Source organism: Winogradskyella sp. MH6, assembly GCF_022810765.1.
In the GTDB taxonomy this organism is placed as follows: Bacteria; Bacteroidota; Bacteroidia; order Flavobacteriales; family Flavobacteriaceae; genus Winogradskyella.
The window spans coordinates 807402-865072 of record NZ_CP094494.1 but is presented as its reverse complement, the minus strand read 5'-3'; the positions used below and the strand labels follow the sequence as shown (position 1 = coordinate 865072).

General features: G+C 34.3%; 52 protein-coding genes (2 of these 52 cut by a window edge). 36 read left to right on the top strand and 16 right to left on the bottom strand.

Annotated features, from left to right (window positions below; translation table 11 throughout):
- From MST30_RS03975 to tsaB, 17 genes are all read left to right on the top strand, one after another.
- Positions 1-103, top strand: the end of a protein-coding gene (locus MST30_RS03975) for an energy transducer TonB (RefSeq protein ID WP_243473111.1). The gene continues 689 nt to the left of window position 1, outside the view; only the last 103 of its 792 coding nucleotides appear in the window; its start codon lies beyond the left edge, outside the window; it ends in the stop codon at positions 101-103.
- Between the two features lie 113 nt (positions 104-216).
- On the top strand, positions 217-2334 hold the full coding sequence (locus tag MST30_RS03970; protein WP_243473110.1) for a gliding motility outer membrane protein RemB: 2118 nt from the start codon (positions 217-219) through the stop codon (positions 2332-2334).
- A 99-nt stretch (positions 2335-2433) separates the two neighbouring features.
- Positions 2434-3330 (top strand): heme o synthase, encoded by an 897-nt coding sequence (gene cyoE, locus MST30_RS03965; protein ID WP_262914439.1) that lies wholly within the window; start codon positions 2434-2436, stop codon positions 3328-3330.
- On the top strand, positions 3331-3930 hold the full coding sequence (locus MST30_RS03960) for a cytochrome c oxidase subunit 3 (protein ID WP_243473109.1): 600 nt from the start codon (positions 3331-3333) through the stop codon (positions 3928-3930).
- Between the two features lie 36 nt (positions 3931-3966).
- Positions 3967-4968, top strand: a complete 1002-nt coding sequence (locus MST30_RS03955; RefSeq protein ID WP_243473108.1) for a cytochrome c oxidase subunit 3 — start codon at positions 3967-3969, stop codon at positions 4966-4968.
- 21 nt (positions 4969-4989) lie between these two features.
- Positions 4990-5436: a cytochrome C oxidase subunit IV family protein gene (locus tag MST30_RS03950; RefSeq protein WP_243473107.1), complete on the top strand. Its 447-nt coding sequence runs from the start codon at positions 4990-4992 to the stop codon at positions 5434-5436.
- A gap of 68 nt (positions 5437-5504) precedes the next feature.
- Positions 5505-6203 carry a hypothetical protein gene (locus MST30_RS03945; RefSeq protein ID WP_243473106.1) on the top strand — a complete coding sequence of 233 codons (699 nt, stop codon included), beginning with the start codon at positions 5505-5507 and terminating at the stop codon, positions 6201-6203.
- A 4-nt stretch (positions 6204-6207) separates the two neighbouring features.
- Positions 6208-6957: an SCO family protein gene (locus MST30_RS03940; protein WP_243473105.1), complete on the top strand. Its 750-nt coding sequence runs from the start codon at positions 6208-6210 to the stop codon at positions 6955-6957.
- A gap of 1 nt (position 6958) precedes the next feature.
- A complete protein-coding gene (locus tag MST30_RS03935; RefSeq protein WP_243473104.1) occupies positions 6959-7504 on the top strand; it encodes a DUF420 domain-containing protein in 546 nt (181 codons plus the stop codon).
- A 2-nt stretch (positions 7505-7506) separates the two neighbouring features.
- Positions 7507-7740: a CAMCR motif-containing small membrane protein gene (locus tag MST30_RS03930; protein ID WP_243473103.1), complete on the top strand. Its 234-nt coding sequence runs from the start codon at positions 7507-7509 to the stop codon at positions 7738-7740.
- 121 nt (positions 7741-7861) lie between these two features.
- Entirely contained in the window at positions 7862-8563 is a 702-nt protein-coding gene (locus tag MST30_RS03925; protein WP_243473102.1) for an ABC transporter ATP-binding protein, read from the top strand.
- Entirely contained in the window at positions 8556-9800 is a 1245-nt protein-coding gene (locus MST30_RS03920) for an ABC transporter permease (protein WP_243473101.1), read from the top strand. The genes MST30_RS03925 and MST30_RS03920 overlap by 8 nt, the downstream gene beginning before the upstream one ends.
- A gap of 1 nt (position 9801) precedes the next feature.
- Positions 9802-11061 carry an ABC transporter permease gene (locus MST30_RS03915; RefSeq protein ID WP_243473100.1) on the top strand — a complete coding sequence of 420 codons (1260 nt, stop codon included), beginning with the start codon at positions 9802-9804 and terminating at the stop codon, positions 11059-11061.
- A gap of 44 nt (positions 11062-11105) precedes the next feature.
- Positions 11106-12266, top strand: a complete 1161-nt coding sequence (locus tag MST30_RS03910; RefSeq protein ID WP_243473099.1) for an efflux RND transporter periplasmic adaptor subunit — start codon at positions 11106-11108, stop codon at positions 12264-12266.
- 137 nt (positions 12267-12403) lie between these two features.
- Complete coding sequence (locus MST30_RS03905; protein WP_243473098.1) at positions 12404-13732, top strand: TolC family protein; 1329 nt, start codon at positions 12404-12406, stop codon at positions 13730-13732.
- A 7-nt stretch (positions 13733-13739) separates the two neighbouring features.
- Positions 13740-15047 (top strand): efflux RND transporter periplasmic adaptor subunit, encoded by a 1308-nt coding sequence (locus tag MST30_RS03900; RefSeq protein ID WP_243473097.1) that lies wholly within the window; start codon positions 13740-13742, stop codon positions 15045-15047.
- Between the two features lie 17 nt (positions 15048-15064).
- Positions 15065-15736, top strand: a complete 672-nt coding sequence (gene tsaB, locus MST30_RS03895; RefSeq protein ID WP_243473096.1) for a tRNA (adenosine(37)-N6)-threonylcarbamoyltransferase complex dimerization subunit type 1 TsaB — start codon at positions 15065-15067, stop codon at positions 15734-15736.
- Here tsaB and MST30_RS03890 read toward each other — a convergent pair.
- The 3 genes from MST30_RS03890 to MST30_RS03880 form a co-directional block, all read right to left on the bottom strand.
- Positions 15733-16545 carry a mechanosensitive ion channel family protein gene (locus MST30_RS03890; protein ID WP_243473095.1) on the bottom strand — a complete coding sequence of 271 codons (813 nt, stop codon included), beginning with the start codon at positions 16543-16545 and terminating at the stop codon, positions 15733-15735. The genes tsaB and MST30_RS03890 overlap by 4 nt on opposite strands.
- A gap of 69 nt (positions 16546-16614) precedes the next feature.
- Entirely contained in the window at positions 16615-16815 is a 201-nt protein-coding gene (locus MST30_RS03885) for a dodecin family protein (protein WP_138432236.1), read from the bottom strand.
- A 74-nt stretch (positions 16816-16889) separates the two neighbouring features.
- Positions 16890-17792, bottom strand: a complete 903-nt coding sequence (locus MST30_RS03880) for a NifU family protein (protein ID WP_243473094.1) — start codon at positions 17790-17792, stop codon at positions 16890-16892.
- 185 nt (positions 17793-17977) lie between these two features.
- On the opposite strand from MST30_RS03880, the gene MST30_RS03875 reads away from it, so the two are divergent.
- Together MST30_RS03875 and MST30_RS03870 are read left to right on the top strand one after the other, a co-directional pair.
- The gene (locus MST30_RS03875; RefSeq protein WP_243473093.1) at positions 17978-24808 is read left to right on the top strand and encodes an FIDD domain-containing protein; all 6831 of its coding nucleotides are present in this window, start codon (positions 17978-17980) and stop codon (positions 24806-24808) included.
- Between the two features lie 8 nt (positions 24809-24816).
- Positions 24817-25830 carry a PorP/SprF family type IX secretion system membrane protein gene (locus MST30_RS03870; protein ID WP_243473092.1) on the top strand — a complete coding sequence of 338 codons (1014 nt, stop codon included), beginning with the start codon at positions 24817-24819 and terminating at the stop codon, positions 25828-25830.
- Positions 25831-25875: 45 nt separating this feature from the next.
- Here MST30_RS03870 and MST30_RS03865 read toward each other — a convergent pair whose 3' ends face one another.
- Both MST30_RS03865 and MST30_RS03860 read right to left on the bottom strand, forming a co-directional pair.
- Positions 25876-27042, bottom strand: a complete 1167-nt coding sequence (locus MST30_RS03865; RefSeq protein ID WP_243473091.1) for a vWA domain-containing protein — start codon at positions 27040-27042, stop codon at positions 25876-25878.
- A 5-nt stretch (positions 27043-27047) separates the two neighbouring features.
- On the bottom strand, positions 27048-28079 hold the full coding sequence (locus MST30_RS03860; RefSeq protein WP_243473090.1) for an SIMPL domain-containing protein: 1032 nt from the start codon (positions 28077-28079) through the stop codon (positions 27048-27050).
- 212 nt (positions 28080-28291) lie between these two features.
- Between MST30_RS03860 and MST30_RS03855 the strand changes: the two genes are divergently transcribed.
- Genes MST30_RS03855 through MST30_RS03845 form a run of 3 tightly spaced genes read left to right on the top strand, consistent with a single transcriptional unit; the run spans position 28292 to position 31857 of the window.
- On the top strand, positions 28292-30463 hold the full coding sequence (locus tag MST30_RS03855) for a histidine kinase (protein ID WP_243473089.1): 2172 nt from the start codon (positions 28292-28294) through the stop codon (positions 30461-30463).
- A gap of 3 nt (positions 30464-30466) precedes the next feature.
- Entirely contained in the window at positions 30467-31201 is a 735-nt protein-coding gene (locus tag MST30_RS03850) for a LytR/AlgR family response regulator transcription factor (RefSeq protein WP_243473088.1), read from the top strand.
- Positions 31201-31857, top strand: a complete 657-nt coding sequence (locus MST30_RS03845) for a class I SAM-dependent methyltransferase (protein ID WP_243473087.1) — start codon at positions 31201-31203, stop codon at positions 31855-31857. The genes MST30_RS03850 and MST30_RS03845 overlap by 1 nt, the downstream gene beginning before the upstream one ends.
- Positions 31858-31902: 45 nt before the next feature.
- Here the strand turns inward: MST30_RS03845 and folK are convergent, their stop codons facing one another.
- Positions 31903-33030, bottom strand: a complete 1128-nt coding sequence (gene folK, locus MST30_RS03840) for a 2-amino-4-hydroxy-6-hydroxymethyldihydropteridine diphosphokinase (RefSeq protein ID WP_243473086.1) — start codon at positions 33028-33030, stop codon at positions 31903-31905.
- A 71-nt stretch (positions 33031-33101) separates the two neighbouring features.
- Here folK and MST30_RS03835 point away from each other — a divergent pair, with 71 nt between their 5' ends.
- From MST30_RS03835 to rpsU, 4 genes are all read left to right on the top strand, one after another.
- Positions 33102-33806, top strand: coding sequence for a queuosine precursor transporter (locus tag MST30_RS03835; protein ID WP_243473085.1), 705 nt, complete (start codon positions 33102-33104; stop codon positions 33804-33806).
- Between the two features lie 96 nt (positions 33807-33902).
- Positions 33903-36566 carry an AsmA family protein gene (locus tag MST30_RS03830; protein ID WP_243473084.1) on the top strand — a complete coding sequence of 888 codons (2664 nt, stop codon included), beginning with the start codon at positions 33903-33905 and terminating at the stop codon, positions 36564-36566.
- 112 nt (positions 36567-36678) lie between these two features.
- Positions 36679-37542, top strand: a complete 864-nt coding sequence (locus MST30_RS03825) for a sigma-70 family RNA polymerase sigma factor (protein WP_243473083.1) — start codon at positions 36679-36681, stop codon at positions 37540-37542.
- Between the two features lie 126 nt (positions 37543-37668).
- On the top strand, positions 37669-37863 hold the full coding sequence (gene rpsU / locus MST30_RS03820) for a 30S ribosomal protein S21 (RefSeq protein ID WP_076619898.1): 195 nt from the start codon (positions 37669-37671) through the stop codon (positions 37861-37863).
- A gap of 83 nt (positions 37864-37946) precedes the next feature.
- Here rpsU and MST30_RS03815 read toward each other — a convergent pair whose 3' ends face one another.
- Together MST30_RS03815 and MST30_RS03810 are read right to left on the bottom strand one after the other, a co-directional pair.
- A complete protein-coding gene (locus MST30_RS03815) occupies positions 37947-38198 on the bottom strand; it encodes a hypothetical protein (RefSeq protein WP_243473082.1) in 252 nt (83 codons plus the stop codon).
- Between the two features lie 71 nt (positions 38199-38269).
- Entirely contained in the window at positions 38270-39064 is a 795-nt protein-coding gene (locus MST30_RS03810; protein WP_243473081.1) for a DUF2797 domain-containing protein, read from the bottom strand.
- A 103-nt stretch (positions 39065-39167) separates the two neighbouring features.
- Between MST30_RS03810 and MST30_RS03805 the strand changes: the two genes are divergently transcribed.
- Positions 39168-40682: a GH3 auxin-responsive promoter family protein gene (locus MST30_RS03805; protein ID WP_243473080.1), complete on the top strand. Its 1515-nt coding sequence runs from the start codon at positions 39168-39170 to the stop codon at positions 40680-40682.
- Between the two features lie 266 nt (positions 40683-40948).
- Here MST30_RS03805 and clpX read toward each other — a convergent pair whose 3' ends face one another.
- The 6 genes from clpX to MST30_RS03775 all read right to left on the bottom strand — a co-directional run bounded on the left by clpX (position 40949) and on the right by MST30_RS03775 (position 46236).
- A complete protein-coding gene (gene clpX, locus MST30_RS03800) occupies positions 40949-42178 on the bottom strand; it encodes an ATP-dependent Clp protease ATP-binding subunit ClpX (protein ID WP_243473079.1) in 1230 nt (409 codons plus the stop codon).
- Between the two features lie 49 nt (positions 42179-42227).
- A complete protein-coding gene (gene clpP / locus MST30_RS03795) occupies positions 42228-42902 on the bottom strand; it encodes an ATP-dependent Clp endopeptidase proteolytic subunit ClpP (RefSeq protein ID WP_243473078.1) in 675 nt (224 codons plus the stop codon).
- Between the two features lie 86 nt (positions 42903-42988).
- Entirely contained in the window at positions 42989-44311 is a 1323-nt protein-coding gene (gene tig / locus MST30_RS03790; RefSeq protein WP_243473077.1) for a trigger factor, read from the bottom strand.
- Positions 44312-44387: 76 nt separating this feature from the next.
- Positions 44388-44738 (bottom strand): phage holin family protein, encoded by a 351-nt coding sequence (locus MST30_RS03785; RefSeq protein WP_243473076.1) that lies wholly within the window; start codon positions 44736-44738, stop codon positions 44388-44390.
- Positions 44739-44761: 23 nt separating this feature from the next.
- Entirely contained in the window at positions 44762-45526 is a 765-nt protein-coding gene (locus MST30_RS03780) for an alpha/beta fold hydrolase (RefSeq protein ID WP_243473075.1), read from the bottom strand.
- On the bottom strand, positions 45523-46236 hold the full coding sequence (locus tag MST30_RS03775; protein ID WP_243473074.1) for a pyridoxine 5'-phosphate synthase: 714 nt from the start codon (positions 46234-46236) through the stop codon (positions 45523-45525). The genes MST30_RS03780 and MST30_RS03775 overlap by 4 nt, the downstream gene beginning before the upstream one ends.
- Positions 46237-46327: 91 nt before the next feature.
- Here MST30_RS03775 and MST30_RS03770 point away from each other — a divergent pair, with 91 nt between their 5' ends.
- The 8 genes from MST30_RS03770 (at position 46328) to murI (ending at position 54604) form a co-directional block, all read left to right on the top strand.
- The gene (locus tag MST30_RS03770; RefSeq protein ID WP_243473073.1) at positions 46328-46984 is read left to right on the top strand and encodes a CBS domain-containing protein; all 657 of its coding nucleotides are present in this window, start codon (positions 46328-46330) and stop codon (positions 46982-46984) included.
- A 2-nt stretch (positions 46985-46986) separates the two neighbouring features.
- The gene (locus MST30_RS03765) at positions 46987-47865 is read left to right on the top strand and encodes an NAD kinase (protein WP_243473854.1); all 879 of its coding nucleotides are present in this window, start codon (positions 46987-46989) and stop codon (positions 47863-47865) included.
- 112 nt (positions 47866-47977) lie between these two features.
- Complete coding sequence (locus MST30_RS03760) at positions 47978-48667, top strand: type IX secretion system protein PorG (RefSeq protein ID WP_243473072.1); 690 nt, start codon at positions 47978-47980, stop codon at positions 48665-48667.
- Position 48668: 1 nt separating this feature from the next.
- Positions 48669-49412: an undecaprenyl pyrophosphate synthase gene (locus MST30_RS03755; RefSeq protein ID WP_243473071.1), complete on the top strand. Its 744-nt coding sequence runs from the start codon at positions 48669-48671 to the stop codon at positions 49410-49412.
- A complete protein-coding gene (gene bamA / locus MST30_RS03750) occupies positions 49381-51960 on the top strand; it encodes an outer membrane protein assembly factor BamA (protein WP_243473070.1) in 2580 nt (859 codons plus the stop codon). The genes MST30_RS03755 and bamA overlap by 32 nt, the downstream gene beginning before the upstream one ends.
- A 153-nt stretch (positions 51961-52113) precedes the next feature.
- Positions 52114-53202, top strand: a complete 1089-nt coding sequence (locus tag MST30_RS03745) for an OmpH/Skp family outer membrane protein (protein WP_346346982.1) — start codon at positions 52114-52116, stop codon at positions 53200-53202.
- A 32-nt stretch (positions 53203-53234) separates the two neighbouring features.
- A complete protein-coding gene (locus MST30_RS03740; RefSeq protein ID WP_243473069.1) occupies positions 53235-53735 on the top strand; it encodes an OmpH/Skp family outer membrane protein in 501 nt (166 codons plus the stop codon).
- Between the two features lie 89 nt (positions 53736-53824).
- Positions 53825-54604 (top strand): glutamate racemase, encoded by a 780-nt coding sequence (murI, locus tag MST30_RS03735; RefSeq protein ID WP_243473068.1) that lies wholly within the window; start codon positions 53825-53827, stop codon positions 54602-54604.
- Positions 54605-54607: 3 nt separating this feature from the next.
- Here the strand turns inward: murI and MST30_RS03730 are convergent, their stop codons facing one another.
- Together MST30_RS03730 and MST30_RS03725 are read right to left on the bottom strand one after the other, a co-directional pair.
- Entirely contained in the window at positions 54608-55126 is a 519-nt protein-coding gene (locus tag MST30_RS03730) for a gamma carbonic anhydrase family protein (RefSeq protein ID WP_243473067.1), read from the bottom strand.
- A 26-nt stretch (positions 55127-55152) separates the two neighbouring features.
- Complete coding sequence (locus tag MST30_RS03725; protein ID WP_243473066.1) at positions 55153-55686, bottom strand: RNA methyltransferase; 534 nt, start codon at positions 55684-55686, stop codon at positions 55153-55155.
- Between the two features lie 134 nt (positions 55687-55820).
- Between MST30_RS03725 and mutS the strand changes: the two genes are divergently transcribed.
- Positions 55821-57671, top strand: the 5' portion of a protein-coding gene (gene mutS, locus MST30_RS03720; RefSeq protein ID WP_243473065.1) for a DNA mismatch repair protein MutS. The gene runs 762 nt beyond the window's last position; only the first 1851 of its 2613 coding nucleotides appear in the window; its start codon is at positions 55821-55823; the stop codon falls past the right edge of the window.

Here is a 57671-nt window from a genome sequence, read left to right as displayed (position 1 = left end):
GCGAGTTATTGATAAGATACCGAGTATGACACCAGGTTATCAGCAAAATAAGCCAGTTGGTGTAATTTATAATTTACCAATTAAGTTTATGGTAAAAAATTAATATTAAGTAATTATAAATTAAACATAACCGTTACTATTTGGTAGCGGTTTTTGTTTTATGGTTACTAAAAAAAATAAGTATCTTTCGAGCACTAAATAAATAGGTTTGTTTTTATGAAGCATATTTGGCTTGTTACTGTTTTGTTAGTTTCTTTTTTTGGTAATGCTCAAACGCTTTCTACCTACGAAAAACCACCTGTGTTTAGTGAGTGTGATTCGCTTGCTGTAAATCAATTAAAATCGTGTTTCAATTTTACATTAAATAGCTTTATCTACGATAATTTTAAAACGCCAGAAATTGTTTCTGAAGAAGATTACAATGGCGATATTCAGGTGTTGTTTGAAGTTGACAAAGAAGGAGGGTTCAAGGTTATTTATGTAGATGCCATCTATGATGAGCTAAAGGAAGAAAGTAGACGTGTTTTTGATGCTTTACCACAAATAAAGCCAGCAACATATAACGGCAAGGCGACTTTTGTTCAATATAGCTTAAACATTGCTATTCCATTAGTAAAGCCTGTAGAAGAAATAATAAAAGATGAAGACGAACTTTCAAACACTGTCAATCTAAAAAATGGAGATAGCTTAAACGCAACCTTGTCAGATGAGTTTGATAACGTAAATAAAAGCCTAAAACCTTACGAAGGATTAGAATATAGTAGCCAGTTAAACATACCATTCACGCATTCGTATTACGCACGTTTTGATGATGAGATGAATGCCATAGGTACCAATAGTCATACTGCAGCAAAGCCTTTTATTCAAGCCGATGTTGCAAAATATTATGATATTAAAGTTGAAAAGGAAAGTTTAGCAAAAGAAACAGATAGCTGGTTTGGTAGAAAGCTATACAATGAGCATTTGGTGCAAGTTCAAGGTAAAGATTACTGGTTTACGGTAGACCCAATTGTAGATTTACAGCTAGGAGGTGAAACCGAAGGAGATGATGGCACATGGAATAATACCAGAGGTGTCTATATTCAAGCAGGATTAGGTAAGCATTTAAATTTATCAACTTCTATTTATGAAAGTCAAGGTAGATTTGCAGACTATTTTAACACCTATGCAGAAAGTTTAAAAGCTTTTGGTCCAGACCCAGCAGTAATTCCTGGTCGTGGTATCGCTAAGCGTTTTAAAGAGAATTCGTATGATTATCCTGTGGCAGAAGCATATTTATCCTACACTCCTGCCGATTTTTTAAACATTCAATTCGGCCATGGTAAAAATTTTATAGGTGATGGTTACCGTTCGCTATTTCAAAGTGATGTAGCAAGCCCTTATCCTTTTTTAAAATTGAATACCAGCTTTTGGAAGATAAAATACACAAGTACATGGATGTGGCTTAAGGATGTAAGGCCAGAAGTAGTAGTTGATGATGCTTTTTTAACCAAGTATATGGCAAATCATTATTTGAGTTGGAATGTGTCAAAGAGACTTAATATAGGGTTGTTTGAGTCTGTAATGTGGGCAGATACAAATGGTAGAGGTTTTGATGTGAATTATTTAAATCCTATAATATTCTTTAGAGCTATTGAATTTCAAACAGGACAAGGAGCAGGAAATGCCATTTTGGGACTTAGTGCAAAATACAAATGGAATAATAAGGTGAATCTCTATGGGCAATTCATTTTAGATGAGTTTTCTTTAAGTGATGTCACAGGTGGAAATAAAAGCTGGAAAAATAAGTTCGGCTTTCAGTTAGGTGCTAAATATTTTAATGCGTTTAAGGTAGATAATTTACTACTGCAAGCTGAATATAATCAGGTGCGCCCTTATACCTATTCTCACAATACTCAGATTTTAAATTACGGACATTTTAATCAACCTATGGCGCATCTTTGGGGAGCTAATTTTAGAGAGTTGGTGCTAATAGGTCGTTATAACTATAAGCGTTGGTTTGCAGATACTAAATTAATTATTGGGCAAAGAGGTTTCGATTTTAATACTGAAGAAGATAGCTTTTCGTATGGTGGCGATATTTATAGAGATTACAACGATCGTAATTCGGATACTGGTATAACTATTGGACAAGGGAATAAAACCAATAGTTTTATGTGGGAACATCAAATGGGTTACCTGCTTAATCCTGAAACCAACTTAAAAGTATTTGCAAATATTATTTATCGAGATTTTAATCCTGAGGCCATTACTTCATCAACCGCAAATTCTAATACACTTTGGTTTAGCTTAGGAATACGAACAGATCTTTTTAATTGGTATAACGATTTTTAAAAAAAAAACCGACCTTTTATTAAAGTTTTCTATTGCGTTGGTGGAAACCTTTTTTCAAAGTATCTTTGCGCTCACTAAGAAAAGGACAATCATCAAGAATTGAGTAGTAGTACAAAATCTTCGGTATCAAAAACTTCTGCTATCACAGATTTTAAGGAAATCACAAAAATGGGATTATCCATTAGTGTGGTGTTTTCTGCACTTGCTGGTTACTTATTGGGTGCTGAGACTATAAATTATACATCGCTTATTCTTTTGGCATTAGGTGGGTATTTTATGGTAGGTGCATCAAATGCATATAACCAAATTATTGAGCGCGACCTAGATGCTTTAATGGATAGGACAAAAAACAGACCTATTCCTGCTGGTCGTATGTCTGTTAATACAGCATTTATAATAGCGACTGCTTTTACCATTCTAGGTATAATAACGCTATATAATATCAATCCAAAAACAGCAATGTGGGGAGCAATCTCCATTTTTTTATATACGAGTGTTTATACACCTTTAAAAACCAAAACACCGTTGTCTGTTTTTGTAGGTGCATTGCCTGGAGCCATCCCTTTTATGCTGGGTTGGGTAGCAGCTCGTGGTGAGTTTGGTATTGAGCCAGGAACGTTATTTGCTATTCAGTTCTTTTGGCAATTTCCTCATTTTTGGTCTATCGGTTGGTTTTTGTATGAAGATTATGAAAAGGGAGGCTTCTTTATGTTGCCAACAGGAAAAAGAGATAAAGGTACAGCAGTGCAGATTATTATGTATAGTGTTTGGACAGTTTTGGTGTCTATAATCCCAGTGTTTGGGTTTACAGGAGATTTAAAACTATCAATTGTTGGTGCTGTATTGGTATTTTTATTAGGAATGGTAATGCTTGTTTTTGCACTAAGACTTTTTAAACAACGAACCGTGAAGGCTGCTAAACAGTTAATGCTGTCTAGCGTTTTTTATATCACAATGTTGCAAATTATATATGTTGCAGATAAATTTTTAAGATAGATGGATTTAACAGAAGGAACGCTACAGGAAAAAACAGCCAGATCAAAAAAAATGATGCTTTGGTTTGGTATAGGTTCTCTAATAATGTCTTTTTCGGCATTAATAAGTGCTTTTATTGTAAGTTCTAAACAGCGAAGAGATAAAGATTGGTTAAACAGTTATGATTTGCCAAATGCATTTTATATAAGTGTTGCCATTATATTGTTGAGTAGTTTAACCTTTGTTTTAGCAAAAAAGGCTTTAAAACAAAAAAACATACAGATGACAACCGTTTGGCTGCTGGTTACATTGGCTTTAGGAATTGCTTTTGTTTTTAGTCAGCTAGAAGGATTTAATCAAATTATACAAACAGGATATAACTTTACAGGGCCAACAAGTAATATCACCATGTCATATATCTATTTGATTGCTGTGGTGCATATATTGCACGTTATAGCTGGCTTAATTTGTATACTTGTCGTTATTTATAATCATTTTAAACAAAAGTACAATGCCAACAATATGTTGGGATTAGAACTGGCGGCTAATTTCTGGCATTTCGTAGACCTGCTTTGGCTTGTGCTGTTTTTGTTTTTATATTTTTTTAGAGACATAATTTGATTATTTTTGTCCAATCTTAAAATTTAATTAATTTCTATGGATTCTACAGTAGCAAGTACTGGCACAGAAGGAAAAACTTGGGAAGGAGGAAATAAACCTCTAAAAGCAAGTTATGGTAAGATGATGATGTGGTTCTTTATCGTTTCTGATGCATTAACATTTTCAGGTTTCTTAGCAGCTTATGGCTTTTCTAGATTTAAGTTTATCAAAGAATGGCCAATTGCAGATGAGGTTTTTACACACGTTCCTTTCTTACACGGACAAGAATTACCAATGATTTACGTTGCCTTTATGACGTTTATCCTTATTATGTCTTCTGTAACTATGGTATTAGCCGTAGATGCAGGTCATCATATGAATAAAGCCAAGGTAACATTATACATGTTCCTAACCATAATAGGTGGTTTAATATTCGTTGGGTCTCAGGCTTGGGAATGGGCAACTTTTATTCAAGGAGATTATGGTGCAGTACAAACCAATGGTGGTAATATTCTACAATTTGGTGAGTATGTAACTGTAGATGGAAAAGAAAAGTTCAAAAGAATTTCTATTGATGAGTTTGCTGTTGCAGAAGCAGGAGCAAGAGCACAACACGAGCGTAAAAATGGCTTGTGGTTTGTTACTGAAGAATCACTACCTCCTTATTCAGTAAATGAAATTTATAACGGTCTTGCTGCAAATGAAAATATTTTAGTAAGAACGCAGTTGATAAATGATGAAGGCGAAAAAACAGTGCTTTCTAGAGAAGAGTCTCTTAAGCAAATTAAAGAAAACGGAAAATTAGTAGTAAAAGGTGCAAACCTAAAGGTAAATGAATATGGTACGTCGCTTTTCGCAGACTTTTTCTTCTTCATTACAGGTTTTCACGGATTCCACGTTTTTTCAGGTGTGGTAATCAATATCATTATTTTCTTTAATGTGGTTTTAGGAACTTACGAAAGAAGAGGAAGCTACGAAATGGTAGAAAAAGTAGGTCTTTATTGGCACTTTGTCGATTTAGTTTGGGTATTTGTATTCACATTCTTCTACTTAGTTTAAAACAGAATTAGATAATAAATTATGGCACACGAACATAAATTAGAAATATTTAGAGGACGTTGGAAATTTAAATCTAACACACAAAAAATTTGGGGTGTATTAGCATTCTTAACATTTGTAACTGCTATAGAAGTTATTCTTGGTATATACAAACCAGAATTTTTAATGCATACTTGGATTAGTCCATTAGAAGGTGGTTTTTTTGCTACTATTGGTAATATTATTTTATCACCACTTGTTTTTATTAAGCCTTTAAACTTAATATTTATCCTTCTTACCATTGTAAAAGCTTATTATATTACATGGGACTTCATGCACATGAGAGATGAAGTTAAAGCACTAAGACGTATGGTAGTGTGGACTGCTGTTTTCTTAATCTGCTATTTAATATTCATCTTACTTCAAGAAGGTGGTTATGTGTTTGGTGTATATAATGCAGATGACGCTTTAATTACAAGAGATTTTTAAACTCAAAATATTGAGTTAAATGATATTAAAAGGTGGTTTTTCTAAACCACCTTTTTTATTTTTGCATTATGAATTTAAGCAGTAGAAAACGCAACATAGTTTTAAGTATTTTATTCTTTTTGCCTGTGGCATTTATACTTGTAATGTTGCTTTCTAAGGATAATTATAATCCTTTAGATATAGTTAAAGAAGGTGTTTTAGAGTTACCTGCTAATAAAGATAATATTCAGCTAAAAGATCATATCACAATTCTTTCGTTTTTAGGTAAGAAGCCTATGGAAAATTCCACAACGGCTTTCAACCTTAAAGAGTTGGTGTATGACAAGAGTAAGGGATTCAAAACGTTTCAAGTAGCAGTGTTGTTACCGCATAGTGCAAAACCTGAGGCAGAAGCACTGCTTAAGGAAATTAGATCTTATGAAAATTTACGATTTTGGCACTTGGTATATATGGATGAGTCCGATATTGAAAGAATATATAATAGTTTAAAACCTGAGGTAAAGTTAGATGATAACCTTGCTACAAGTATGGTTTTTATAATTGATAGAGATTTAAACCAACGAGGAAGACTAGACGACAGAACAGAAAAGGAGATTGAATCGAATAAACCCATTTATAGCCTATACAGCTATGACTGTGTAGAAGTAGCAGAGTTAAAAAACAAAATGGCAGCAGAAGATATGCGTGTGCTGTTTAAAGAATACCGAGATAAACGTAAGGGTAATTTTGACGATTCTAGCCAAAGAAGAAGTAAAGATTTAAAATAAAATAATGAGTAAAAAAGCCAATTATTCATACGTAGGCATTGCATTTATCATTTTAGTTTTTGGTATCATTTTTATACCAAAGATTATAAATAGAATAACCAATGGCGATATTACTAGAGACGAAAGCCGAAGCGAAAATGTTTCTAACAATACAAAAGGAACAAAAAGTGATTTAGCTTATCTAACAATAGGTGACGAGCCAAAAAAGATTCCAGCGTTTAGTTTTACAGACCAAAATGGAAATACCATTACTAATGAAGATTATTTAGGTAAAGTGTATGTTATAGAATTTTTCTTTACAACATGCCCAACAATTTGTCCAATAATGAATCGTAACTTGGTAAATGTACAAGACCACTTTAAGGATTTTAAAGATTTTGGTGTAGCTTCATTTACTATAAATCCAGAAGTTGATACTCCTGAAGTATTAAAAGCTTACTCAGAAACTTACGGAATAACAAATCCCAATTGGCATTTAATGACAGGCAATGAAGAAGCTATTTATAAATTGGCTAACGAAGGCTTTAATTTATATACAGCAAAAGACGAAACTGTTGAAGGAGGTTTTGAGCACTCTGGTAATTTTGCTTTAATAGATAAAGAAGGTTATATACGCTCTAGAAGAGATAATTTCGGAAATCCGTTGATATTTTATAACGGTTTAATTTCTGAATCTGAGGGAGTTGATGATGATGGAATTCCTCAGGAGATAACAATTTTAAAAGAAGATATTGCTAAACTATTGAAAGAATAATATGAGTACTGTTGATTTAGAAAAAGAAAAGAAATATAACAAATGGATTGTTGTATTATCAGTAGTAATTCCTGTTGCTGTAGCAGCACTTTTTGGTATTAATCTTCGTAAGCTAGGTTTTAATGTAGAGCCATTAACAATGCTTCCTCCGATTTATGCAGGTATCAATGGTTTAACAGCATTAGTCTTGATTGTAGCGGTAATTGCAATCAAAAACAAAAACAGAAAATTACACGAAAACCTAATGAAATTTGCCATTGCATTATCTGTTATGTTTTTAGTAATGTATGTGGCATATCATATGACCAGCGATTCAACAGAATTTGGCGGTGAAGGCGCTATAAAATACATCTATTACTTCATTCTTATAACGCATATTTTACTATCTGTTGTTATTATTCCGTTTGTATTGATAACGTATGTAAGAGCCATAACAAATAATATAGAACGCCATAAGAAAATAGCTAAAATTACGTTTCCATTATGGCTTTATGTTGCTGTAACAGGTGTTGTGGTATATTTTATGATTTCTCCTTATTATATTTAAAAATGAAACAAAAAGCCGTCTTTTTAATGTTTTCGTTGTTCTTTTTTTTAAAGACAAATGCGCAATGTGCTATGTGTAGGGCAGTATTAGAAAGTGGTGATGATCAATCTGCTGCAGAAGGGATTAATGATGGTATTATGTTTTTAATGGCTGTGCCCTACATTCTAGTGGCTGTTATAGGCTTTTTTGTGTATAAGACGTTTAATAATTCTAAAAAGTCTAAAAAAACAGATTAAGAGTTGTAACAATTCTTTGTTTTTATAGTCTAAACCATAAGGTATATAGTTAAGTCTTAACAATTTGTTGGCACAAAAACCTTCTAGATTTTCTTAAACTTGTACGAGTTAACCAGCAGCTATGATTCAGATCAAAGATTTACATAAGTCTTACCACATGGGAAGCAATTCGCTTCATGTTTTAAAAGGAATTAATTTTAATGTAAAAGAAGGAGAACTTGTCTCAATTATGGGTTCTTCAGGGTCAGGCAAGTCCACTTTACTGAATATTTTGGGCATGTTAGACGAAGCAGATTCTGGCCAATACATTCTAGACGGTGTTCCTATCAAAAATCTCAACGAAAAAATAGCAGCAAAATATAGAAATGAGTTTTTAGGATTTATTTTTCAATCCTTTAATCTTATTAACTATAAGAGTGCTTTAGATAACGTTTCTATGCCACTTTATTACAAAGGTATAAAGCGAAAAGAACGCACAGATAAAGCAATGCACTATCTTGAAAAGGTGGGTTTAGCAGAATGGTCTCACCACTTGCCGAGTGAGTTGTCTGGTGGACAAAAACAGAGAGTTGCAATAGCTAGAGCATTAGCAAGTGACCCTAAAGTGTTACTAGCAGATGAGCCTACAGGAGCTTTAGATACAAAAACATCATATGAAGTTATGGAGCTTATTCAAGGTATTAATGATGAAGGCAAAACAATCCTCATTGTTACTCACGAAGATGATATAGCCCACATGACAAAACGTATCGTTAATCTTAGGGATGGTGTAATTATAGACGATAGTATAGTAGAACAAGTAAGAGCATCAGCAAATGTTTGATTTAGAACGTTGGCAAGAAATATTCGAAACGCTACGAAAAAACAAACTTCGTACATTCTTAACTGGGCTCTCAGTAGCATCAGGAATATTCATTTTGGTTATTCTTTTGGGCTTTAGTAAAGGAATTGAAAATGGAGTAAAATCGCAATTTGAACAAGATGCTACCAATAGGATTTCTGTTTGGACAGGAGTAACGACTAAAGGATACAAAGGGCTTAATCCTGGTAGATATGTCCAGCTTAAGAATTCAAGCTTCGAATCTGTAGAAAGAAAATACGACGACTATTTTGAATATAGAAGTAAGGATTATATGATTTGGGGTGGTACGGTTACCTATAAAAATGAATCTGGAAATTATAGAGTTAGAGGTACTTTACCCGATAATCAGTTCATTGAAAATGCAGATATAGGTTATGGACGCTTCGTTAGTCAATTAGACTTAGATGATAAAAAGAAAGTAGCTGTTATCGGAAATAAAATGAAAAAGGATTTATTTAAAGAAGAAGATCCTATTGATAAAAACATTCAAATTTTTGGAGTTAATTTTAAAGTTGTCGGTGTTTTTTATGATCCAGGTGGTGATAGAGAAGAAAGTCAGGTTTATATACCAGTAACAACTGCCCAACAAGTTTTTAATGCTGGTGATAATATCAGAAATATGTCATTTACTGTAAAGATGGCAAATAATTTTGATGAGGCTGTAGCTCAGTCTAATGCAATTGCTCAGGGTATTGAAGCTCAAATAAAAGAACTTCACACCGTTGCACCTGATGATCAGAGTGCGGTACGTGTAAATAATACCTTAGAAGAAGCTCAAAAGATATATTCTCTAATAGCAACCATACAAGCTGTATTTTGGTTTGTTGGTATAGGAACTATCATAGCAGGTATAGTTGGTGTAGGAAACATCATGCTTATAATTGTAAAAGAGCGAACAAAAGAGATTGGTATAAGAAAGGCTTTAGGTGCTTTGCCGATGTCTATTGTAAGTATGATTCTACAAGAGGCGGTTTTTGTTACTATTTTTGCTGGCTTATTCGGATTGATTTTTGGGTTGGGCTTATTAGAATTGGTAGGCCCACAAATAGATAGTGATTTTATTAAATATCCGCAGGTAGATTTCAATATAGCATTAACAACCGTGTTTATATTAGTAATTGCAGGAGCTTTTGCTGGTTTTATACCAGCTTATAGAGCTGCAAAAATTAAACCAATTATTGCATTAAGAGACGAATAATATGTTTAACAGAGATCGTTGGAACGAAATATTAGAAGCACTAAATGCAAATAAGTTTAGAACTATTTTAACTGCATTTGGAGTGTTTTGGGGAATTACAATATTGGTATTGCTTTTGGCCTTAACTAATGGGTTAAAAAATGGTGTAACTGCTGATTTTGGTAATTTTGCAACAAACTCTATGTTTATGTGGACTCAGGGGACTTCTAAACCTTACAAAGGACTTCCTAAAGGGCGCTATTTTAATTACAAGTTAGACGACGTTGAAGCTATAAAATCAGAAATCCCTAATCTTAAATATGTCTCACCTAGAAACCAATTGGGAGGATTTAGAGGTGCAAATAATGTCATTAGAGGTACAAAAACAGGTGCTTTTGAAATTTATGGAGACTATCCTGAGTATATAAAGCAACAACCTATGGATATTCTTCAAGGTCGTTTTATCAGTTACTCAGATATTCAAACAAAGCGAAAAATTTGTGTCATAGGTACAGGTGTTGTTAAAGGGTTGTATGACAAGGATGAAGATGTTCTTGGTACATACATTAAAATAAACGGTGTTAATTTTAAGGTTGTTGGTACATTTAAAATGAGCAATAGTCAAGGAGATGATGAACAAGATGCCAGTACTATTTATATTCCATTTACAACATTTGCTCAGGCTTTTAATAGAGGTGAGAATGTTGGTTGGATGGCTATAACTGCGGTAGATGATGTGCCTATAACTTCAATTAAGCAGCAGGTTTTTGATTTAATGAAATTTAGACACAAAGTAGATCCTACAGACGAAAGAGCTATTGGTCATTTTGATTTATCCGAGCAATTCGGAAGAATAAGCGGTCTATTTTCAATATTAACAATAGTAGGATATTTTGTTGGAGCATTAGTTTTAATGTCTGGTATCATTGGTATTAATAATATCATGCTTATTGTTGTTAAAGAGCGAACAAAAGAGATTGGGGTAAGGCGTGCTTTAGGTGCAACACCATGGATGATTAAAGGACAGATTCTTCAAGAAAGTTTAGTACTCACAATTTTATCTGGAATGTTAGGAGTATCCTTTGCAGCCCTAGTCATATGGGTGTTAAATTACATATTAGATCAAGCAGGAGATGTAGAAAATTTCGCAAATCCAAGTGTTGGTATGCAGGTTGTGTTTACTGCACTATTTATATTGGTGGTTTCTGGTCTTTTGGCAGGGTTAATTCCCGCTAATAGAGCAACTAAAATGAAGCCAGTTGATGCCCTTAGAATAGAATAAAATAAAAGATGTTTATCGATAAATAAATTATATATCAATCAGAGATGAAAAGAACAACAACAGTCATCGTATTAATTTTAATAGTAGTAGTATTTGGAGCTTCACTTTTTTATTTGTGGCAAAAAAATCAAGAAGATCCAATTACGTATACTTCAGAAAGTCCGGTTGAACAAACCATTGTGGTTAAAACTGTAGCTACAGGTAGCATAGTCCCAAAAGAAGAAGTATTAATAAAACCAAATATATCTGGTGTAGTAGATGAGGTTTTTGTTGAAGCTGGAGAATACGTAAAGCAAGGAGATTTAATAGCTCAGATAAGAGTAATACCTAACGTGTCAAATTTAACAAGTGCTAAAAATAGTATTTCGTCTAATCAAACATCTTTACAAACCGCTGAAATAAATTTTAAAACGCAAAAAGCAATTTACGATCGCCAAAAAGCATTATTTGATAAAGGTGTTATTTCTGCTAATGATTTTGATCAGGTAAATAACACATATTTGCAAGCTAAACAACAAGTAGAGCAGGCGAGGATAAATGTAACTCAGGCTCGCCAAAATTACGATATTATAAAAACAGGAACCACATCAGGTTTGGGTAATATAGCACAAACACAAGTTAGAGCAACGGTTTCAGGAATGGTTTTAGATGTTCCTGTAAAAGCAGGAAATCAAGTTATTGAAGCTAATAATTTTAATGAAGGAACATCAATAGCCTCATTGGCTGATGTTACCAAAATGATTTTTGAGGGTAAAGTAGATGAAAGTGAAGTAGGAAAAATTAAAGAAGGATTACCTTTAGAAATTACTGTTGGTGCTATTGAAGACGATAAATTTGATGCGGTCTTAGACTATATCGCACCTAAAGGTGTAGAAGAAAATGGTGCCATTCAATTTGAAATTAAAGGTAGTCTTAAGACTGTTGATTCTACATTTATAAGAGCAGGTTTAAGTGCTAACGCTTCTATTATTTTAGACAAAGCCGAAAATGTATTAGCTATTAAAGAGGCTTTAGTGCAATATGATGAAAAGACTAAAGCACCTTTTGTAGAGGTTGAAGTAGGAGACCAAAAATTTGAAAGAAAAGAGGTCGAGTTAGGTATAAGCGACGGTATTTTTGTTGAAGTGAAAAGCGGAATAACTAAAAGTGATAAGATAAAAGTTTGGAATCAAGTACAAGGTGTTCCAAAGTATGCACAACAATAATTTTAACATTTTGTGTAACACTTTATAATTTATATAGACATATAGGCATTGTGAAATGAGTCAAGATAAATTTCAATATATTTTAGAAGATTTAATGGCAAATTCCATCTGTCTATCAAAAAATCAATAAACAACAGATGAAAAAATCAATCATAGTAATACTACTTCTTTTTGTAGCTCTAGGTCAGGCACAGGATAAAAAGTGGACACTCTTAGAATGTGTTAATTATGCATTAGAGAATAATATCTCTATTAAACAAAGCGAATTAGATTTAGAATTGGCAAATATTGCAAAAAAAGATGCCATAGGTAATTTTTTACCATCTTTAAATGCATCTGCTTCACAAAATTGGAATATAGGATTGAGTCAAGATCCTGTTACATTTAATGCGGTTAATTCTACTGCTAAAAATTTATCAGGAGGTTTAAGGTCTAGTGTAGATATTTTTAGAGGTCTTCAAAATATTAATACTTTACGTCGCGCTAAAATAAATCAATTAGCCTCTCAATATCAACTAGATAAAATGAGAGATGATACGTCTATGTTTGTAGCTAATGCTTTTCTCCAAATATTAGCTAATAGAGAACAATTAAAAGTAGTACAAGGACAAAATAAAGTTACTAAAGAAAATATTAAGAACACGCAAGAGTTGGTTGATGCAGGCGTTTTACCCCAAGGAGATTTGTTAGAGATAAAAGCAACGGACGCTACTCAATTGCAACAAATAATTAATGCTGAGAATGCATTGTTTTTGTCAAAATTGAGTCTTGCTCAATTATTACAAATAAAAGATTACACCTCTTTTGATATAGTTGATGTAGATTATGGATTAGTTTCTGAAGATGTTTTAACAAAATCAGCTCAAGAAATTTTTGAAAAGGCAAAAGAGGAGTTAAACGATGTTAAATTGGTAAAAACAAATGCTGAAATTGCAGAGTTTGATGTTAAAATTTCCAGAGGAGCTTTACTGCCTTCTTTGACAGGTTCTTATAGTTTTAGTTCAAATTATTTTACTTCAGATTTGTTTGATACACCAGACTTTGAAACTCAGATTACAGATAATAAGTCACATAATTTCAGCTTAAGTCTCAATATTCCTATTTTCAACGGTTTTTCAACTAAGAATAATGTTAATAGAAATAAGGTTAATCTAGAACGTGCAAAATTTCAACTAGAACAAACAGAGCTAGACTTAGAATCTACAGTATATCAAGCTTATAATGATGCTAAAAACTCCAAGAAATCTTATGAAGCTGCTTTAAAAACTGAAGAAGCACGTCGCTTGGCTTTTGAATATGCTAAAGAGCGTTATGATGTTGGCTTATCTAATTCTTTCGATTTCAACCAATCGAGAACAGCCTACGAAAATGCGCAATCAGACGTGGTAAGAACAAAATATGATTATATTTTTAGACTTAAAATATTAGAATTCTATTTTGGACTTCCAATAACCGACTTAAATTAATTTAGAAATGAGTAAAACTGTAAAAATCATCATTGGTGTAGTTGTTTTGTTACTTGTACTCCTTGTAGCAGGAAAATCAATGGGATGGTTTGGTAAAAAAGGAAACTTCAAGGAAGTTATAGTAAAAGAAGTTACTCTAAAAGATATCGTAGAGACCGTTTCTGCAACTGGTAAAATTCAGCCAGAAGTAGAAGTAAAAATTTCATCCGAAGTATCTGGCGAAATTTTAGAGTTACCTTTTAAGGAAGGTCAAGAAGTTAAAAAAGGAGATTTGTTGGTAAGGGTTAACCCAGATTTAATTCAATCTGCTGTAAACCGTTCTCAAGCATCTTATCAAAATGTAAGAGCAGGATTAGAACAAGCTGAGGCAAATCTTAAACAAGCCAAAGCAGATTACGAAAGAAGCAAGGCGCTTTTTGATAAAGGTGTAATTTCAAAAGCCGATTGGGACAAATCTATTGCTGCATATGAAACCGCAGTAGCCGGAAAGAATTCTGCATATTATAATGTGCAAAGTGCGGCAGCAACAGTAAATGAAGCAAAAGACAACCTAAATAGAACAACAATCTACGCGCCAATGAGCGGTACAATTTCTATGTTAAATGTAGAAGAAGGTGAGCGTGTTGTTGGGACACAACAAATGGCAGGTACAGAGATTTTGCGTGTTGCAAACCTTAATAATATGGAAGTTGAGGTAGATGTTAACGAAAATGACATTGTTAAGGTAAGTATTGGAGATTCTACAATTGTTGAGGTAGATGCTTATTTAAAGAAAGAGTTTAAAGGGGTTGTTACCGAAATTGCTAATTCTGCAGAAGGAAACCTAACAGCAGATCAAGTAACTAATTTTAAAGTAAAGGTTAGAATCTTAGAAGAATCTTATAAAGATTTAACAGAAGGTAAACCAGAAACCTACTCTCCGTTTAGACCTGGTATGACTGCTACAGTAGATATCATTACTAAAACAAGAAAAGATGTTGTTGCCGTGCCAATCAGTGCTATTGTTATTAAGACCGATACAACGTCTACAAAAAAACCTTATGAAATAAAAGAAGATTTTGAAGATGAAGAAACACAAAAGGAGGAAGAGAAGTTTGAGTGTGTGTTTGTAGATGATAACGGTAAAGCCAAACTAAGAGTTGTAAAAACAGGTATTCAAGATGATTCTAATATCGAAATTACATCAGGATTGTCAAAAGATGATAAGATAATAACAGGTCCGTATAACATGGTTTCAAAAACATTAAAACCAGGAGACCTTATTGAGCAAAAGAACAAAAAAGAAGAAACCTCTGAAGATAAAAAAGAGGAATAAAACTTAAAACGTATTTAATGGCCTTAGTGCTAAATATAGAAACAGCCACAACAAATTGTTCAGTCTCTCTGTCTAAAGATGGAGAGACTTTAGTTTTAAAGGAAGACAATAGTGCTGGGTATTCTCATGCAGAAACCTTGCATGTGTTTATTAAAGATGTCTTTGAAGCTGCAAATATTAATACCTCAGACATTGATGCTGTAGCAGTAAGTAAAGGCCCTGGTTCATATACAGGTTTGCGTATTGGTGTGTCTTCGGCTAAAGGGTTGTGTTATGCCTTAAACAAACCGCTAATTTCGGTTTCTACTTTAGAAAGTCTCTCACATCAAGTAAAAGTTGAAGAAGGTATAATTATACCAATGCTAGATGCACGTCGTATGGAAGTGTATTCGGCTATTTTTAATCACAACCATGAGTTGATTAGAGAAATTAAAGCCGAAGTCTTAACGGAAGATAGCTATGCCGATTTATTGAAAGAACATAAAGTCTATTTTATAGGAAATGGTGTAACCAAAACACAACAACTTATTCAACACCCAAATGCTGTTTTTATTGAAGGTAAATTACCATCTGCAAATGAAATGGGATCTATTTCTGATATGAAACATGAAAAAAGCGACATCGAAGATGTCGCCTATTTTGAACCCTATTATTTAAAGGATTTTGTTGCTATAAAAAAGAAGGCTTAGCCTTGCTTTTGTATTTCTACAGAGTGAGGGTATGGTATTTCTATACCTGCAGCGTCTAACGCTTCTTTTGTGTTTTCTGTAACTTCAAAGTAAACATCCCAGTAATGTTCTGCTTTACACCATGGTCTTACAGCAAAATTAACAGAACTGTCTGCCAACTCTAATACGGTAACTGTTGGTGCAGGTTCATTTAATACTTTAGGATTTGATGTTAGCACATTCATTAAAACCTCTTTGGTTTGCTTTATGTCAGCATCATAGCTTACTCCAAAAACTAAATCTACACGTCTTGTTCCTTCTGTAGTGAAATTAATAATATTACCATTAGAAAGTGCACCATTAGGAATAATAATCTCTCTATTAGAAAGTCCTGTTAATTTGGTAGTGAAAATTTCAATCTCTTTTACAACTCCAATTTCACCTTGAGCTTCAATGAGGTCTCCAATTTTAAAAGGTTTAAAAGTCATGATTAAAACACCTCCTGCAAAATTCCCGAGAGATCCTTGTAAAGCCATACCAACAGCCAAACCAGCAGCAGCTAAAATTGCAGCAAATGACGTGGTTTCTACGCCAACAGTGCCAAGAACAACAAGAATTAATACAATTTTAAAAATCCAGCTGAGTAGGTTAAGTAAGAACTTTTTTAAGCTATCATCATAATTTGCTTTGGTCATAGCTTTTTTAATGCCTTTCATCAGCATTTTAATAATCCAGCTACCAATAATCCATATTAAAATAGCGGCTAAAATTTTTGGTGCAAACTCAACAATTAAGTCATAACCTTTATCTATCCATTTTTGTGTCTCCATGTTGATTAATTTTATTGAATAAAAAAACTCGGTAGTAAAACCGAGTAAATTTAAAATATTGTTTTACAATTATTTAACTTCAAATGTCAACTTTAAGTTAACTCTAAATTCTGTAACGTCGTCACCTTTTACAATAGCGCTTTGGTCTTGTACATATACAGAACGAATGTTCTTTACAGTTTTAGATGCTTCTTTTACTGCTTTTTTAGTTGCATCTTCCCAACTTTTATCTGAATTTGATAATACTTCAATTACTTTTAATACTGCCATAATATATTGTCTTTATTTGGTTATACTTTTTAGAAACGATTTCATCTAAAAAGTCACTTAAAGTTAAGCATTTTTTAACCATTAATAGCATTTACAGTAATAGAAGTGTCGTTTAGCATATCTCTAAGCATGTTTTCAATACCGTTCTTTAGAGTAAAAGTAGATGAAGGACAACCACTACATGCACCTTGCAATAAAACTTCAACTTTTTTTGTTTCTTCATCGTAAGATCTAAACTCTATATTTCCACCATCGCTAGCTACTGCTGGTTTAACGTATTCTTCAAGAATATTTACAATGTTTTTAGAGGTGTCGTCTAGGGCTTCAAATTTTTGCTCTATAGCTTCTTCTGTCTTATTGAGTTGTTTAGGTGCGTCGTCATTTAAAATGGTTTTACCTTCTTCAACATAAGATTTTATAAATTCTCTAAGTTGCAAGGTGATTTCTTCCCACTCAATAATGTCAAACTTTGTAATGGAAATAAAGTTTTTTTCCATAAACACATTTTTCACAAACGGAAACTGAAACAAAGCGGTTGCTAATGGAGAAGGTTTTGCTTCTTCAATAGTGGTGAATTCGTAAACATTTGGAACCAAAACCTTGTTGCATACAAATTTTAGTACGCTTGGGTTAGGAGTGCTTTCTGCGTAAACTGTAACTGCGGCTTTGGGTTTTATGGCATCTTCGGTAACTATTATTCCGTCGTTAGAAAGGTAGTCTTCTATTTGTTCAGCCACTTCATCCTGCACATCGGCCCATGCTACAATATTGTAGCGTTCAATAGCAACAAAGTTTGATGCTATGTATACTTTTTTAACAAAAGGCAAGTAGAATAATTGTTGGGCTAAAGGGGAATCTTTAGCGTCATCTATATTGTTAAATTCAAAACTATTATGATTTGTTAAAAATCTATCAGCTTCGAATTTTAATATCGTCTCATTAGAGGTGGGAACTATTGTTATTTTTGTTTTAGGCATCTTTTTTTATGCAAAAATATGAAATATCAGCATGAAACGTTAATCCTATATATAATGTTTTGTGACTAATTTCTTAAGTCAATTCATTTAATTTGATTAAATTTCGTCCTCATTTATGAAAACACCTTTTGAGATGTTAATTTTATGTCTTTTTTAGCGTGTTTTTAAATGAATCCTGACTAACTATGAAAAAGATATTATTTGTAACTGCTCTGATAATCTCGGTCTTTGGATATTCCCAAGATATCTCGATGCAAGATGGAACGTTTACACGTTGTGAACCTGATAAGTTTTATGATTCAGGTGGTGAGTTTGGAAATTACGGAAATGATGAAAACTTCACAACCACAATTTGTCCTCCTAATGCTGATCAATTTATCATATTAGATTTTTTAGATTTCAATACACAGTTAAATGCTGATATTTTAACAATATACGATGGTGAAGATACAACAGCTCCTATAATAGGTAGTTATTCATCTATTGATTCTCCTGGCCTTGTAATGGCATCATCGGCTAATACTTCTGGTTGTTTAACAATCACATTTACGTCCAATGCTTCTGGTTCAGGATTGGGTTGGGAGGCAGATATTATTTGCGCAGTATCTTGTCAAACTATAACACCAGAAATTGTTAGTACTACGCCAGCAGAAACCTCTCCAAATGTTGTTGAGATTTTACCTGGTGAAACAGTAGATTTTGTTGGGGCTGCAGCCTTTTCGGTAGATGGTACAAACGCTACATATTCTTGGAATTTTGGTGATGGTAACTCTGCTACAGGAACGAATGTGTCTAATACCTATAATACTTCAGGTACATATGTAGTAACGCTAACAGTTCAAGATGATAATCCGGTAGGTTGTCAAGAAAGTGTAACATTTTTTGTAAACGTATTACAAGCTATTGTGTCTGTTAATAATGCAGCTTTCCCAGAGTCCACAATGTCTTTGCCAGAATTAATAGAGAATGTTTTGGTCTCTGGTGGATGTTCAGGTGTCGATAATTTTTCATTTCAGGTAAATGGAGCACCAGGTAACACAGGTACAAAAAGTTATGGGTATTTCACAAGAGGTGGAGCGGTTAACTTTCCATTCGAAGAAGGTATTATTATAACCTCTGGTGTAGCTGCTCAAGCAGGAAATACTATCAATCCTGTATTAGTCTCAAATAATAATGGTCAAGCTGGAGATGCAGATTTAGAAAATGCATTAGGTTTTGGTGCAGGAAGTACCAATGATGCTACATTCATAAAATTCAATTTTGTACCAACTGCAAATGAAATTAGTTTTAGGTATTTAATGGCTTCTGAAGAGTATGATGGATCAACAGAATGTAACTTTGCTGATGGGTTTGCATTTTTACTTCGTGAAGTTGGTACGACCGCTTATACTAATCTTGCGGTTTTACCAGATGGTACACCTGTTAATGTAACTAATATTAATAACTCTGGTACGTGTACCGATAATCCAGCCTATTTTGAAGGATATGATATTGGAGAAACTAATTACGGAGGAAGAACAGTAGTTCTCACGGCTTCTGCAACTGTAATACCCAATACAACATATGAGATAAAGCTTGTTGCTGCTGATGAAGGTGACTCTATTTGGGACTCTGCTATATTTTTAGAAGCAGGAAGTTTTAATTTAGGTGGTGAGCTAGGTGACGATATCACTATTGCAGCTGGTACTGCAGAATGTGGTGGTAATTCAATTACCTTAGATACTGAAGCTGCCACAGCAACACATACATGGTTTTTTAATGGAGTTGAAATTCCAGGTGAAACAGGTTCGACAATAGATGTTGATGAAGCAGGGACTTACTCTGTAGATGTTGTTTTTGCGCCTGGATGTGAGACTTCAGATAGCATTTTAGTAGAATTTAAACCAAGTCCTGTTGCTAATGCGGCAGTAGATTTGTCTATTTGTGATGCAGATGCCACGGCAGAATTTGATTTATCTGAAAATGATGACGATGTGCTAGGAAGTCAAGATCCAAATGATTTTATAATTACCTATCATCTTACAGAGCAAGAGGCTATTGATGGTGTTGGTGCTTTACCTACAAATTACACTAACATTTCTAATCCGCAAACTATATGGGTTCGTATAGCAGATGCTTCACAAGAGTGTTTCGATACTACTTCATTTCAGTTGTTATTTACGGATCTTACAATAGGAAATATGATTAGTCCATTACAAGTTTGTGATGGTGATGTAATTGATGGAATAGGAACATTCACTCTAACTGAAAGAGATACTGAGATTATAGGCACAAACGATCCAAATGATGTAAGTGTTACTTACCATTTAACGCAAGCAGATGCCGAGAATGATAACTCTCCTTTAGTATCTCCTTATAATAATGTAACACCAAACAACCAAACGATTTATGCGCGTCTAGAAAACAATATCAATAGTGAATGCTATGCAGTTACGACCTTAGTTTTAGAGGTCTTGGGCAATCCAGTTGCCAACATGCCTACGGCTTTGGAGGTCTGCGATGACGATTCTGATGGAGTGGCTGAGTTCAATTTGGGAGATAGTGAAGCGGAGGTTATCGGAGCCCAGACGGGAGTCGTAGTGACCTACCATTCCACACCAGAAGGTGCAGCAGACGGATCAGGAGTACTACCAACACTCTACATGAATACGGACCCATTCACGGAAGAAGTTTACGTGCGTATCGAGAACGCAGCAGGCTGTTATGATACCACAACGTTGCAACTAATCGTTAACCCATTGCCTACGGTTGTAGCAGTAAGCCCATATGAGCTTTGTGACGATGATAATCCAGGAGACGAGCAAGAGCAGTTCGACCTAACGGATAAGGAAGCGGAGATACTCAACGGACAGACGAACGTCACGGTGAGCTATTACGCGAGCCAAGCCGATGCAGATACGAACACAAACGCAATCACAGTCCCATATACCAACACGAGTAACCCACAAGAGATCATTGCAGTACTGACCAATACCAATACAGGCTGTAGTTCACAAGTTACATTTGATTTGGTAGTCAACCCATTACCAGCCTTGGTAGCTCCAACACCATTAGAGGTGTGTGACGACGGTACACCAGATGGTCTAACAGAGATCGACCTAAGTATAAAGAACATAGAGATTAGCGGCAACAACCCAGGTTATTCGGTAAGCTATTACCTGAACTTGGCCGATGCCCAAGCAGAGGCGAACCCATTAGCGATCCCATACACAAACATTAGCAATCCACAGACCATTTTTGTACGCGTAGAAGATACCACAACAGGCTGTTACGATACCACGACATTAGACTTGGTGGTAGAGCAGGCACCAGTTGCCAATGAGCCGACACCGTTGCGCTACTGCGACCCGGACAACGATGGTTTTGGTGTGTTTACCCTAACCGATGCCGATAACGAGATTACGGGAGGGATAGCAGGCCTAACGGTAACCTACCATGAAACTTTTGCCAATGCAGAAAATGGAGTAGATGCCGTAGATACGACAGTAGACTACAACAATATCGTAGTAGATACGCAGACCCTTTATGCACGCGTAGAGAGTGCAACGATTGCAACGGACTGTGCAACGATAGTAGAACTACAGCTTATCGTAGAGCCAACACCACAGATTATAGAGCCAACACCATTAGAGGAGTGTGACGATGCCTCGGCAGATGGGTTTGCAACCTTTGACTTAACAAGCAAAGCAGAAGAACTTCTTAACGGATTAGACCCAGCACAGTATGCGGTAAGCTATTATGAAACAGAAGATAATGCTAACCAGGCGAACAATCCAATAGCCAATCCAGCGGCTTATGCCAATACCACTGCCAATACCCAGATTATCTGGATACGTGTGGAAGACACCAATACAGTAGAAGGCTGTTATAAGGTCACAAGTTTGGAACTGATCGTTAACCCATTGCCAGTACTGGTACAACCAATGCCATTAGAGCTATGTGACGTCAACAATCCAGGAGATGAGCAAGAAGCCTTTACGCTGGAAAATGCCGAAGCAGAGATCTTGAACGGTCAGAACGGAATAACCTTAACGTACTACGAGACACAGATGGATGCTGACAATGCTACCAATCCAATCGTAAGTCCGTATGTCAACACGAGCAATGCCCAAACAATCTATGTAAGAGCCGAGAACGATGTAACAGGCTGTTACAGTACCATAACGGTAACCCTAAGGGTAGATCCGATTCCATCGCCAGAGCCAGATCCAGACCCAATCGAGGTCTGTGACGATGACAACGACGGTTTTGCCGAGTTCGATCTAGAGATTCGTACGGTAGAGATTACCAACGGAGAGCCAGACGTGGTTATTACCTACCATGAGACCCAAGAAGAAGCCGAACAAGGTATTAATGCCATAACAGGGCTGTACACCAATATTGTAGCAGACAACCAAATGATCTATGTACGTTCCGAGAATACGATTACAGGCTGTTACAGTCTAACGCAGAACACGTTGGAACTGATTGTGGTACCATCACCAGAAGTACCGACAAATCTAGATCCATTAGAGATCTGTGATGACAACAATGACGGGATAGCCCAGTTTGACCTGACCCAGCGCGATGCTGATATCTTAGGGACGCAAGCCCCAACAGAAGTAACACTAACCTACCATGTTACGGCAGCAGATGCAGAGACAGGGAATAATCCAATAATAAACGAGGGTAACTATACCAATACCATAAATCCACAGACCATCTATGTAAGGTTGTATAACTCGACTACAGGCTGTCAGGATACAGGAGAGTTTGAGATAATCGTACAGTTGCCACCAGAGCCAGTACAGCCAACACCATTAGAATTGTGTGATGATTTAGATGAAGTACCAGGAGATGAGATGACGGTATTCGATCTCACGGTAAAAGACACAGAGATCACAGGAGGCAACGCTAGTTGGGATGTAGATTACTATGAAACCAATGCTGATGCACAGGCACAGACGAATGTCATAGCCGACCCAACGCAGTACACCAATGCTTCGGTCAATGGTCTTCCAGCAAACCCACAGACCTTATATGTTGTGGTAACCGATACTGATACGGGCTGTGTAGCCTATACAACAATGACCATAAGAGTGTTGCCAAACCCAACACCAACACCAAGTGGCCAATTACCAGATTTAGAGCTGTGTGATGATACGAACACCGGAGATGGAGTAGAAGTTTTCGATTTAACAGAGAATGAAGTATTAATCTTAAACGGAGAAGCCGGAGTAACACCGACATACCACGAAACATCGGAAGATGCATACGCAGGTGAAAACGCCATTGCAGACCCAACACAATATACCAATGTAGACACACCAGCACAGGACATCTATGTAAGAGTAACCAATGACGTAACGGGCTGTTATGCGGTAGTTGATTTTACGATACACGTATACCCATTACCAGAAGTAGTGGCAGTAACGGACTTTATACAATGTGAACTGAACACGGACGGATTTGACAGCTTTGATCTAACAACTAAAGACGAAGAAGTCTTAAACGGACAAGATCCAACACGTTACATTGTGACCTATCATGAGACCTTGGCAGATGCAGAAGCAGAGATGAACGCCTTGGTAAGTCCATACACCAACATTAGCAACCCACAAGAAATCTACGTAACGATAACAGACAACGTAACAGGCTGTTCTATCAGTACACAGCGTTTTAACCTTCAGGTAGATGAAGCGGCACAGGCCAATCCGGATATGGTGGATATAATCTACGAGGAATGTGATGATAATGTAGAGACCGATGGAGACCCAAGTAATGACAGTACACAGTTTACCTTGTCTACACAAGATGAGTTTATATTGGATGGACAAGACCCAACAAATTATATTGTTACGTACTTCGCTACGGAAGACGATGCAAACTTAAACGTTAACCCGTTACCAGACCTATATGAGAATGTAGTAAACCCACAGGTTATCTATGCAAGAGTAGATAACAATACTTTAGCAGTTATACCAATCGCATTAGATCTAACTGCATTAACGGCAGGACTAGATTTAGATGCCAACGGTACGATAGATACCTATGATACGGATGCGGACGGAGTATTCGATTTAATAGACGTTGACGGAGATGGCTTATCAGATGGTATCGATGCCAATGCAGATGGTCTGTATGAGTTTGTAGATATAGATGGAGACGGAAACGGAGACCCAGTAGATTTAAACAATGACGGAGTATTCGATAACCAACAAGACGGATCTATCTGTTACGAAGTCGCAGCACTGACGCTTCAGGTAAACCCGAGACCATACTTTGATCTTGAGGACAGTTACATCCTTTGTGTGGATACCAATGGCACGGAAATTTTAGACCCATTGGTATTGGATACCGGATTATCGGACACGGATTACAGTTTTGAGTGGACCTTCAATGGTGAAGTCATCACTACAGAGACCAGTTCAAGTATGATGCCAACCCAAGGAGGAACCTATGGAGTGACGGTAACGGATATCACTACGTCAACAGTGACGAACTGTGAGACTTACGATGAAACAGTGGTGGTAGAAAGTGCGCCGCCAACTCTAATTGCTGAAGTGGTAACACAAGTTTTTGGCAATAGTAACGTTATAGAAGCACTGGCAACAGGAATCAGTGAGTATGAGTACAGTCTGGACGGAGGTCCATGGATGGATCCTTCAGAGGATGGCTCAATACAATTTACTGGAGTATCTCAGGGACTACATACGGTAACGGCAAGGGACAAGAACGGCTGTGGTATAGCGACACAAGAGGTGTTCGTGATCGATTATCCGAAGTACTTTACGCCAAATGGAGATGGCATACATGAAACATGGAACATAGAAGGTATTGGAGGTAATGCCAAAATTTATATATTTGACCGCTACGGGAAATTGCTCAAGCAGATCAGCCCGGAAGGTCAGGGATGGGATGGGACGTTCAACGGCAACAACATGCCATCGAGCGACTACTGGTTTACAGTAGAATACGAAGAACCCCTTACCAACCAAATAAAGGAGTTTAAAGCCCATTTTACTTTGAAACGATAAAAGAAATTATGAGATTAAAAAAGTTTTGTTTAGTAGCATTTACAGTCTTAGTGGCAAATTTTAGTTTTGCTCAAGAAGGTGTTCCAATTTATTCTGATTATTTAACAGATAATTATTATTTAATACATCCTTCGATGGCAGGTGTTGCTAATTGTGCTAAGGTTAGATTAACAGCCAGACAGCAATGGTTTGGTGTAGATGATGCTCCTAGTTTGCAAACATTAAGTATTAATGGTAGAGTTGGAGATACACCTGTAGGTGTTGGTGGAATTTTATTTAACGACTCTAATGGTTATCATTCTACTTTAGGTGGATATGCTACTTTTGCATATCATTTAATGTTTTCTAGAAATGAAATTGACCTGAATATGTTGTCATTTGGTATCAATGCTGGGTTTCTACAGTACAAAGTAGATGCAAGTACATGGTTGGGGCCTGGAGATGAATTTGATCCATTAGCAACAAGCGGTACAGCGACTAATTTTAATATTGATGCTGGTTTCTCTTACCACTTTTTAGATTTTTATGCGCATTTTACGGCAAAGAATATTTTAGAAAATGATGGTATCAACTGGAATCGTAATGGGGATCAGTGGGAGTTTAGAAACTTAAGAACTTATCTGTTTTCTACAGGTTATACATTTAGCAAGTTTGGAAGTGATTGGAGTTATGAGCCTTCTATTATGTATATGTATAGAGATGCGACAGAAGAGTCTTCAATAGATATTAATGCTAAAGTCTACCGTGAAATGGATTTTGGTAAAGTTTGGGGTGGATTATCTTATAGACGTAGCTTAGATGGTGCAGAGTTTGTAGACGGTTCTGGGGTAAGTAGTCAGAAGTTACAATATTTCACGCCTTTTATTGGTGTAGATTATAACAATTTTGTGTTTGCTTACACATATTCATACCAAGCAAATACAGTAAACTTTAATACAGGAGGTTTCCATCAAATAACTTTAGGTTACAACTTTAATTGTAAGCGAGAGAAGTTTGAGTGTAATTGTCCTGCAATTAACTAAAACAAAAAAGGCTCGATTTTTTAATCGAGCCTTTTTTGTTATTGCCTATTCCCAAACATAGTTTTTGTTTTTAGCTTGGGTTTTTATGGCATTTACCATTGCATTTTCTAATCCATTATTTTTGTCGTCAGAGTTTTTAGCTATATATGTTTTACGCTTTATATTGAGTTCGGCAATTTCTTTTTGAAGCTTTTCGCGCTCAACTCTTTTCTTTTCAACATAAGATTTAATTTCTTCTTTAGATTTTCCTTTTAATTCGTCAGGTAATTGTTTTTCATCTAAATCTTCATAAGAAAAATCGGCTTCTTTTTCTGCATCAACTAAATCCCACGAGCTATTTTTGTAAAGTCTAGAGCTTTTGCTTACTGTTCTGCTGACAGCATTAGCTTTGTCATAACTCATGGCATTTAAGTCTTGTTGTGCCTGCATTTCCATCTTTTGTCTTCCTAAGTATCCATATGCAACATATGTTTTGTTTAGTTTCTCATTAAGTTCTAAAATTTTGTCATCATAAGGTGATGCTATGTGAACGGTAGCTTTATTATGATTAATAGCCATATAATCTCCATGTGTAAGATCTGCACCATCCTTCCAAAAACCAGAAATCCCTTGATTATAGTCTCCACAAAAAATAGTGTTTACCGTAACATCTTTTTGATGTGCAAGTTTAGAAGCTTCCTTGTAACTAACTGTTCCTTGCGTGTAAGGTTCATTTCCTGCGATAAAAATTAGTTTTAAATCATCTTCTTTATCTTCCCAATTAAGTTGGTCTAAAGCTGTTTTAATGACTTTACCACAGTATTCATTACCTCCTTTTGTAGTTAAAGAAAAAAGGGATTTAGAAATTTCATCTAAATCATCACTAAAGGCGAGTACTTGTCTTAAATACCCTTCATCTGCGTTAAGATTATCATTGCCATATTCATAGAGTGCAATTTTAAGATTAGGGTTTTGCTCCTCACATTTAGCATAAGAGAGTTCGTTTACAATTTCCCATAATTGCGCCTTAGCTTGGTCTATTAAACCGTCCATACTATTACTCGTGTCTAGTAATAATGCTACTTTAATTTCAGGTTTATCGGTTTTTAAATTTGTTTCAATCACTGTTTGATTGATGACGAGATTTTGCTCATTTTGTTTTGTGTTTGCATTGCAAGCAGTAAGGGATAGTATTCCCATCATTACAGCAAATGGTTTTGTTATTGCTTTCATAGTTGTTAATTTTTTGTATTTAATTCTTTTACATCTATAGTCCCATTTGGCGAAATCACATAGTATTTATGGTCAATTTCGGTTTTTGTAATAGTTTTTGGCTTTTGCTCTTTAGGTTTTGGTGTGTACAATAATTTTATATTCATTCCTATTTGAACAACAGGTTCTAATATTGATGGATTTACCACAATATCATACTGCTCATAGGTAAGTGGTTGGTAATAATAGGAGGTTTGTTTTTTAGCGCTACTAACACCTTTTTTGGTTTTTAGAGCTTCAAAAGAGACACTGTTGTATGCTTGGTAACTTTGGTAGAAATCTTTTGGAAAATAACAGTACTTATCATCCGCAATTTTAACATCGTAGCTAGCCATGTCAAAGCCTAAAGTTGTATAGTATGCTTTTTTATCTGCAATGAGTTTTAATAATTGATCTTGAAGATTTTTATAAACTTCCCGAATGTTTTCAATAAAATAATCAACCTTAACTAAATTGTATACTTCGCTTTTTGCACACGCTTCTAAAATGCCTTCAAATTGACTGGTTTTAGTAAATTGAATATGAATGTTTTGTTGCAGTTCAAACCCTTTTGGTACTTCAGTGTACGTTTTGCTGAATAGCTTTTTTGTGACTTCCACTTCGTATACAGGTACGAAAGAAATAACATCAATTGCAAAATCTTTTTCAGCAATTCCGAGAATGTTTAATCTGGTTTTAATATTGTCTATTCGCTCTTTCATAAGAGCGTTAGTAGATTCTGCAGTTTCGCCAATTTGAGACAGGTTAAAAACAGCTGTGTAAGTCGTGGCGCTTACGTTTTGTAATGCTTTGACATCTATTGTTAAAACATCACTTGGATGAAGCGTTTTGTTAATTTGACGTTGAACCGTTGGGTTGTATATGTTGGCATTTCCTGATGTTAAAATGTTTTGTCTGGAAATTTCTTGTGTAATTTGGTTGTAATTTCCTTTGTGTTGGGCTGTGGTATAGTTAGCACATAAAAACAGGAGCAAAAATGCTAGATTGATTTTTTTCATTTTGAATTTATTTTTTGATTAATGAATTGTAAAACTCTGCTGAAAAAAGAGAAGAAAAAATCTACAATGAGTAAAAGCGACTACTTAATGAGTGAAGTAAAATCTTAAATGAGTTAACTCTAATATTTTTCTACTTAAAAGACTATAAAATTGAAGTAGCCATTTTTTGATACCAAATAAAGTATGTAAGTTAGTCCTGTTAATACCTTATTTTGATAAAAATTAGTCACACATATAGCCTTATATTTTTCTTTCTATTTACGCTTTTGAGTTTTGGACAAAGCAATAACAACAAAACCAACAAGGACGAAGCATTTTTTACTGTTAGAGGATCGGTTTATTTGAAAGACACAAGAGAGCCAATAGATAATGTGAGTATTCAAATAAATAACGGCAAATATACACGTACTGACATCTTTGGAAAATTTGTAGTTAAGGCAAGAGTAGGAGATGAGCTTACTATAATGCATGGTGATTTTGATACAGTACACTATACGATCATAAGTGATGAACGCATTACTATATTAGTTGAAGAACCAAAGAACTCACGTTATATAAGTGGTCAAAAAAATGATGCTGGAAGACAATTTAACCAAATGATAGACTCAGCTGATGCGTACTTAAAGAAGGATGCCGCAAAGAGTATAAAATTTGTTGGCGATGCACTTAATTATGATGTGTCATCAAGGCAAAGTGCAGAAGCACATGAGCTTTTGGGTGATATTTATGTCTATTGGAAACAATATGACCTTGCTATATCTGCATATAAAGTAAGCCTCCAGAATTTTGAAATGCCTTCTTCAAAACTCAAATTGGCTAAGACATACATTGATAATGAAGAGTATCAAAAAAGTATAGATACTTATAAAAGCCTCAATGAAAAAGACTTGTCTAATTACGAAAAAACAGTTTTATATGAAGGACTTGGTGATGCATACTTAAAATTAAAAAATACGCAACAAGCCATAAGCTCTTATGAAAAGGGATTGGAGATTGCGAAGAAACATTTAATAGCTCCAAAGGTTACGGATTTAAACTCTAAAATAGCACAAGCGTATAACGCAAGAGGTGAAGTTGAAAAGGCAAAGGGTTTCTATAGCAATTCACTTAAGTTAGCAAAAAAAGAAAACAAAAAACGTGCTGTTGAGGAGCAGGTTAAAGTTGCTGAGTTTAATAGCTCTAATATGGAGTATGATAGTGAGATTGCACTTAGAAAAGATGTGTTAGAAACACTTGAAGACATAGAGAAGGACTCTATATTACCTAATGAAAGTCCTTTAACACCACAAAAGCAAAATTATAAACTAGGTAACGCCTATCTACTCAATAATGATTTAGAAAACGCCATTCCATCATTTAAAAAGAGTATTGAAGAAGCTGATAAAAAGGAAGACTTGGATGTAAAAAAAGATGCGACCAGAAAGCTGTCCGAAGCTTTAATTGATGCTGGTGATGCAGAAGAGGGACTTAAATGGCTGAATGAATACAAAAATACTGTTGATGAATTGTATGCTAAGAAGGTCCAAGAAATATCTCAAGCAGCTCGTTTTAGCAGAAACATAGCAGAGCAGCAAAACAGAATTACCACTTTAGAGAGCGACAGAGCGCTGTCTAAAAGCAAATATGACCTTACCCAAGAACGCAACAAACGACAACAGTTAATTATTTATTCCTTGCTTGGAGGATTGTTGCTGCTCTTAATTACAGGTTTTTTAATGTACAAATACATTAAGCAACAGCGTTTGGCTAACAATCTTTTGGCATTAAAGTCGCTGCGTAGTCAAATGAATCCGCACTTTATTTTTAATGCCTTAAACTCGGTGAATAGTTTTATTGCAACCAACGATGAGCGTACAGCAAATAAATATTTATCAGATTTTTCCCAGTTAATGCGTGCAGTATTAGAGAATAGTGAGGAAGATTTTATTCCACTAAAAAAGGAAATCGAATTGCTTCAGTTGTACACTAAACTAGAGCATTTTAGATTTCAAGATAAGTTTGAATATTCTATAGATGTTGATGACACTATAAATATTGAAGAATTTCAAATTCCACCAATGTTACTGCAACCTTATATCGAAAATGCAGTATGGCATGGTCTGCGTTACAAAAAAGAAAAAGGACATCTAAACATTTCCATAAAACCAAAATCAAAAGACGAAATTACCATTACCATTTCAGACGACGGAATAGGTAGAACGCGCTCTAAACAAATGAAGACCGAGAATCAGAAAAAGCAGAATTCTAAAGGGATGAACAACATCAAGAAGCGTGTAGCAATTTTAAACGAAATGTACAAAGACAAGGTAGATGTAACGATTGAAGATTATCAACAATCTGAAGATGCAGGTACCAAAGTTGTGGTGACTTTAAAAAAAGATTAAAAAATGAAACTAAACGCAATACTAGTAGAAGACGAAGAAACAAGCAGAGCTATTCTGCGAAATTATCTCAACAAATACTGCCCAAATATTTCAATTGTAGGCGAAGCTGCTAATGTTGAAGAAGCTTTGGTGCTGATTAGGAATAACGATTTAGACGTAGTCTTTTTAGATGTAGAAATGCCATATGGTAATGCGTTCGATTTATTAGATAAAGTTGGTCATATAGATTTTGAAACCATTTTTGTTACAGCTTATAATCATTATGCTATTGAAGCCTTAAATGCACATGCATCATACTACTTAATGAAGCCGATTTCTATAGATGAACTTATAAAAGCGGTTGATTATGTTACAGAAATAAAATCGAAAGAAGAAGCACTACAAGACCAGGTCTTGGTACCAAAAACCAACGCCGTAAATGGAAGAATCACTTTGCCACAACAGGATGGTTTTGAAGTTATAGAAACAGCAGATATTATGTATTGCAAAGCCGATGATAACTACACAGAAATCTACCTTAACAACAATAAGAAAAAGCTGGTAAGTAAAACTTTAAAATATATTGAAGAAAGTTTAAAAGACGGCAATTTTGCCAGAGTCCATAAGAGCTATTTGGTAAATGTAAATGAAGTGGTAAAGTATGTAAAAGGAAAAGGAGGAAGTGTCATTCTAAGTAACGGAAAAGAAATTATGGTATCTGCATCTAAAAAGGCTGAATTGTTGGCTTATTTTAAATAATGACCTCTAAAAAACAAAAAACACCATGGCCAACCAAAGCGGTTATGGAGCAGATTTATGAGCAGCATTTTTGGGGAGGAAACGATTCTGATTTCTACTCAGGTGAAGGCTCTCACAATCCCAAAATTATTCAGCCTTATATTGATGGTGTAACCGATTTTTTAAAATCACATAACGGTCAACTAACGGTTTGTGATTTGGGTTGTGGAGATTTTAATGTTGGTAAAGCTCTCGTTCAGTATACAAAAGCATATGTTGCTATAGATATCGTAGAAGGTTTAATTGAAAGAAATAAACAATTGTTTAAAGCTGACCATTTGACCTTCAAATGTCTGGATGTAGCTAAAGATGATCTACCAAAAGCAGACTGTGTGATTATTAGGCAAGTCTTTCAGCATTTATCTAATCTAGAAATTCAACAAATTTTAGACAAACTAAGTGCCTATAAATATCTCGTACTAACAGAGCATATTCCTGTTGGAGAATTTACACCGAATATTGATATTATCGCTAATAGCCATAACCGACTAAAACATCATAGCGGAGTAGATGTGTTAGCGGAACCTTTTAATTTCAGGGTTAAAGAATTTAAGATACTAAATGAGGTGATTTTAGAAAACAATAGTCAAATTGTAACAACTTTATTTACACTTTAGATTACAGTTATTATATGTTGAAATTATTTCAGAATGATGAAAATATTACGCATTTATTTTATTCAGCAACCACAGATAATCTTCACGATTTTTTACAAAATCCTTGTCAGAAATATCAATAATTTTTACGTTCAACTCGGTTTGGTTTCTTAAAAAGTTGAGATAGCCAGAATTGATCTTTTCAAGATAGTCGTCTTGTATGTCACTTTCGTATTTGCGACCACGCTTTTTTATGTTGGCTTGGAGGCGTTCGGTATTTTGGTAGAGGTAAACGTACAAATCTGGTCTGGCAATATCTTTATAGACTTGGTAAAACAATTTTCTGTATAACCTAAACTCATCATCAGCTAAGGTAACTTTAGAAAATATTAGTGATTTGTGTACATCGTAATCGCTTACCATAAAATCCTTAAAGAGATCTAGTTGCGATAAATCGTCACTAATTTGCTGGTAGCGATCTGCCAAAAAAGACATTTCTAGCGTAAAGGCATAGCGCTCAGGCTCTTTGTAAAACTTTGGTAAAAACGGATTATCAGCAAAACGCTCTAAAATCAATTTAGCATTAAAATCTTGCGCTATTTTATGAGATAAACTGGTTTTACCTGCGCCAATATTACCTTCAATAGCTATAAAATTATAGCTACCAAAATCAAAGCGCTTCATTGGGTTTTTAAGCCAGATTTTTATAGGTTCAATTTCAGACTCATCTTTACAATCATCTAGCAATTCACTAACTGTTTTCTGAAAAACAGGATGCTTGACGTCTTTGGCAATATTAGATAATGGTACTAAAACAAACTTACGCAGGTGTATGGCAGGATGTGGTATTATAAGCGACTTTTCATTGATGACTTCATCTTCGTAAAACAAGATGTCTAAATCAATCTCACGAGACTCATAAGTGTCAGATTTTTTGGTGGTTCTGCCTAAATCAGCTTCAATTTGCTTAAGGACTCTTAGTAGTTTTTTTGGTTTTAATTCGGTTTCAATCTTAATGCAAGCATTATAAAAATTATCACCTTCAAAACCTAAAGCAGGAGTTTCATAGACTTTAGAAATTTTACGGATTGTACCAACCCTTTCAAAAATAGCATCTATGGCTAGTTGCAAGTATTCTAACCTGTTGCCTTTGTTACTTCCTAATGCTATGTAAACGGATTTGCCTGCTGTCATGGAATTAGCAAAATAACTAAAACAAAAATTAATAGTTTATCTTTACTACAACAATTTATTAACCATTTTTAATGTCGTTAAAAGACAAGTTTTTAGCCCAACGCATCTATCTTTTACTCGGAAGTCTATTTATAACCTCTTTGGTGGTATCTAACCTCATTTTTCAGAAGTTTTTCTATTGGTATCCTGTAGATGTTGAGATTTTTGGAAGCAAATTGTTCGAAATTTCGGTAGGAATTCTGCCTTATCCAATTACATTTTTGATTACGGATTTAATCAGTGAGATTTATGGAAAAAAACGCGCTAACGATATTGTAGTCGCAGGTATTTTTGCATCCTTATTTTCGGTTGGTATTATTTTGGTTGCAGATAGCGTGCCTGCATTAGATAATTCGCCATTAAATAACGAGACTTTTAAGCTTGTTTTTAGTAAAACTATAATAGCTGTTGGGTCTAGTATGTTTGCCTATTTATTTGCTCAGTTTATAGATATTAGAATTTATCACTTCTGGAAAAACCTAACAAAAGGAAAACACCTTTGGTTGCGTAATAATTTTTCTACATGGATATCGCAGTTTGTAGATACATTGTCTATAATAAGTCTGTTGTGTTATTTTGAAGTTTTACCATGGTCTAGCTTTAAAGGATTATTGATTAGCGGATTTTTGTTCAAAGTCTTAGTGGCATTTTTTGATACTCCGTTTTTATATTTGGGTGTGTACCTCTTTAGAAGAAGATTTAAACTTAAGGTTAACGAAGAAATTGATCTCACCTAACTGTTATTAAATCATTAAAGTCTTCCTAAAGTTTCTTAAAAGCACAACTTTTCTTACCAACTTTGCGTATAATAAGTAAAGCTATACACTACAACCATGAAGAAATTTTTAAAGATTGTCGGAATCATTTTACTAATATTTATCGCTATTCTTATTGCAGTGCCATTTGTTTTAGAGTCTAAGATAGATGCTATTGTTCAAAATTATGCCGATGAAAATTTAGATGCAGATTTAAGTTTTGATGATGTTAGTTTAAGCCTAATTTCTAGTTTTCCTCATGCAGAAGTTAGTGTAGAAAATCTTAAAATTGTAAATAGAGCACCTTTTAAGGATGAAACTTTAGCTACAGCAAAAGCCTTGTCTTTTGAAATGCCTATTGGCGAGTTATTTAAAGGCTCAGACGAATCATTGGTGGTTAACGAAATTATAGCAGATGAGCTGTTGTTAACGCTAAAAACCAATAAAAACGGAACTACAAATTACGATATCGTAAAACAAGATGAAGACGCTTCAACAGCATCTGATTCTGAAGAACAATCTTCAGGCTTTAGTTTCGATATTCAAAACTATGAACTAAACAATAGTGCTTTTACTTACATAGACGAAGGATCTAATACTAGTTTATACGCAACAGAAGTTAACCATAACGGTAAAGGCATTTTTTCAGGTGAAAAGTCAGAATTGGATACTAAAACCGAAGCAAAAATTAGTATGTCTGTGGATAGTACTCAGTATTTTAGTAATAATAGTATAAAATTAGACGCCTTAATTGGTTTAGATTTGGAACAAAACAAATATACTTTCAAGGAAAATAAAGGCTTCATTAATGCATTACCATTAGAGTTTGAAGGTTTTGTGCAATTGGTAGATGAAGGACAGCAAATAGATATTACGTTTAAAAACCCAGAATCATCATTTAAAGATTTTTTAGCGGTAATACCAGAAGCCTATGCCAAGAATATAGAAAACGTAAACACAACCGGAAATTTCACAGTCAATGGTGTTATTAAAGGCTTAGTGTCTGAGGAAACTATACCAACATTAGATATCAATATGAAATCTGATAACGCGTCGTTCAAATATCCAGATTTACCAAAAAGTGTCAGAAACATTATGATAAATGCATCTGTAAAAAACACGACTGGAAATGTTGATGATACCTTTGTGGATATAGACCAATTAGACTTTAAAATTGATGAAGATGTATTTAAATCTGAAGCTCATATTAAAAATTTAACAGGCAACATGTTGGTAAATGCTAATTTAGATGGTGTTTTAAACTTAGCAAATATTACCAAAGCCTATCCTGTAGAATTAGAGAATCAGTTAAGCGGAATTCTAAAAGGAAAGTTGAATACGTCTTTCGATATGGATGCTATAGAAACTAATGCATATCAACGTATTAAAAACAACGGAAGCGTGTCTGTTACAGATTTTGTTTTTTCGTCTGAAGATATTGTAAATCCTATTCAAATAAATAAAGCTAACCTTACTTTTAAACCTGGTACGGTAAGCCTTAATAATTTTGATGCACAGACAGGTAAAAGTGATTTTTCGGCAACAGGTACTATTAATAATCTTTTAGGATTTTTATTGAGCGATAAAAAGCTTCAAGGAAACTTTAATGTAAATTCTAATACGTTTGCAATTTCAGATTTTATGGTTGAAGATGAGTCTGCCACAGAAACATCTAATAAGACTACATCAGATTCAGAGTCTCTCAAGATTCCAGACTTTTTAGACTGTACGATTACGGCAAATGCTAAAACTGTTATTTACGATAACCTGAATTTAAAAAACGTAAAAGGGCAGTTATCTATTAAAGACCAAAATGCCAATTTAAGCAATATGACTACAGATTTGTTCAATGGTCAGTTGGGTATTTCAGGTAATGTAAATACAAAAGAAGCTAAGCCAAAATTTGATATGAAATTAGCGATGCAGCAATTTGATATTTCTCAATCCTTTAAAGATCTGGAAATGCTTCAGGCTTTGGCTCCAATAGCAAAGGTTGTACAAGGAAAATTAAATTCCACTATTGATGTAAGTGGTCTTTTAGATGAAAATTTCTCCCCAGATTTAGCCACGATTTCAGGTAATGCCTTGGCTGAAATTTTAACTTCTAATGTAGATGTTAGTAAAAGCCCTTTACTGTCTGGTTTAGATAGTAAATTAGATTTTATAGACTTTAATCAGCTTCAAAAGGATATTAAAACTAAACTCAGTTTTGAAAATGGACAGGTTAGTGTAAAACCATTTACTTTAAAATATAAGGATATTCCAATAGAGGTTTCGGGTTCGCATAGTTTTTCAAACACAATGAATTATAGTGCGGTATTGCAAGTGCCAGCAAAATATTTGGGTAGCGATGTTAACCGATTGATTGGACAGATTAATGACTCAGAAGTGAACAAGATTTCAATTCCTGTTACGGCAAATATTGGAGGTACGTTTTCTAGCCCTTTAATTTCAACGGATTTAACAAGTGGTGTTTCTAGTCTTACCAGTCAGTTAATAGAAATTCAAAAACAGAAACTAGTAGGTAAGGGCAAGGATAAAATCAATGATTTGTTAGGTAATGTTTTGGGAGGAAATAGTAATGACACAAAAACAGATTCTACCAATGCTAATACAGATAGCACTAAGAAAGATCCTAAAGATGCAATTAAAGAAGGAGTTGGTAATGTTTTAGGTGGAATTCTAAATGGAAAAAAGAAGAAAAGCGATAAAAAGGCGCAAGATTCTACAAAAAAGGACTGATTCTGATTAAAACGGTTCGTTTTCAGTATTTAGTGTGTTAATAATTCCACAAAATTTTGGTTATCTGAAATATTTGATTATAATATAGGTTCACAAAATTTCAGAAAACTACATGAGGCAACTTAAGATTACCAAGCAGGTAACTAACAGAGAAGACAAATCACTAGACAAATACCTACAAGATATAAGTAAAATTCCTTTGATTACAGCAGACGAAGAAGTTGAGTTAGCACAACGTATCAAAAAAGGTGATCAAGAAGCTTTAGATAAACTAACTACAGCTAACTTAAGATTTGTGGTTTCGGTAGCAAAACAATATCAAAATCAAGGATTAAAACTTCCAGATTTAATAAATGAAGGTAACGCAGGATTGGTAAAAGCTGCAAAGCGTTTTGATGAAACTAGAGGTTTTAAATTTATTTCTTATGCGGTCTGGTGGATTAGACAAGCTATTTTACAAGCTTTGGCAGAGCAATCCCGTATTGTACGTTTACCGTTAAACAAGATTGGTACAATCAACAAAATCAACAAAACATTTTCTCATTTAGAGCAAATTCATCAGCGACCACCAAATGCTGAAGAAATTGCAAGAGAATTAGATATCAGTACTAGAGAGGTAAAACAATCTATGAAGAATTCTGGTCGTCATCTATCTATGGATGCGCCACTTAAAGAAGGTGAAACCTTTAGTCTTTATGATGTTGTAAGTGAGAGTGAATCTCCAAGACCAGATAAAGATTTAATGCAAGCATCTTTAAATACTGAAATAGAGCGTGCTTTAGATACATTAACTCAAAAGGAAAGTGATGTTATTCGTCTTAACTTTGGTATAGGTAATCAACCACCAATGACTTTAGAGGAAATAGGAAGTATTTATGACCTTACTAGAGAGCGTGTAAGACAAATCAGAGAAAAGGGGATAAGAAGATTACGCCACGCAAGTAAGAGTAAAATCTTAAAGACGTATCTGGGTTAGTTAACCACTCGTTTTTTGCTAAAATAAAAGAGTTAAAAATTTTAAATAATAATTTTTTATTTTCAAATAGTTGGCCTATATTTGCCGACCATTTGCAAGATATAGATAATAAAAAACTAGCGATAGATGATTAAAATCGAAATTAAAGAAGGAGAGAATATAGAAAGAGCTCTTAAGCGTTACAAGCGTAAGCACAGAAATGTACAGATTATGCAAAACTTAAGAGAGTCTCGTTATTTCACTAAACCATCTGTTAAGAGAAGAAGAGAGATTCAAAAAGCAGAATATATTCAGAGTTTAAGAGACGCAGAAAACATCTAGGTCTCTAGCTTTTTATTTTACAATATTAAAAGAGCAACAAATTGTTGCTCTTTTTTCGTTTTCTATATCCAAATAGAAACAGATTATCTAAAGTTTTCGTTTTCAGCTCTAACTTCTATAGGTTCAACTGGATGATCTTCATAAAAATGCTCAAAAGTTTTGTTGGTTGTGTACTTGTCCTTTAATACTTTATATACCATAATAACAACTAGAATCTGTCCAATAACTGTAAGGTAGAATATCCAATTAAACGGAAAATTCATAGAACACATAATAGTTATGGTTATTAATAGTAGTGTTGTAATTGCAACGTAGAGGAATGGTGACTGCTTCATCTTCTTTTTATTGAAATTTAATAATAAGAATCTGAACAAAATAATTTTTAACGCAACCCTAACATTCTGTTTTACAATATATTTAGATCTACAACAAGCCCTTCGTTTGCTCGAATATTAAATACTGTATCATCTTCAAAAATGAGATATTGGCCTTTAATACCAACTAATTTGCCTGAGTAGTTTACTTGTTTCTCAATATTCAAGCTTTTAGGTTTTTCAGGGTAGTGCTCTACCGGAAAATGAAGGTGAGTCTCGGTATTGTTTTCTATAAAGTAATCTTTAACTTCATCAGGAATGTAAATCTTTAAACGTTGTCTCCACTCGGTTAAGTCTTCATCTACATTGTCATTTTTTAGCATTTTTCTCCAATTGGTTTTATCTGCGACATGATCTTTTAAGGCAACCTCAGTAATGCCTGCCAAATAACGGTTTGGTACTTCGACAATCTCAATAGCTTCATGTGCACCTTGGTCTATCCAACGTGTAGGAATTTGACTTTTTCTGGTAACACCAACTTTTACGTTACTAGAATTAGCTAAGTATACAATATGTGGTTGTAACTGTACCTTTTTTTCGTATTCTAAATCTCTATCTTCTTTGCCTAAATGTGCTGTACTCAATTCTGGTCGCATTATCCAATCGCCAGCAACAGGTTTGTCAAAAAAACAGCTCTTACAAAACCCTTGTCTATAAATAGGTTTGTCTAGTCCACAACTCAAACATTGATGCCCAACATGCTTAACTTCAATAGTTTTGTTGATGAGTTGATTCATGTGAATAAAATCGTTCTCAAAAACCAAGTAATATTGAATTGGTTCTAAAAATTCAGTCTGCATTTTAGTGAGGACACCTGTATAAATCATAAAAGAAATTTATTAAATTTAGCTTTTGGATTTTCAAGAAATTAAATTTGAAAATAAACTTATAATAGCCTAATACCGTTTAACGGTTAAAGATAACCAATCCATGCCAATTCCTATTGTAAATTCTATTGCTTCGTGGTTTTTAAAAAAGCGATTTCATCAAATAGATCTGTTTTTAAAATATCCTAACGAGGTACAAAACGAATTGCTGTTTAGTCTTTTGAAATTTGCTAAGGATACAGAGATAGGTAAGCAGTATGATTTTGCTTCAATAAAAAAGTATAAAGAATTTAATGAGCGCTTGCCTGTAGTAAGCTATGAAGATGTACAACCTTTAATTGAGCGCTCTAGACAAGGCGAACAGAATATTTTTTGGCCTAGACCAATAAAATGGTTTGCTAAATCGAGTGGAACAACCAATTCTAAAAGCAAGTTCATTCCGGTAAGTACAGAATCGTTAGAAGATTGTCATTATGCAGCAAGTAAAGACTTGTTGTGTATGTATCTTAATAATAATGAGGATGCACAGTTGTTTACAGGAAAAAGTCTTCGCTTAGGTGGAAGCAAAGAATTGTATAAAGAAAACGGGACTGTTTTTGGAGACCTTAGCGCTATTCTTATTGATAATATGCCGTTTTGGGCAGAGTTTAGCAGCACTCCAGGTAGCAAGGTATCTTTAATGAGTGAATGGGAGGCGAAAATGCAAGCTATAGTAGCGGAAACTATAGAAGAAAATGTAACGAGTTTAGCTGGTGTGCCATCATGGATGTTAGTGCTTCTCAATAACGTACTAGATAAAACAGGAAAAGATAACCTTTTTGATATTTGGCCAAATCTTGAAGTTTACTTTCATGGAGGTGTGAGTTTTAATCCCTATATAGAACAGTACAGGTCTATATTGCCTAAAAAAGATTTTAAATATTATGAAATCTATAATGCTTCTGAAGGATTCTTTGCGATACAAGATCAGAACTATTCTGGGGATTTATTATTGATGTTAGATTATGGTATTTTCTATGAGTTTATTCCTATGGATACCTATGGCACTAAAGATGAAAAAGTAATTCCGTTGAGTGAAGTAGAGTTAGGAAAAAACTATGCTGTTATTATTACGACAAATGCTGGTCTTTGGCGCTATAAAATTGGTGATACAATACGATTTGTGAGTTTAAAACCACATAGAATTAAAGTGTCTGGTAGAACAAAACACCATATTAACGCCTTTGGTGAAGAGCTCATCATTGAAAATGCAGAAGATGCTCTAAAGAAAGTTTGCAAAAGAACGGCTGCTGAGATTGTAGATTATACAGCTGCGCCAATATTTATGCAAGGCAAAGAAAAAGGCGCGCATGAGTGGATTATTGAGTTTAAAACACCACCTAAAAACATGTCTTATTTTGAAGAGTTGTTTGATAATGCGCTTAAGGCATTAAACTCTGATTATGAAGCCAAGCGCTACAATAACATGACTTTAAACAAGCCAAAAATTCATTGTGCACGTACCAACTTATTTTACGATTGGTTAAAGGAAAACGATAAACTTGGTGGTCAGCACAAAGTACCTCGTTTATCAAACTCTAGAGATTATATTGACGAGTTATTAAGGTTAAATAAATAAACATTTTTAATATTGCCATTCGTCGTTAAAATCATCAAGTAATTTTCATACAACGAGATTTAAAATGACTTTAACCAAAAACTTGTCGAAATGGTTTTAACAATAAAAGATGGTTCTATATTAGCAGTAAATAAATGTGCTATTTATTAAAAACCCTAACTATTTTATATAACATATTGTCAGCAATATTTATTAATCAATCCTAAGAATAAAAAAACCACAATTTTTAAAATTGTGGTTTCTTTTTTTGATTATTCTTATTCCAGTTAGGACACAGCCTTAAGCTTTTTTAAAGTAGATTTGTTTAATCGATCTTCAGCGTAAGCTTTGGTTACATTTAGTTTTGTTTCTCCAGAACCAGGTAAATCAAACATGGCTTCGGTTAATATTTCTTCGCAAAGCGAACGTAAACCACGAGCACCGAGTTTGTATTCAATAGCTTTTTCTACAATATAGTCTAAAGCGCCATCTGTGATTGTAAAATCAACCTCATCCATGGCAAACAATTTTTTGTATTGTTTGATAATGGCATTTTTAGGTTCGGTTAAGATAGCTCTGAGTGTATTAGCATCTAATGGATCCATATGTGTTAATACTGGTAGACGACCAATAATTTCAGGTATTAATCCAAAGTCTTTTAGGTCTTTTGGAATAATATATTGAAGGATGTTGTTATCATCTACATTATCATCTTTTATAGAACTGTAGCCAATGGCTTGCATGTTAAGACGTTTGGTAATTACACGCTCAATACCATCAAAAGCTCCGCCAGCAATGAATAAAATGTGCTCTGTATTAACTTCTATAAACTTTTGATCTGGATGTTTACGACCACCTTTTGGTGGAACATTAACAACAGTGCCTTCTAATAATTTTAGAAGTGCTTGCTGTACACCTTCACCAGATACATCTCTTGTTATTGATGGATTATCACTTTTACGAGCAATCTTATCAATTTCATCTATAAAAACAATGCCTCGTTCAGCTTTTTCTAGATTATAATCTGCTGCTTGCAACAAACGTGTTAATATACTTTCAACATCTTCACCTACATAACCTGCTTCGGTTAACACAGTAGCGTCAACAATGGCTAAAGGTACGTTAAGCATTCGTGCCACTGTCTTTGCCATTAAGGTTTTACCTGTACCTGTTTGCCCAACCATGATGATGTTGCTCTTTTGGATTTCAATATCATCCTCAGAAGGTGGTTGTAATAAACGTTTATAGTGATTGTAAACAGCAACAGACATAACGCGTTTGGTGTACTCTTGTCCAATGATATATTCATCTAAGAAAGCCTTAATCTCTTTTGGTTTTCTCAGCATTAACTCTGCACTAAGCTCTGAGTTGCCCGATTGTTTGGATTCTTCAACAACAATACCATACGCTTGCTCAATACAACGGTCACAGATGTGTGCATCTAGTCCAGCAATCAATAAATTGGTTTCTGACTTTTTCCTACCACAAAATGAGCATTCTAATTCTTCTTTCGCCATAATTTTCGTTCTTGTTTAGGGGTTTTTAGTCGCAAGATATTTGGTTTGTTTACTTGCGTTCTAAAACTTCGTCAATCATTCCGTATTCTAAAGCTTCGTTAGATCGCATCCAGTAATCTCTATCAGAATCTTTTTCAACTTGCTCATATGATTTGCCAGAATGTGTAGAGATGATATTATAAAGTTCTTCTTTAACTTTTAAAGTCTCTCTAACAGCAATTTCCATATCAGATACTTGGCCTTGCGTACCACTCATCGGTTGGTGTATCATAACACGAGAATGTTTTAATGCAGAACGCTTCCCTTTTTCACCAGCACATAATAATACAGCTGCCATTGATGCAGCTATACCTGTACAGATTGTAGCAACATCTGGTTTTACAAACTGCATAGTGTCATAAATACCTAGACCTGCATATACAGATCCACCAGGTGAATTAATATATATTTGAATATCTTTTGAAGCGTCTACACTTTGTAAAAACAGTAACTGGGCTTGTATGATATTTGCCACTTGATCGTTTACGCCAGTACCTAGAAATATAATACGATCCATCATAAGGCGCGAAAACACATCCATTGCGACTGCGTTCATTTGGCGCTCTTCAATAATGTTAGGTGTAAGGTTTGTAGGATACATGCTTGTTATGATTTTGTCATAATGAGCACTATTGATACCTTGATCTTTTATTGCGAACTTTTCAAATTCTTTTCCGTAATTCATTATAGTTTCAATTTGTTTTTTGTTAAAAAAAAAAGCGTAAAACTTTTCAGTTCTACGCCTTAAAGATACTAATTTATTCAATAACCTTAGCTGTAGAATTCTTTAACAAAATCATCATAAGTGATTTCTTTTGTTTTGATATTTGCTTCGGTTTTGTAAAGGTTTAATAGTTTTTGGCTCATCAATTGCTCAGATAGACGTTTTACCTCATCTTGATTAGACATTATACGAGTTGCGATATCTTCTAATTCTTTTTCTGAAGGATTTAATTGACCAAATTGTGCCATTTGACCTTTAATCATGTCCATAGCGTAAGCTTTCAATTCTTCAAATTGAACTTGTAAGTTATGGTCTGTGATTAATTTTCCTTCTATAAGTTGGTAGCGCATGCTTTTTTCAGACTTTTCATATTCTTCTTTAGCTTGCTCTTCAGTCATTGGTTCTTCACCAGCTGTTTGCATCCATTTTTGAAGGAATTCTACAGGAAGGTCAAACGATGTGCTTTCTAATAAGTATTCAGTAACATCATTTAATAATTTCTGATCACCTTGTTGTGCAAATTGCTTTTCAGAATCTTCCTTAATCTTATCTTTTAGCTCAGTAACAGAAGTTACTGCTTTAGGGCCAAAAAGCTTATCGAATAATTCTTGGTCTAAATCTGCAAGTTCTCTTTCGTTAATTTCAGCAACTTCGAAGTTTACATTAATATCTAATCCATGAGCATCATCGTGAGATACTTTTAAGAACGTCATTAAGTCGTGGTCGTCATTAAAAAGACCTTTAGTTTTTAACTCAATAACATCTCCAACTTTAGCTCCGATAAATTTCTTAGGGTTTGTTTTTCCTTTTAATTTATCTAAAGTTAAAGTTGCAACGCTCTCTATACCTTCTTCTTCGTTAGTGAATTTTCCAGTAATTTCAGAATCTTTAGTTACTTCGGTTTGAGATACTAACTTACCGTATTGCTTTTGGATATGCTCAACTTGGTTGTTAATCATTTTATCATCAGCAACGATATTATAGTGCGTTATTGCTTTTTTGCCTTTTAGTTTTACATCAAATTCTGGTGCTAAACCTAATTCGAATTCAAAAGAAAAAGCATCAGCATCCCAATCTAGGTCATCTTGTTGTTTTGGTAACGGGTTACCTAAAACGTCTAGTTTTTCTTCAACCAAATACTTACCTATGGCATCTTGAAGTAATTTGTTTACCTCATCAACCAATACGGCTTTACCATACTGCTTTTTAACCAAGCTCATAGGAACGTGGCCTTTTCTAAATCCAGGAATGTTAGCAGACTTACGGTAATCTGATAAGATTTTTTCAACTTTATCGCTGTAATCTTCTTTAGCGATATCTACTTTTACAACTGCATTTAATGCGTCGATGTTTTCTCTTGTAATATTCATTATGCTTAGTAACTAAAATTGGGCTGCAAAAATACAATATTTTTCACAACCCTACAATAGTTTAAACGATTGGTTTTTAGTCGTTTTTTGGCTCTTTAAAAATGGTGTATAAAAAGGATTGCAGAATAGATAATAGAACGCTGAAAATTAAGGCGGTCCAAAATCCATTTACGCCAAATCCGTCAATTAATTTGTCAGCTAAAAGGATGATTAATGCGTTTATAACCAAAAGAAATAATCCCAAGGTTAAAATGGTAACTGGCAGCGTAAAAATTATCAAAATAGGCTTAACAAATAGGTTGAGAATTGCTAAAACAAAAGCAACGATAATGGCGCCAAGGTATCCGTCTACTTTAACACCACCTAAAAGGTGTGCTAAAATAAAAACAGCAAGGGCATTGATTAAAAGTCTTATTAAAAGATTCATACAATTAAGTTTTTTTAGTCCACTTAATATAAGAAATTAATTACAGCTTGATAAAAATCTTCTGGATTTTCTGCATGCAACCAATGACCAGCATTAGAAATGGTAACGATTTCTGAATTTGGAAAATGACGATGAATTATTGCTTCATCTTGTTCTCCAATATATTCAGAGCGGTCTCCACGCAGAAACAATGTGTCTTTTTCAAAAGTAGCGTGTATAGGCAATGCTTCGCCTACTTCTGCAACATTGTCTTTTAAAACAGGCAAATTGATTCTTAAGCCTAGTTGTCCTTTTTCTACCCAATATAAATTCTTGAGTAAGAACATGCGAATGCCTTGGTCTTTAATGTAGTTACTTAACGCTTTATCAGCTTCGCCTCGACTTTTAATTTTAGAAAAATCTAAACTACTCAAACCTTCTAAAATTGTATCGTGATGTACTGGATAATAACGCGGTGAAATATCTGCAACAATAAGCTTTTTTACCAATTCAGGATATAATGTAGAAAACAACATTGCTGTTTTTCCTCCCATGGAATGTCCTAACAGAATAATGTCGTTGAGGTTATGTTCTTCGCAATAGGCTTTTAGGTCATCTGCCATTAATTCATAATCAAAGTCATCTGAATGAAAACTACGACCATGGTTACGTTGGTCTACCAAATGGACTTGGTAGTTAGATTCTGAAAATTGTTTGGCTAAGGTTTTCCAATTATCACCCATGCCCAAAAAGCCATGAAGAATTATAAATGGTCTGCCTTCACCTATTATGTTAGAGTGTAAAATCATTTTAGTTTGTCTAAATACATTTTAATGACATTTTTAGCTCCTAAATATAAGCTTTCAGAGATTAAAGCATGTCCTATGGAAACCTCTAATAGGCCTGTAATATTCTCTTTAAAATATTTGATATTGTCAAGTGATAAATCATGGCCAGCATTAATACCTAGGCCAAGGGTGTTTGCCAAACCAGCACATTCCATATAAGGTTTTATGCCATCTTTGTTTCCTAAGCTAAATTGGTTTGCATAAGCTTCGGTATAAAGTTCAATTCTATCAGTGCCTGTTTCTTTGGCACCTTCAATTTGGTGTAAATCTGGATCTACAAAAATCGAAGTTCTAATACCATTGTTTTTAAATTCTTTAATAACATCTATTAAAAAATCTTTGTGCTTTACAGTATCCCAACCTGCATTAGAGGTAATAGCATCTTCGGCATCTGGCACTAAGGTTACTTGAGTTGGCTTTACTTCTAAAACCATATCAATAAACTTTGGTATAGGGTTACCTTCTATATTGAATTCTGTGGTGACTTCTGGTTTTAAATCGTAAACATCTTGATAGCGAATATGTCTTTCGTCTGGTCTTGGATGGATTGTTATGCCTTCAGCACCAAATCTTTGAGCGTCTTTAGCAAATTGCACCACACTCGGCACATCTCCTCCACGACTATTTCTTAGTGTCGCAATCTTATTAATGTTAACACTTAATTTTGTCATTTTTTTAAGTTTTAAACAACAAAAATACAGAACTCATCTTGGGTTTTTGTAGTTATTTTTGATTAATTTGCAAGATATTCAAACTCTAAATATGCAGTTACAGGATTTTGTAATAAACGATATAAAACCACTTAAGATTACTGATAAAATAGGCGATTTACAAATGCTATTTAATCAGCTAACATATTCGCATATACCAATACAAAATGAAGGTGTGTATATGGGCTGTGTGTCAGAGACTGATGTGCATTGTTTTGATAGTACTATAGCTATAAGCGATTGTAGTCATACTATTGAAGGGTTCTTTGTTAGGTCTACAACAAATTGGCTTGATGTGCTTGAGGCTTTTGCTCAAAATGACTCTAATATAATGCCGGTTTTAGATGAGAAAAATTCATATTTAGGATATTACGAGCTGAACGATATTATACACCTATTTAATGAAACACCTTTTTTTGCTGAGCCAGGAGGTATTCTAATTGTAGAAAAAGGTATTCATGATTATTCGTTTAGTGAAATTAGTCAGATTGTAGAGTCTAATGACGCAAAATTGCTAGGTGCATTTATATCTAAGATGGGTTCAGACCTTGTTCAGATTACTTTAAAAATTGGAAATACAAGTCTTAATGAGATTATACAAACTTTTAGACGCTACAGTTATAATATTGTTTCGGGTCACGAAGAAGATTCATATATAGAAAGCTTAAAAGACCGTTCGCAGTACTTAGATAAATACCTAAATATGTAATGATGAAAATTGCAATTTACGGTCAGAACTATGCGAAAGATTCAACTCAGAATGCACTAGAAATTTTAGTAGATGTGCTGTTGAAGTATGATGCTGAAATTTTTGTTGAGTCAGATTTTTTAAGCCAACAGCATGAAGTGGTTCTTAATAATACGGCTTTAAAGACGTTTTCAAAACTAGATAAAAGTTACGATTTGCTCATTAGTATTGGTGGCGACGGAACCATATTAAGAGCTATTACCCATGTAAGAGATTTGGGTATTCCTATAGTTGGTATAAATACTGGTCGATTAGGATTCTTGGCAACTATACAAACCGAAGAGATAGAATCTGCTCTTGCCGAAATTTTTAATGGTGATTATAAAATATCTGAGCGTACATTGTTGAGCGTTACTACACAACCAAAGAGTGAAGCTGTAGGTGAAACTAATTTTGCGCTTAATGAGATTGCCTTGAGCAGAAAGAATACCACTTCTATGATAACTGTTGAAACACATCTCGATGATGAATACTTAACATCGTATTGGGCAGACGGTCTTATTTTATCTACACCAACTGGTTCTACAGGCTATTCTTTAAGTTGTGGAGGACCTGTTATAACACCAGAGGCTAATAATTTTGCATTGACACCAATTGCACCTCATAATTTAAGTGCAAGACCTTTAATTATTCCAGATAAAACAAAAGTTACTTTTAAGGTTGATGGACGGGAAGATCAATTTTTAATGTCTTTAGACTCTAGAATAGTTACATTACCTAATACTACTACGGTAACAGTGAAAAAGGCAAATTTTGCAATCAAGATGGTTGAGCGTTTACAAGAAACATTTTTAGACACCTTAAGAAAAAAGCTTCTTTGGGGAGAGGATAGACGTAATTAAGTCGTGTTTTTTTACAATAAAAGCTTGTAAATGTTGTTTATCTCTAAGACAATTTGTGTCAAATTGTAATAGGCTAATCATAATTATTATATTTGCAAACTTTGAAAAATTTATGAGGTATTTATTCCTAATTTTTACAAGTGTATTTTTTATGCAAAATACTAATGCTCAAATCTATGAGGTTGGTGTGTTTGCAGGTGGGAGTAATTTTATTGGAGACGTAGGTGCTACTAATTATATATCTCCCAACCAGTTTGCTATTGGTGGTATTTTTAAGTGGAATAGAAGCCCGAGACATTCGTATAGGTTATCTGTCATATTTTCAGATTTAGAAGGTGTTGATGGTAAATCAGATGATCCTAGACGAATACAAAGAGGCTATAAGTTTAATACGAGTATTTTGGAAATTTCAGCAGGAATGGAATTTACATTTTGGGATTTCGATTTGCATACAAGCGGCATAAAAGGCACTCCGTATTTGTATACAGGTATTTCTGTGGCTAATCACGATAACTATTATTTTACTCAAAATGGTCAATATACCTCTGAGGATACTAGTAGTTGGGCTTATGGCATACCGATGGTTTTGGGATATAAAACTAATATTAGCAATCATTTGGTATTAGCAGCAGAAATAGGTGCTAGATATACATTTTCTGATGAACTGGATGGAAGTGTGCCAGATAATGAATTTAGAGAGCAGTTAAGTTTTGGAAATACTAATAGCAATGACTGGTATGTGTTTTCAGGAATTACCTTAACTTACACCTTTGGTAGAAGGCCATGCTATTGCAATTTTTAAAATGAGTCTAAAAGAAAAAGTAAATAAAGAAAAACTTCCTAACCATGTAGCAATTATCATGGATGGCAATGGTCGTTGGGCAAAACAGCAAGGCTTAATACGTGCAATAGGTCATGAAAATGGCACAAAAGCTGTAAGGCAGACTGTTGAGGCGAGTGCCGAGTTAGGTGTAAAAAATCTAACACTTTATGCCTTTTCTACAGAAAATTGGAACCGACCAAAACTAGAAGTGCAAACCCTTATGAAGCTTTTGGTTAAATCGCTAAAAAAAGAAATAAAGACACTGCAAGACAATAACATTAAGTTGTCTGCCATAGGATGTCTTCATGATTTGCCTAAAAAGGCGCATGAAGAGTTATTGGATGTTATAGAAAAGACAAAAAATAATACGAATATGACATTAACTCTGGCATTAAGCTATGGTTCTCGTGAAGAAATTGTTAATGTTATTAAAGAATTGTCAGTTAAAGTTAAAAATAATATAATTTCTACTGAAAGTATTGATGAATCAATTATAAATAAGCATCTTTACACGCAAAATTTACCAGATGTAGACTTGTTAATTCGCACTAGTGGAGAACAACGAATTAGCAATTTCTTACTTTGGCAAATTGCCTATGCTGAATTATATTTTACAGATATTTTATGGCCAGATTTTAACAAAGAACATTTGTACGAAGCGCTGATAAATTATCAAAATAGAGAACGAAGATTTGGAAAAACAAGCGAACAACTTACCTCATAAAAAAATACCAAAGTCCCTTGCTAAATTAATTGGTGTTGTATTATTTTTTACAATACCTTTTTTGGGTAATGCTCAAGTACAAGATGGTGCCAAGTATTTAATCAAAGACATTACGGTTACAGGAAATACTAATTTTAGTCCGCAAACCATTATAGCCTATTCCAAACTTAGAAAGGATGAGGAGATTCAAGTTGGTGGTGAAAAAATAGCAAATGCTGTTAAGACGTTATGGAAATCTAATCTCTTTAGCAGTATAGACATTTTTATCACTGATATTGATGGTAGAAACGCCAATTTAGAAATTCATCTAATGGATTTGCCAGAGCTTAAAGATCTTACTATTGAGGGTGTTAAGAAAGGTAAGAAAGATGAAATTATAACAGAGAATAAGCTTCAGTCTGGTGTAAAGGTTACCGAAAACCTCATTGCTACTACAAGAAATTACCTAACCAATAAATACAAAAAGAAAGGGTTTTTAAATACCAAAGTTAACATTCAAACTTCAGAGGTAATAGATTCTGTAGAGAAAGAGCGTGTTAACATGAAGATTAAGATAGACAGAGGTCAGAAAGTAAAAATAAAGCACATCAATTTTATAGGTAACGAAAAGCTGTCTGATAAAAAACTTCGTAAGGCCATGAAGAATACGAAGAAGAAAAGCCTAAGCCCACTGAGAATATTTAAACGATCAAAATACATTGAAGAAGATTTTAGAGAAGATTTAGTGAGTATTGTAGACCGATATAAAGAAAAAGGATATAGAGATGCTAGAATTGTTTCAGATTCAATAATCTATAACAATAACAAAACCATCAGTTTAAATATTGAAGTAGAAGAAGGAGAAAAATATACCTTTGGTAAAATCGATTTTATTGGTAACACGGTATATAGTGATAGACAATTGGCATTGTTGTTAGGTATCAAAGAAGGTGATGCGTACAATGGAGTAGAGCTTAGAGAGCGTATAGACGACCCTAACGATCCAGATGCACAAAGTTTGGTGAATGCTTATCAAAACTCAGGTTATATGTTTTCTACTATTAACCCGGTTGAAGTTAGTGCAGAAGGTAATGTTATTGATATGGAAATCCGTATTTCTGAAGGTAAGCCTGCTTATTTTAATAACGTTACTGTTAAAGGAAACGATGTTACCAATGATCATGTTATATACAGAGAAATAAGAACAAGACCAGGTGAGTTGTATAGTAAGTCTCAAATTATTAGAACCTTAAGAGAATTAGGGCAGTTAGGTTTCTTCGATGCTCAGCAGCTTGTTCCAAACATTAAAAATCCTAACCCAGTGGATGGTACCCTAGATATAGAGTATGAAGTAGCAGAACAAGGATCTAGTCAAATACAACTACAAGGTGGTTATGGTGGAGGTGGTTTTATAGGTACTCTAGGATTGTCTTTTAACAACTTTGCAATTAAAGATATTTTTAAGAAAGATGCCTACAAGCCTGTGCCAAGAGGTGACGGTCAGAGTTTAGCTTTGAGATTGCAGGCGAGTCAATTCTTTCAAACTTATAGTTTCTCATTTAGTGAACCTTGGTTGGGAGGTAAAAAACCATTTCAGTTATCAAGTTCTATATCTTATTCTAGACAATTTTTGTATAACTCAGCAACACGAAGAGCAGATAAGAGCAGAAGGTTTAATATTCTTGGTCTTACTCTAGGAGTTTCCACAAGGTTATCAGAGCCAGATGATTACTTTTTGTTATCACAAGCAATAAGCTACCAAAAGTATGATTTAAACAATTATAATACAGGTTTATTTACATTTGGTGATGGTACCTCTAATAACCTATCGTATACTATAGGCTTAAGTAGAAATAATTTATACACAGATCCAATTTTCCCAACAGGAGGTTCTAGTTTTACAGCTTCGGCAAAATTTTCTTTCCCATATTCTTTAGTTAACGGTGTAGATTATAAAGCTTTAAAGGATGAAAGAGATGCTTTAGATCCAACAGATGCAGATGATTATGCTCGTATAGGTGAAATTGACCAAGAGCGTTTCAAATGGTTAGAGTTCTATAAAATAAAGTTTAGAGCAGATTGGTATACAGCTTTAACAAAGAAGTTAGTTCTTAGACCAAGTGTAGAATTTGGATTCTTAGGTGCTTACAACAATGACAGAGGAGTTATTCCTTTTGAGCGTTTCTTTGTTGGTGGTGATGGTTTAGGAAACTTTGCGTTAGATGGAAGAGAGATTATTCAGTTACGTGGTTATCCTAATCAGTCCTTGTCAACTACAGATGGAGGCTCTATTTACAACAAATTCTCATTAGAATTGCGACATGCCATAACACTTGGAGCTCAAGCTAAGATTTATGCTTTAGGATTCTTAGAAGGAGGGCAGTCTATAAATAGTTTTAGAGATTTTAATCCTTTTAACGTAAGAAGATCTGCAGGTTTTGGTCTAAGAATCTTTATGCCAGCTTTTGGCTTATTGGGTATAGATTTTGGTCATGCATTTGATGATTTACCAGACGGAACATCGCCAAGAAAATGGGAAACACACTTCATTATTGGTCAACAATTTTAACTTTGGCACGATATTTTCTAACTGCTAAATAAGTATTTCATTATGGTGTTAAAATTTTTAAGGATATATTTCGTTAAATTTGAAGATTAGTAACACTAAAAACTGACGGAAAGATTGGTAAACAATTTAATAGGTCTCAAAACAAAAACAATCATGGTGAAATTTAAAGTTCTTTTTTTATTGGCAGTTATAGGTCTAGTGAGCTTTAGTAGTAATGCACAAAAAGGTGTTAGAATAGGATATATAGATACTGAATATATTTTACAAAATGTACCAGAGTATCAAGAAGCCTCAACGCAATTGGATAAAAAGGTGCTTCAGTGGAAAACAGAGATTGAAAAAAAGCTTAGTGGAATAGAACAAAAAAAGAAAGAGCTTGAAAACGAAAGTGTGCTTCTCACGAAGGAATTGTATGAAGAACGTATGGAAGATATTTCTTTTGAAGAGGCAGAAATCTTAGACTATCAACAAAAGCGTTTTGGTCCAAATGGTGATTTAATGATTCAGAAACGCCAGCTAATTGAGCCAATACAAGATCAAATATTTGCTGCAGTACAACAAATTGCAGAGACTAAAAAATTTGATTTCGTTTTCGATAAGTCAGCTGATGTAGTGATGCTTTATTCTGCAGAACGTTATGATATAAGTGAGCAAGTTTTAAGAACTATTACAAGAACATCAAAACGTAATCAGGCAAATAGCAAGAAGGAGCGTAAAGAATTAGAAGATGAAGAAGTCGTTCCTGAGGTAAGCGAAGAAAAAGATGAAAGACAAAAAGCTTTAGAAGAGCGTAAGGCAACAAGAGAAGCAGAATTAGCTGCAAAACGCGCTGAACGTGAAAAGGCATTAGAAGCTAGAAGAGCAAGACAAGACTCAATTAGAGCTGCTAAAAAGCGTGAAGCAGATGAACGTAGACAAAAAGTACTAGATGCTAGAAATAGCAATGAAGATGATGTTAAAACAACTGAAAAAGACAGTACATCACAAGCAAAAAATGCTGTTAAATCTTCTGCAGATAAAAAGAAAGATTCTGCTAAAAAGACTGATTCTGTAAGTACTAAAAAACCACTTACAGCGGCAGAGATAAAGGCAAGAGATAGAGAAAACAGAAGAAAAGCGTTAGAAGAACGTAAACAAAAAATATTAGAACAAAGAAAAAAAGCACGTGAAGAACGTGAAAAACAACTTAAACGAAGAGATTCTATAGCCAAGGCTAAGAAAGAAGAAGGAGAAAATAATTAATAATTATAACACACAAATACAATTTAGGAAAAATGAAACATTTAAAATCATTATTATTTGCAACTGCACTTTTTATTGGAGCATCAAGTTTTGTATCTGCTCAAAATAAAATTGCACATATTAATAAAGAGGAATTAATTAAAGCCATGCCAGCTTATGCTAACGCACAAGCAGAGGTTCAAAAATTAGCTGATACATACGAGGCGGAATTTCAAGACCAATTAAAGGAGATAGAAAATTTGGTTAAGCAATATAATGCAGAAGCAGCAGCGCAAACCGATGAAGAAAATATAAAGCGTAAGAAACAAGTTGATGGCATGAAGCAAGCATTAGCTATATACCAACAACAAAAGAATCAAGACTTAAGTAAGAAAGAGTACGATTTACTAAAGTCAATTGCTGATGATGCTGACGCAGCAATTCAGGCAGTAGCTAAAGCTCAAGGGTTTCAGTATGTATTAGACTCTGCTATGTTAATTGTAGCAGATGGTAAAGATTTAATGGCAGATGTAAAGGCTCACTTAAAACTATAAGTAAAAGCCTATAAATAAATACTTCTTAAAAAGTCGCTTTGTTAAGGCGACTTTTTATTTTTGTAGTATAATTAAATTTCAATCTTCTAGTGAGTAATAAACCTATTGGCATATTCGATTCTGGTGTTGGAGGTACTTCTATTTTTAAAGAAGTACACATGTTATTGCCTAACGAAAATATGATCTATTTAGCCGATAGTAAAAATGCACCTTATGGTAACAAGTCAGAGGAAGAGATTAGGAATCTTTCTATAAAAAACACCGAATTTTTACTAGAAAAAGGCTGTAAAATTATTGTTGTAGCTTGTAACACAGCCACCACAAATGCCATTTCGTATTTAAGAGAAACATATGATGTGCCATTTATAGGCATAGAACCTGCGATTAAACCTGCGGCTTTAAATACAAAAACAAAAGCTATAGGGATACTCGCTACAAAAGGAACGCTTAGTAGTCAGCTCTTTCATAAAACATCAGATCTTTACGCTAATGGAATTAAGGTAATTGAGCAAGTTGGTGAAGGGATTGTACCTTTAATTGAGTCAGGTCAATTACATACAAATCAAATGAAAGATTTGCTTCAAATGTATTTAGAACCTATGCTAAAAGCCAATATTGATTATCTGGTTTTAGGTTGTACTCATTATCCTTATCTAATACCAATGTTAGAAACCATGCTTCCTAAAGAAGTAAAAATAATAGATTCTGGATTGGCTGTAGCAAAGCAAACAAAGGCTATTTTACATTCTCAGAATTTACTTAATTCTGAAATAAATAAACCTTCAATAAAATTATACTCTAACAGGAATGTTGAGGTTTTAGATGCCTTACTTGAGGGTAAATTTGAAACAGCTTATTTAGATTTTTAAGCGTTAATCTTCCTTAAACCAACTGGAATATTTTACATAGTTATTGGCAATTCTATCGATTTCTCCTGAAATCAATTCCTTACTAATGTCTTTTACTTTTTTAGCAGGAACACCTGCATAAATACTACCAGATTCAACAACTGTGTTTTGAGTAACTACAGCACCAGCAGCAATAATACTATTACTTTCAATGATACAGTTGTCCATCACAATACTTCCCATACCAATAAGTACATTGTCGTGTATAGTGCAACCATGTACAATGGCATTATGCCCAATAGAGACATTGTTACCAATAGTTGTTGGTGATTTTTGATAGGTAGCATGTATTACAGCACCATCTTGAACATTCACCTTGTTTCCCATTTTTATATAGTGAACATCACCTCTAATTACAGCATTAAACCAAACGCTGCATTGGTTTCCCATGCTAACTTCTCCCACTATGGTGGCATTTTCGGCAACAAAACAATCTTCAGGGATTTGCGGATGTATATCTCTAACAGGTTTTATTATTGGCATAATTATAATTTTATGAATGAATAATTTTAATTCTTCTTCAATTTGCTAAAAACATCCCAAATCACCACACCAGCACTAACAGAAATATTTAGAGAATGCTTTGTGCCATACTGTGGGATTTCAATTACCAAATCACTAGTGTTTACAATATCTTGAGCTACTCCTTTAACTTCGTTACCAAATACAAAGGCATATTTTGTGTTCGGTTCTGGGTTAAAATTGTTCAGCATAGTTGCATTTTCAGCCTGTTCAATAGAACAGATATTTACACCTTCATTTTTTAAATTATTTACAACATCAATTGTGTTTTCGGCATATTCCCAATCTACGGTTTCTGTGCTTCCTAAAGCAGTCTTTCTAATGTCGTTATGTGGTGGTTGCGCTGTAATGCCACAGAGATAAATTTTTTCAATCAAAAAGGCATCACTTGTTCTAAAGACCGATCCAATATTATTAAGACTACGAATATTATCCAGAATTATAATTATTGGTGATTTTTCAGCGTCTTTAAATTCAGAAACATCGAGACGGTCTAATTCACTGTTTTTTAGTTTTCGCATGTTGAAATCTTATACTTTTTGTAAATAACTTATAAGCAAAAGGCTTTATAAAACAAGGCTATTTGGCTACATTAGCAATCTTACAATTGTAATTCCTGATAGCTTTCAGGATAAAACAAAAATACACAATTCTCTTGGCTAAAAAGGCAAAAAAAGAAACACCGTTAATGAAGCAATACAATGCTATAAAGGCAAAGTATCCTGATGCTTTATTATTGTTTAGGGTTGGTGATTTTTATGAAACTTTTGGTAGTGATGCCGTAAAGGCTTCAAAGATTTTAGATATCATTTTAACCAAGCGTGGTGCAGGTAGTGAGAGCGAAACAGAACTTGCGGGTTTCCCGCATCATTCGCTAAATACCTATCTTCCTAAGTTGGTAAGAGCAGGTGAGCGTGTTGCTATATGCGATCAGTTAGAAGATCCTAAGCAAACCAAAACTATTGTGAAACGTGGTGTAACTGAATTGGTAACACCAGGTGTAGCTCTAAATGATGATATTTTACACTCTAAGTCTAATAACTTTTTGTGTGCGGTTCATTTTGATAAACGTTTTACAGGAATTTCATTTTTAGATATCTCAACAGGTGAGTTTTTAACCTCTCAAGGCAATGCTGAATATATAGATAAGTTGCTTCAAAACTTTAATCCGAGTGAAGTTCTTATTTCAAAAAAATGCCGAAAAGAATTTAATGACACTTTTGGTAACGACTTTCATACCTTTTATCTAGAAGATTGGGTGTTTCAGGCAGATTATGCCAACGAGACACTTACCAAGCATTTTAATACAAAAACACTAAAAGGTTTTGGTGTTGAGGATTTGTATGAAGGTATTATTGCTTCTGGTGTTGTACTTCATTATTTGAGTGAAACACGACACAATAAATTAGAGCATATTGCCACGATTTCTAGAATTGCCACAGATGATTATGTGTGGATGGATAAATTCACCATTAGAAATTTAGAGTTGTACCATTCTACTAATGCCAATGCGGTGACTTTAATCAACGTTATCGACAAAACGATTTCTGCAATGGGAGGTCGTACCTTAAAGCGTTGGTTAGCATTACCATTAAAACAAGCCGATAAGATAAAGCAACGACACCTAGTGGTTAAGTATTTGTTGGAGCATGATGCTGCGCTTCAAAAAATGCAAGGACAGATAAAGCATATAGGCGATATAGAACGTCTTATTTCTAAGATTGCTACGACTAAAGTGAGTCCACGAGAAGTTATTCAACTTAAAAACTCTTTAGAAGCTATTGTGCCAATAAAATCGGTAGCTGAAAGTTGCGACAATGAAGCTCTAAAAATTATTGGAAGTAGTTTACATAATTGCGATTTGCTTCGCGAAAAAATAAAGCAAACCTTAAATGAAGAAGCACCTGTAAATGTTTTAAAAGGTAATACTATTGCCGAAGGGTTTTCAGAAGAGCTCGATGAGCTTAGAGGATTATCAAAGTCTGGCAAAGACTACTTAGATAATATGCTAGAGCGTGAGAGTGAGCGTACAGGTATACCATCTCTTAAAATTGCTTCAAATAATGTGTTTGGCTATTATATAGAAGTACGAAATACACATAAAGACAAAGTGCCGCAAGAATGGGTGCGAAAGCAAACATTGGTAAGTGCAGAGCGTTACATTACCGAAGAGTTAAAAGAATACGAGGCTAAAATATTAGGTGCTGAAGAACGTATTCTGGCCATAGAGCAACAGTTATTTGCTGAGTTGGTAAACTGGATGCATCAATTTATCGTTCAGGTGCAACAGAATGCACAATTAATAGGTCAGTTAGATTGTTTATGCGGTTTTGCGAGTTTGGCTAAGACCAATAATTATAGTTATCCTCAAATAGACGACAGTTTTGAATTAGACATTAAAGAAGGACGCCATCCTGTTATAGAAAAACAATTGCCACTCGGCGAAGCTTATATCGCTAACGATGTTTATCTCGATAGGGAAACACAGCAAATAATTATGATTACT

Bases quoted from the DNA above. Each gene is read 5' to 3' on its own strand.
- MST30_RS03835 (WP_243473085.1), top strand. From the start codon at position 33,102: ATGTCGTTAAAAGACAAGTTTTTAGCCCAACGCATCTATCTTTTACTC.
- MST30_RS03945 (WP_243473106.1), top strand. From the start codon at position 5,505: ATGAATTTAAGCAGTAGAAAACGCAACATAGTTTTAAGTATTTTATTC.
- MST30_RS03940 (WP_243473105.1), top strand. From the start codon at position 6,208: ATGAGTAAAAAAGCCAATTATTCATACGTAGGCATTGCATTTATCATT.
- MST30_RS03935 (WP_243473104.1), top strand. From the start codon at position 6,959: ATGAGTACTGTTGATTTAGAAAAAGAAAAGAAATATAACAAATGGATT.
- MST30_RS03920 (WP_243473101.1), top strand. From the start codon at position 8,556: ATGTTTGATTTAGAACGTTGGCAAGAAATATTCGAAACGCTACGAAAA.
- folK (WP_243473086.1), bottom strand. From the start codon at position 33,030: ATGACAGCAGGCAAATCCGTTTACATAGCATTAGGAAGTAACAAAGGC.
- MST30_RS03745 (WP_346346982.1), top strand. From the start codon at position 52,114: ATGGTGAAATTTAAAGTTCTTTTTTTATTGGCAGTTATAGGTCTAGTG.
- MST30_RS03825 (WP_243473083.1), top strand. From the start codon at position 36,679: ATGAGGCAACTTAAGATTACCAAGCAGGTAACTAACAGAGAAGACAAA.
- MST30_RS03810 (WP_243473081.1), bottom strand. From the start codon at position 39,064: ATGATTTATACAGGTGTCCTCACTAAAATGCAGACTGAATTTTTAGAA.
- MST30_RS03765 (WP_243473854.1), top strand. From the start codon at position 46,987: ATGAAAATTGCAATTTACGGTCAGAACTATGCGAAAGATTCAACTCAG.
- MST30_RS03725 (WP_243473066.1), bottom strand. From the start codon at position 55,686: ATGCGAAAACTAAAAAACAGTGAATTAGACCGTCTCGATGTTTCTGAA.
- MST30_RS03865 (WP_243473091.1), bottom strand. From the start codon at position 27,042: ATGAAAGCAATAACAAAACCATTTGCTGTAATGATGGGAATACTATCC.
- MST30_RS03780 (WP_243473075.1), bottom strand. From the start codon at position 45,526: ATGATTTTACACTCTAACATAATAGGTGAAGGCAGACCATTTATAATT.
- MST30_RS03905 (WP_243473098.1), top strand. From the start codon at position 12,404: ATGAAAAAATCAATCATAGTAATACTACTTCTTTTTGTAGCTCTAGGT.
- MST30_RS03730 (WP_243473067.1), bottom strand. From the start codon at position 55,126: ATGCCAATAATAAAACCTGTTAGAGATATACATCCGCAAATCCCTGAA.
- MST30_RS03845 (WP_243473087.1), top strand. From the start codon at position 31,201: ATGACCTCTAAAAAACAAAAAACACCATGGCCAACCAAAGCGGTTATG.
- MST30_RS03960 (WP_243473109.1), top strand. From the start codon at position 3,331: ATGGATTTAACAGAAGGAACGCTACAGGAAAAAACAGCCAGATCAAAA.
- MST30_RS03970 (WP_243473110.1), top strand. From the start codon at position 217: ATGAAGCATATTTGGCTTGTTACTGTTTTGTTAGTTTCTTTTTTTGGT.
- tsaB (WP_243473096.1), top strand. From the start codon at position 15,065: ATGGCCTTAGTGCTAAATATAGAAACAGCCACAACAAATTGTTCAGTC.
- MST30_RS03755 (WP_243473071.1), top strand. From the start codon at position 48,669: ATGAGTCTAAAAGAAAAAGTAAATAAAGAAAAACTTCCTAACCATGTA.
- MST30_RS03775 (WP_243473074.1), bottom strand. From the start codon at position 46,236: ATGACAAAATTAAGTGTTAACATTAATAAGATTGCGACACTAAGAAAT.
- MST30_RS03870 (WP_243473092.1), top strand. From the start codon at position 24,817: ATGAGATTAAAAAAGTTTTGTTTAGTAGCATTTACAGTCTTAGTGGCA.
- MST30_RS03785 (WP_243473076.1), bottom strand. From the start codon at position 44,738: ATGAATCTTTTAATAAGACTTTTAATCAATGCCCTTGCTGTTTTTATT.
- MST30_RS03925 (WP_243473102.1), top strand. From the start codon at position 7,862: ATGATTCAGATCAAAGATTTACATAAGTCTTACCACATGGGAAGCAAT.
- MST30_RS03860 (WP_243473090.1), bottom strand. From the start codon at position 28,079: ATGAAAAAAATCAATCTAGCATTTTTGCTCCTGTTTTTATGTGCTAAC.
- MST30_RS03910 (WP_243473099.1), top strand. From the start codon at position 11,106: ATGAAAAGAACAACAACAGTCATCGTATTAATTTTAATAGTAGTAGTA.
- MST30_RS03875 (WP_243473093.1), top strand. From the start codon at position 17,978: ATGAAAAAGATATTATTTGTAACTGCTCTGATAATCTCGGTCTTTGGA.
- MST30_RS03915 (WP_243473100.1), top strand. From the start codon at position 9,802: ATGTTTAACAGAGATCGTTGGAACGAAATATTAGAAGCACTAAATGCA.
- rpsU (WP_076619898.1), top strand. From the start codon at position 37,669: ATGATTAAAATCGAAATTAAAGAAGGAGAGAATATAGAAAGAGCTCTT.
- MST30_RS03885 (WP_138432236.1), bottom strand. From the start codon at position 16,815: ATGGCAGTATTAAAAGTAATTGAAGTATTATCAAATTCAGATAAAAGT.
- MST30_RS03850 (WP_243473088.1), top strand. From the start codon at position 30,467: ATGAAACTAAACGCAATACTAGTAGAAGACGAAGAAACAAGCAGAGCT.
- clpP (WP_243473078.1), bottom strand. From the start codon at position 42,902: ATGAATTACGGAAAAGAATTTGAAAAGTTCGCAATAAAAGATCAAGGT.
- MST30_RS03950 (WP_243473107.1), top strand. From the start codon at position 4,990: ATGGCACACGAACATAAATTAGAAATATTTAGAGGACGTTGGAAATTT.
- MST30_RS03760 (WP_243473072.1), top strand. From the start codon at position 47,978: ATGAGGTATTTATTCCTAATTTTTACAAGTGTATTTTTTATGCAAAAT.
- MST30_RS03815 (WP_243473082.1), bottom strand. From the start codon at position 38,198: ATGAAGCAGTCACCATTCCTCTACGTTGCAATTACAACACTACTATTA.
- MST30_RS03955 (WP_243473108.1), top strand. From the start codon at position 3,967: ATGGATTCTACAGTAGCAAGTACTGGCACAGAAGGAAAAACTTGGGAA.
- MST30_RS03770 (WP_243473073.1), top strand. From the start codon at position 46,328: ATGCAGTTACAGGATTTTGTAATAAACGATATAAAACCACTTAAGATT.
- clpX (WP_243473079.1), bottom strand. From the start codon at position 42,178: ATGGCGAAAGAAGAATTAGAATGCTCATTTTGTGGTAGGAAAAAGTCA.
- MST30_RS03890 (WP_243473095.1), bottom strand. From the start codon at position 16,545: ATGGAGACACAAAAATGGATAGATAAAGGTTATGACTTAATTGTTGAG.
- MST30_RS03805 (WP_243473080.1), top strand. From the start codon at position 39,168: ATGCCAATTCCTATTGTAAATTCTATTGCTTCGTGGTTTTTAAAAAAG.
- MST30_RS03900 (WP_243473097.1), top strand. From the start codon at position 13,740: ATGAGTAAAACTGTAAAAATCATCATTGGTGTAGTTGTTTTGTTACTT.
- MST30_RS03880 (WP_243473094.1), bottom strand. From the start codon at position 17,792: ATGCCTAAAACAAAAATAACAATAGTTCCCACCTCTAATGAGACGATA.
- MST30_RS03930 (WP_243473103.1), top strand. From the start codon at position 7,507: ATGAAACAAAAAGCCGTCTTTTTAATGTTTTCGTTGTTCTTTTTTTTA.
- MST30_RS03830 (WP_243473084.1), top strand. From the start codon at position 33,903: ATGAAGAAATTTTTAAAGATTGTCGGAATCATTTTACTAATATTTATC.
- tig (WP_243473077.1), bottom strand. From the start codon at position 44,311: ATGAATATTACAAGAGAAAACATCGACGCATTAAATGCAGTTGTAAAA.
- MST30_RS03740 (WP_243473069.1), top strand. From the start codon at position 53,235: ATGAAACATTTAAAATCATTATTATTTGCAACTGCACTTTTTATTGGA.